This is a genomic window from Lysinibacillus xylanilyticus, from assembly GCF_001708185.1.
GTDB classification, from domain to species: Bacteria; Bacillota; Bacilli; order Bacillales_A; family Planococcaceae; genus Lysinibacillus; species Lysinibacillus xylanilyticus_A.
On sequence record NZ_MDDN01000003.1, the window covers coordinates 57672 to 115342 of the forward strand.

At 35.9% G+C, this 57671-nt stretch carries 63 protein-coding genes, 1 pseudogene and 1 riboswitch (1 of these 65 only partly in view); of the genes and pseudogenes, 44 read left to right on the forward strand and 20 right to left on the reverse strand.

Translation table 11 applies throughout. The features are described from left to right. The 5 genes in view from BFJ97_RS08105 to BFJ97_RS08125 are tightly spaced (at most 54 nt apart) and all read left to right on the forward strand, a layout consistent with a single transcriptional unit that may run on beyond the window. Nucleotides 1–500, forward strand: partial view of a GDSL-type esterase/lipase family protein gene (locus BFJ97_RS08105; protein ID WP_223554349.1) — the 3' portion only. 433 nt of this gene lie to the left of the window's left edge; the window shows 500 of its 933 coding nt (coding positions 434–933); its start codon lies off the left edge, out of view; its stop codon occupies nucleotides 498–500. A 4-nt stretch (nucleotides 501–504) separates the two neighbouring features. Further along, a complete protein-coding gene (locus BFJ97_RS08110) occupies nucleotides 505–1086 on the forward strand; it encodes a YpmS family protein (RefSeq protein WP_068984145.1) in 582 nt (193 codons plus the stop codon). A 12-nt stretch (nucleotides 1087–1098) separates the two neighbouring features. Continuing rightward, a complete protein-coding gene (msrA, locus tag BFJ97_RS08115; RefSeq protein ID WP_068984146.1) occupies nucleotides 1099–1632 on the forward strand; it encodes a peptide-methionine (S)-S-oxide reductase MsrA in 534 nt (177 codons plus the stop codon). Beyond that, complete coding sequence (gene msrB, locus BFJ97_RS08120; RefSeq protein WP_068984147.1) at nucleotides 1625–2053, forward strand: peptide-methionine (R)-S-oxide reductase MsrB; 429 nt, start codon at nucleotides 1625–1627, stop codon at nucleotides 2051–2053. Before msrA ends, msrB begins: the two co-directional genes overlap by 8 nt. Nucleotides 2054–2107: 54 nt before the next feature. Beyond that, nucleotides 2108–2386 carry a hypothetical protein gene (locus BFJ97_RS08125; protein ID WP_068984148.1) on the forward strand — a complete coding sequence of 93 codons (279 nt, stop codon included), beginning with the start codon at nucleotides 2108–2110 and terminating at the stop codon, nucleotides 2384–2386. Between the two features lie 37 nt (nucleotides 2387–2423). Here BFJ97_RS08125 and BFJ97_RS24030 read toward each other — a convergent pair whose 3' ends face one another. Both BFJ97_RS24030 and BFJ97_RS08130 read right to left on the reverse strand, forming a co-directional pair. Further along, nucleotides 2424–2756: a hypothetical protein gene (locus BFJ97_RS24030; protein ID WP_139114398.1), complete on the reverse strand. Its 333-nt coding sequence runs from the start codon at nucleotides 2754–2756 to the stop codon at nucleotides 2424–2426. Nucleotides 2757–2791: 35 nt separating this feature from the next. Then, on the reverse strand, nucleotides 2792–3535 hold the full coding sequence (locus BFJ97_RS08130; protein ID WP_068984149.1) for a formylglycine-generating enzyme family protein: 744 nt from the start codon (nucleotides 3533–3535) through the stop codon (nucleotides 2792–2794). Nucleotides 3536–3934: 399 nt separating this feature from the next. Between BFJ97_RS08130 and BFJ97_RS08135 the strand changes: the two genes are divergently transcribed. Continuing rightward, complete coding sequence (locus BFJ97_RS08135) at nucleotides 3935–4153, forward strand: YozE family protein (protein WP_068984150.1); 219 nt, start codon at nucleotides 3935–3937, stop codon at nucleotides 4151–4153. 114 nt (nucleotides 4154–4267) lie between these two features. Next, nucleotides 4268–4975 (forward strand): purine-nucleoside phosphorylase, encoded by a 708-nt coding sequence (gene deoD / locus BFJ97_RS08140; RefSeq protein ID WP_068984151.1) that lies wholly within the window; start codon nucleotides 4268–4270, stop codon nucleotides 4973–4975. Nucleotides 4976–5281: 306 nt separating this feature from the next. Here the strand turns inward: deoD and BFJ97_RS08145 are convergent, their stop codons facing one another. After that, the gene (locus tag BFJ97_RS08145; protein ID WP_068984152.1) at nucleotides 5282–5479 is read right to left on the reverse strand and encodes a hypothetical protein; all 198 of its coding nucleotides are present in this window, start codon (nucleotides 5477–5479) and stop codon (nucleotides 5282–5284) included. A 482-nt stretch (nucleotides 5480–5961) separates the two neighbouring features. Here BFJ97_RS08145 and BFJ97_RS08150 point away from each other — a divergent pair, with 482 nt between their 5' ends. Continuing rightward, nucleotides 5962–7464 carry an SH3 domain-containing protein gene (locus BFJ97_RS08150; protein ID WP_068984153.1) on the forward strand — a complete coding sequence of 501 codons (1503 nt, stop codon included), beginning with the start codon at nucleotides 5962–5964 and terminating at the stop codon, nucleotides 7462–7464. 641 nt (nucleotides 7465–8105) lie between these two features. On the opposite strand, the gene BFJ97_RS08160 is transcribed toward BFJ97_RS08150, so the two are convergent. Continuing rightward, the gene (locus BFJ97_RS08160; protein ID WP_068984155.1) at nucleotides 8106–8711 is read right to left on the reverse strand and encodes a hypothetical protein; all 606 of its coding nucleotides are present in this window, start codon (nucleotides 8709–8711) and stop codon (nucleotides 8106–8108) included. Nucleotides 8712–9677: 966 nt separating this feature from the next. Between BFJ97_RS08160 and BFJ97_RS23510 the strand changes: the two genes are divergently transcribed. Continuing rightward, nucleotides 9678–9872, forward strand: a complete 195-nt coding sequence (locus BFJ97_RS23510) for a hypothetical protein (protein WP_083226957.1) — start codon at nucleotides 9678–9680, stop codon at nucleotides 9870–9872. Between the two features lie 240 nt (nucleotides 9873–10112). Here the strand turns inward: BFJ97_RS23510 and BFJ97_RS23515 are convergent, their stop codons facing one another. After that, nucleotides 10113–10244: a YjcZ family sporulation protein gene (locus tag BFJ97_RS23515; protein WP_139114411.1), complete on the reverse strand. Its 132-nt coding sequence runs from the start codon at nucleotides 10242–10244 to the stop codon at nucleotides 10113–10115. A gap of 720 nt (nucleotides 10245–10964) precedes the next feature. Here BFJ97_RS23515 and BFJ97_RS24035 point away from each other — a divergent pair. Continuing rightward, nucleotides 10965–11321 carry a hypothetical protein gene (locus BFJ97_RS24035; protein ID WP_139114399.1) on the forward strand — a complete coding sequence of 119 codons (357 nt, stop codon included), beginning with the start codon at nucleotides 10965–10967 and terminating at the stop codon, nucleotides 11319–11321. Nucleotides 11322–11856: 535 nt separating this feature from the next. Here BFJ97_RS24035 and BFJ97_RS23520 read toward each other — a convergent pair. The 4 genes from BFJ97_RS23520 to BFJ97_RS08175 form a co-directional block, all read right to left on the reverse strand. Beyond that, nucleotides 11857–11958 carry a YjcZ family sporulation protein gene (locus BFJ97_RS23520; protein ID WP_083226959.1) on the reverse strand — a complete coding sequence of 34 codons (102 nt, stop codon included), beginning with the start codon at nucleotides 11956–11958 and terminating at the stop codon, nucleotides 11857–11859. Between the two features lie 295 nt (nucleotides 11959–12253). After that, entirely contained in the window at nucleotides 12254–12370 is a 117-nt protein-coding gene (locus BFJ97_RS08170) for a YjcZ family sporulation protein (RefSeq protein WP_139114412.1), read from the reverse strand. Nucleotides 12371–12462: 92 nt separating this feature from the next. Further along, nucleotides 12463–12639: a hypothetical protein gene (locus BFJ97_RS24625; RefSeq protein ID WP_175401711.1), complete on the reverse strand. Its 177-nt coding sequence runs from the start codon at nucleotides 12637–12639 to the stop codon at nucleotides 12463–12465. A 225-nt stretch (nucleotides 12640–12864) separates the two neighbouring features. Continuing rightward, nucleotides 12865–13308 carry a hypothetical protein gene (locus BFJ97_RS08175; protein ID WP_068984158.1) on the reverse strand — a complete coding sequence of 148 codons (444 nt, stop codon included), beginning with the start codon at nucleotides 13306–13308 and terminating at the stop codon, nucleotides 12865–12867. Between the two features lie 363 nt (nucleotides 13309–13671). Between BFJ97_RS08175 and BFJ97_RS25420 the strand changes: the two genes are divergently transcribed. From BFJ97_RS25420 to BFJ97_RS08185, 3 genes are all read left to right on the forward strand, one after another. Beyond that, complete coding sequence (locus BFJ97_RS25420; RefSeq protein WP_302621788.1) at nucleotides 13672–13797, forward strand: hypothetical protein; 126 nt, start codon at nucleotides 13672–13674, stop codon at nucleotides 13795–13797. Between the two features lie 218 nt (nucleotides 13798–14015). Then, nucleotides 14016–14558: a GNAT family N-acetyltransferase gene (locus BFJ97_RS08180; RefSeq protein ID WP_068984159.1), complete on the forward strand. Its 543-nt coding sequence runs from the start codon at nucleotides 14016–14018 to the stop codon at nucleotides 14556–14558. Further along, nucleotides 14548–14805 (forward strand): DUF7832 domain-containing protein, encoded by a 258-nt coding sequence (locus BFJ97_RS08185; protein ID WP_068984160.1) that lies wholly within the window; start codon nucleotides 14548–14550, stop codon nucleotides 14803–14805. The genes BFJ97_RS08180 and BFJ97_RS08185 overlap by 11 nt, the downstream gene beginning before the upstream one ends. 184 nt (nucleotides 14806–14989) lie before the next feature. Here BFJ97_RS08185 and BFJ97_RS08190 read toward each other — a convergent pair whose 3' ends face one another. Next, nucleotides 14990–15607, reverse strand: a complete 618-nt coding sequence (locus tag BFJ97_RS08190; protein ID WP_068984161.1) for a LysE family translocator — start codon at nucleotides 15605–15607, stop codon at nucleotides 14990–14992. A 364-nt stretch (nucleotides 15608–15971) separates the two neighbouring features. Between BFJ97_RS08190 and BFJ97_RS25650 the strand changes: the two genes are divergently transcribed. The 12 genes from BFJ97_RS25650 to BFJ97_RS08255 all read left to right on the forward strand — a co-directional run bounded on the left by BFJ97_RS25650 (nucleotide 15972) and on the right by BFJ97_RS08255 (nucleotide 27293). Beyond that, nucleotides 15972–16154, forward strand: coding sequence for a DUF3953 domain-containing protein (locus tag BFJ97_RS25650; protein ID WP_223554431.1), 183 nt, complete (start codon nucleotides 15972–15974; stop codon nucleotides 16152–16154). Between the two features lie 26 nt (nucleotides 16155–16180). Continuing rightward, a complete protein-coding gene (locus BFJ97_RS08200) occupies nucleotides 16181–16786 on the forward strand; it encodes a protein kinase (RefSeq protein WP_083226961.1) in 606 nt (201 codons plus the stop codon). 96 nt (nucleotides 16787–16882) lie between these two features. Further along, a complete protein-coding gene (gene fabZ, locus BFJ97_RS08205) occupies nucleotides 16883–17308 on the forward strand; it encodes a 3-hydroxyacyl-ACP dehydratase FabZ (protein WP_068984162.1) in 426 nt (141 codons plus the stop codon). A 194-nt stretch (nucleotides 17309–17502) separates the two neighbouring features. Beyond that, entirely contained in the window at nucleotides 17503–18264 is a 762-nt protein-coding gene (locus tag BFJ97_RS08210) for a glycosyltransferase (RefSeq protein WP_068984163.1), read from the forward strand. Nucleotides 18265–19161: 897 nt separating this feature from the next. After that, nucleotides 19162–19635, forward strand: a complete 474-nt coding sequence (locus tag BFJ97_RS08220; protein ID WP_254660138.1) for a hydroxymyristoyl-ACP dehydratase — start codon at nucleotides 19162–19164, stop codon at nucleotides 19633–19635. Nucleotides 19636–19785: 150 nt separating this feature from the next. Then, entirely contained in the window at nucleotides 19786–20517 is a 732-nt protein-coding gene (locus tag BFJ97_RS08225) for a polysaccharide deacetylase family protein (protein WP_068984165.1), read from the forward strand. 343 nt (nucleotides 20518–20860) lie between these two features. After that, the gene (locus tag BFJ97_RS08230; protein ID WP_068984166.1) at nucleotides 20861–21622 is read left to right on the forward strand and encodes a GNAT family N-acetyltransferase; all 762 of its coding nucleotides are present in this window, start codon (nucleotides 20861–20863) and stop codon (nucleotides 21620–21622) included. 222 nt (nucleotides 21623–21844) lie between these two features. Next, nucleotides 21845–22579 (forward strand): N-acetylmuramoyl-L-alanine amidase, encoded by a 735-nt coding sequence (locus BFJ97_RS08235; protein ID WP_068984167.1) that lies wholly within the window; start codon nucleotides 21845–21847, stop codon nucleotides 22577–22579. Between the two features lie 374 nt (nucleotides 22580–22953). Beyond that, nucleotides 22954–24456 (forward strand): S41 family peptidase, encoded by a 1503-nt coding sequence (locus BFJ97_RS08240; protein ID WP_068984168.1) that lies wholly within the window; start codon nucleotides 22954–22956, stop codon nucleotides 24454–24456. A gap of 82 nt (nucleotides 24457–24538) precedes the next feature. After that, nucleotides 24539–25441, forward strand: a complete 903-nt coding sequence (locus BFJ97_RS08245) for a CobW family GTP-binding protein (protein WP_068984169.1) — start codon at nucleotides 24539–24541, stop codon at nucleotides 25439–25441. A 721-nt stretch (nucleotides 25442–26162) separates the two neighbouring features. Next, complete coding sequence (locus BFJ97_RS08250) at nucleotides 26163–26819, forward strand: CAP domain-containing protein (protein WP_068984170.1); 657 nt, start codon at nucleotides 26163–26165, stop codon at nucleotides 26817–26819. Nucleotides 26820–27074: 255 nt separating this feature from the next. After that, nucleotides 27075–27293 (forward strand): hypothetical protein, encoded by a 219-nt coding sequence (locus tag BFJ97_RS08255; protein ID WP_068984171.1) that lies wholly within the window; start codon nucleotides 27075–27077, stop codon nucleotides 27291–27293. Nucleotides 27294–27489: 196 nt separating this feature from the next. On the opposite strand, the gene BFJ97_RS08260 is transcribed toward BFJ97_RS08255, so the two are convergent. Beyond that, on the reverse strand, nucleotides 27490–28860 hold the full coding sequence (locus BFJ97_RS08260; protein WP_068984172.1) for an MATE family efflux transporter: 1371 nt from the start codon (nucleotides 28858–28860) through the stop codon (nucleotides 27490–27492). 165 nt (nucleotides 28861–29025) lie between these two features. On the opposite strand from BFJ97_RS08260, the gene BFJ97_RS08265 reads away from it, so the two are divergent. Then, the gene (locus BFJ97_RS08265; RefSeq protein ID WP_068984173.1) at nucleotides 29026–30102 is read left to right on the forward strand and encodes an undecaprenyldiphospho-muramoylpentapeptide beta-N-acetylglucosaminyltransferase; all 1077 of its coding nucleotides are present in this window, start codon (nucleotides 29026–29028) and stop codon (nucleotides 30100–30102) included. A 123-nt stretch (nucleotides 30103–30225) separates the two neighbouring features. Here BFJ97_RS08265 and BFJ97_RS08270 read toward each other — a convergent pair whose 3' ends face one another. Next, nucleotides 30226–30774 (reverse strand): GNAT family N-acetyltransferase, encoded by a 549-nt coding sequence (locus BFJ97_RS08270; RefSeq protein ID WP_068984174.1) that lies wholly within the window; start codon nucleotides 30772–30774, stop codon nucleotides 30226–30228. A gap of 738 nt (nucleotides 30775–31512) precedes the next feature. Here BFJ97_RS08270 and BFJ97_RS08275 point away from each other — a divergent pair. The 9 genes from BFJ97_RS08275 to BFJ97_RS08315 all read left to right on the forward strand — a co-directional run bounded on the left by BFJ97_RS08275 (nucleotide 31513) and on the right by BFJ97_RS08315 (nucleotide 43766). Beyond that, nucleotides 31513–33540, forward strand: a complete 2028-nt coding sequence (locus tag BFJ97_RS08275; protein ID WP_068984175.1) for a diguanylate cyclase domain-containing protein — start codon at nucleotides 31513–31515, stop codon at nucleotides 33538–33540. 115 nt (nucleotides 33541–33655) lie between these two features. Further along, nucleotides 33656–34330: a response regulator transcription factor gene (locus BFJ97_RS08280; RefSeq protein ID WP_068984176.1), complete on the forward strand. Its 675-nt coding sequence runs from the start codon at nucleotides 33656–33658 to the stop codon at nucleotides 34328–34330. After that, the gene (locus tag BFJ97_RS08285; protein ID WP_068984177.1) at nucleotides 34327–35712 is read left to right on the forward strand and encodes a sensor histidine kinase; all 1386 of its coding nucleotides are present in this window, start codon (nucleotides 34327–34329) and stop codon (nucleotides 35710–35712) included. Before BFJ97_RS08280 ends, BFJ97_RS08285 begins: the two co-directional genes overlap by 4 nt. A gap of 232 nt (nucleotides 35713–35944) precedes the next feature. After that, entirely contained in the window at nucleotides 35945–38767 is a 2823-nt protein-coding gene (locus BFJ97_RS08290) for a 2-oxoglutarate dehydrogenase E1 component (protein WP_068984178.1), read from the forward strand. A gap of 95 nt (nucleotides 38768–38862) precedes the next feature. Next, nucleotides 38863–40089, forward strand: a complete 1227-nt coding sequence (gene odhB / locus BFJ97_RS08295) for a 2-oxoglutarate dehydrogenase complex dihydrolipoyllysine-residue succinyltransferase (protein ID WP_068984179.1) — start codon at nucleotides 38863–38865, stop codon at nucleotides 40087–40089. Between the two features lie 390 nt (nucleotides 40090–40479). Then, nucleotides 40480–40666: riboswitch (Lysine riboswitch) on the forward strand. 117 nt (nucleotides 40667–40783) lie between these two features. Continuing rightward, nucleotides 40784–41638, forward strand: a complete 855-nt coding sequence (locus tag BFJ97_RS08300; RefSeq protein ID WP_068984180.1) for a transporter substrate-binding domain-containing protein — start codon at nucleotides 40784–40786, stop codon at nucleotides 41636–41638. Between the two features lie 186 nt (nucleotides 41639–41824). Further along, nucleotides 41825–42550, forward strand: a complete 726-nt coding sequence (locus BFJ97_RS08305; RefSeq protein WP_068984181.1) for an amino acid ABC transporter permease — start codon at nucleotides 41825–41827, stop codon at nucleotides 42548–42550. A 12-nt stretch (nucleotides 42551–42562) separates the two neighbouring features. After that, nucleotides 42563–43294, forward strand: coding sequence for an amino acid ABC transporter ATP-binding protein (locus tag BFJ97_RS08310; RefSeq protein WP_068984182.1), 732 nt, complete (start codon nucleotides 42563–42565; stop codon nucleotides 43292–43294). A 274-nt stretch (nucleotides 43295–43568) separates the two neighbouring features. Further along, the gene (locus BFJ97_RS08315) at nucleotides 43569–43766 is read left to right on the forward strand and encodes a DUF6501 family protein (protein ID WP_068984183.1); all 198 of its coding nucleotides are present in this window, start codon (nucleotides 43569–43571) and stop codon (nucleotides 43764–43766) included. 199 nt (nucleotides 43767–43965) lie between these two features. On the opposite strand, the gene BFJ97_RS08320 is transcribed toward BFJ97_RS08315, so the two are convergent. Continuing rightward, on the reverse strand, nucleotides 43966–45030 hold the full coding sequence (locus BFJ97_RS08320; RefSeq protein WP_068984184.1) for a toxic anion resistance protein: 1065 nt from the start codon (nucleotides 45028–45030) through the stop codon (nucleotides 43966–43968). Further along, complete coding sequence (locus BFJ97_RS08325; RefSeq protein ID WP_068984185.1) at nucleotides 45027–45677, reverse strand: 5-bromo-4-chloroindolyl phosphate hydrolysis family protein; 651 nt, start codon at nucleotides 45675–45677, stop codon at nucleotides 45027–45029. Before BFJ97_RS08325 ends, BFJ97_RS08320 begins: the two co-directional genes overlap by 4 nt. A 431-nt stretch (nucleotides 45678–46108) precedes the next feature. Between BFJ97_RS08325 and BFJ97_RS08330 the strand changes: the two genes are divergently transcribed. Beyond that, nucleotides 46109–46891, forward strand: a complete 783-nt coding sequence (locus BFJ97_RS08330) for a hypothetical protein (protein WP_068984186.1) — start codon at nucleotides 46109–46111, stop codon at nucleotides 46889–46891. A gap of 456 nt (nucleotides 46892–47347) precedes the next feature. Further along, nucleotides 47348–47425: pseudogene (locus BFJ97_RS25790) on the forward strand (hypothetical protein); the annotation flags it as partial. A gap of 159 nt (nucleotides 47426–47584) precedes the next feature. Here the strand turns inward: BFJ97_RS25790 and BFJ97_RS08340 are convergent. Beyond that, nucleotides 47585–48295, reverse strand: a complete 711-nt coding sequence (locus BFJ97_RS08340; protein ID WP_068984188.1) for a hypothetical protein — start codon at nucleotides 48293–48295, stop codon at nucleotides 47585–47587. 101 nt (nucleotides 48296–48396) lie between these two features. Here BFJ97_RS08340 and BFJ97_RS08345 point away from each other — a divergent pair, with 101 nt between their 5' ends. The 3 genes from BFJ97_RS08345 (at nucleotide 48397) to BFJ97_RS24630 (ending at nucleotide 50451) form a co-directional block, all read left to right on the forward strand. Next, complete coding sequence (locus BFJ97_RS08345) at nucleotides 48397–49116, forward strand: hypothetical protein (protein ID WP_068984189.1); 720 nt, start codon at nucleotides 48397–48399, stop codon at nucleotides 49114–49116. Between the two features lie 219 nt (nucleotides 49117–49335). Next, nucleotides 49336–50070, forward strand: a complete 735-nt coding sequence (locus tag BFJ97_RS08350) for a hypothetical protein (protein WP_068984190.1) — start codon at nucleotides 49336–49338, stop codon at nucleotides 50068–50070. A gap of 231 nt (nucleotides 50071–50301) precedes the next feature. After that, complete coding sequence (locus BFJ97_RS24630) at nucleotides 50302–50451, forward strand: hypothetical protein (RefSeq protein WP_175401718.1); 150 nt, start codon at nucleotides 50302–50304, stop codon at nucleotides 50449–50451. 115 nt (nucleotides 50452–50566) lie between these two features. Here the strand turns inward: BFJ97_RS24630 and BFJ97_RS08355 are convergent, their stop codons facing one another. Both BFJ97_RS08355 and BFJ97_RS08360 read right to left on the reverse strand, forming a co-directional pair. Next, nucleotides 50567–50848 carry an acylphosphatase gene (locus BFJ97_RS08355; protein WP_068984191.1) on the reverse strand — a complete coding sequence of 94 codons (282 nt, stop codon included), beginning with the start codon at nucleotides 50846–50848 and terminating at the stop codon, nucleotides 50567–50569. A gap of 44 nt (nucleotides 50849–50892) precedes the next feature. Then, a complete protein-coding gene (locus tag BFJ97_RS08360) occupies nucleotides 50893–52620 on the reverse strand; it encodes a globin-coupled sensor protein (protein ID WP_068984192.1) in 1728 nt (575 codons plus the stop codon). Between the two features lie 126 nt (nucleotides 52621–52746). On the opposite strand from BFJ97_RS08360, the gene BFJ97_RS08365 reads away from it, so the two are divergent. The 3 genes from BFJ97_RS08365 to BFJ97_RS08375 all read left to right on the forward strand — a co-directional run bounded on the left by BFJ97_RS08365 (nucleotide 52747) and on the right by BFJ97_RS08375 (nucleotide 54206). After that, complete coding sequence (locus BFJ97_RS08365; RefSeq protein ID WP_068984193.1) at nucleotides 52747–53028, forward strand: DUF1033 family protein; 282 nt, start codon at nucleotides 52747–52749, stop codon at nucleotides 53026–53028. Between the two features lie 224 nt (nucleotides 53029–53252). After that, nucleotides 53253–53453 (forward strand): cold-shock protein, encoded by a 201-nt coding sequence (locus BFJ97_RS08370; RefSeq protein ID WP_004230088.1) that lies wholly within the window; start codon nucleotides 53253–53255, stop codon nucleotides 53451–53453. Nucleotides 53454–53717: 264 nt separating this feature from the next. Further along, the gene (locus BFJ97_RS08375; RefSeq protein ID WP_139114400.1) at nucleotides 53718–54206 is read left to right on the forward strand and encodes a YkvA family protein; all 489 of its coding nucleotides are present in this window, start codon (nucleotides 53718–53720) and stop codon (nucleotides 54204–54206) included. Between the two features lie 65 nt (nucleotides 54207–54271). Here BFJ97_RS08375 and BFJ97_RS08380 read toward each other — a convergent pair whose 3' ends face one another. Genes BFJ97_RS08380 through BFJ97_RS08390 form a run of 3 tightly spaced genes read right to left on the reverse strand, consistent with a single transcriptional unit; the run spans nucleotide 54272 to nucleotide 56857 of the window. After that, a complete protein-coding gene (locus BFJ97_RS08380) occupies nucleotides 54272–55078 on the reverse strand; it encodes a S1C family serine protease (RefSeq protein ID WP_068984195.1) in 807 nt (268 codons plus the stop codon). A 60-nt stretch (nucleotides 55079–55138) separates the two neighbouring features. Then, complete coding sequence (locus BFJ97_RS08385; RefSeq protein WP_068984196.1) at nucleotides 55139–55801, reverse strand: hypothetical protein; 663 nt, start codon at nucleotides 55799–55801, stop codon at nucleotides 55139–55141. Nucleotides 55802–55861: 60 nt separating this feature from the next. Next, nucleotides 55862–56857 carry a S66 family peptidase gene (locus BFJ97_RS08390; RefSeq protein ID WP_068984197.1) on the reverse strand — a complete coding sequence of 332 codons (996 nt, stop codon included), beginning with the start codon at nucleotides 56855–56857 and terminating at the stop codon, nucleotides 55862–55864. 275 nt (nucleotides 56858–57132) lie between these two features. Between BFJ97_RS08390 and BFJ97_RS08395 the strand changes: the two genes are divergently transcribed. Continuing rightward, a complete protein-coding gene (locus tag BFJ97_RS08395) occupies nucleotides 57133–57609 on the forward strand; it encodes a DinB family protein (protein ID WP_068984474.1) in 477 nt (158 codons plus the stop codon). Nucleotides 57610–57671 lie beyond the last annotated feature (62 nt).

The window sequence follows — 57671 nt, forward strand, 5'->3', positions numbered from 1 at the left end:
TAGTGAAAAAAGGGCATTATGATGAAGAGTTGCAAGAAGCACAACTCATTTCCGTTACAATGGGTGGAAATGATGTCATGAAGATCGTCAGGAAAGATCTGTTGAATTTAAAACGAGATGCTTTTGATAAAGAATTGCAGGCATTTAAGAAACGCTATAGTAAAATCATTGCCGGCATTCGAGAAAAAAATCCGACAGTGCCCTTATTACTAATCGGTTTTTATAACCCATTCTCGATCGTGACAAATGAAGCCAATGAATTTGATTCGATTATTACGGAGTGGAATAAAGTCATTGAAGATGTAGCGAGTGAAGATGTTAATGCTTGCTACGTATCCGTGGAGGACCTGTTTGTTTCGAATAAGGAGCTCGTTTATCATACGGATTTCTTCCACCCAAATGCAAAAGGATATGAGAAAATGAATGAACGTATTTTAGAAGCAATGGAGAAATGTGGTATGGAAGAAAAGATTAACAAGGAAATAGGCTTCGAGGAGTGACAAAATGAATAAGTGGAAATTCGCATTTTTTGCCTTAGCGGGCACAGTGCTTTTTGCAATCCTCCTCGTCGTTTATTTAGCAACTAGACCAGTAGATGGAGTAAATTTAGCAGAGAGTTCAGATGGTGAAAATGAAGTGAAAGGGAATGTTCTCGTTGTCCAAACAACAACGAAGGAATTGGAATCTATATCGAAAAAGTATTTAAAGGATGCTTCTAAAGGATCACCATTACCGTTGGACTTTACCATCGATGATGATATTGAATTAAGAAGTACATTAACGGTGTTCTATACAGAAATTCCAATTTCAATGAACTTCGATCCCATTGTCGATAAGAAAGGTAATATTATTTTAAAACAGACAGGAATGAATGTTGGGCTTTTAAATATTCCGCCGGAGACAGCGATGAAAATTATGCGAGACTCGTTGGAATTCCCTTCATTTATTACAATCAATCCAAGTAAGGCAGAAATCTATATTGACTTATCGCGCATAGATATTGCTTCAGGATCACGTATCAAAGCAAAAGAATTAGATTTACCAAACGATAAGATTTTACTGGAAGTTATTGTTCCTGGTGAATAAGGAGTGAAATGAATGGCAAAGCAATTCGCAACATTTGCAGGTGGATGTTTTTGGTGTATGGTCAAGCCCTTCGATGAAACACCTGGCATTGAATCAGTGATTTCAGGTTATACAGGTGGACATGTTATCAATCCAACATATGAGCAAGTTTGCTCTGAAACGACGGGGCATATTGAAGCGGTTCAAATTACGTTTGATGATGAGTATTATTCGTACGAGCAATTACTTGCGACATTTTGGACAATCATTGATCCAACAGATGCAGGTGGACAATTTTATGATCGCGGGGAGTCCTACACAACTGCAATTTTTTATCACAATGAAGAGCAACGCGAATTAGCAGAACGTTCTAAGGCAGATTTACAGGCATCTGGTAAGTTCGATAAGCCCATTGCAGTAAAAATTTTACCAGCTAGTACGTTTTACCCAGCTGAAGACTATCATCAATATTATTATAAGAAAAATCCAATGCATTACGAGCGCTATGCTGTCGGTTCTGGTCGCAAAGCGTTTCAGGAGCAACACTGGGGGCAAAAAAATGAATAAAGAACAACGCTTAAAAGAATTAACAGACATGCAGTATTATGTGACCCAAGAAAATGGCACAGAGCCACCATTCCGCAACGAATATGATAAACACTTTGAAGAAGGTATTTATGTAGATATCGTTTCAGGCAAGCCATTGTTTAGTTCCTTTGATAAATTCGATTCAGGTTGTGGGTGGCCTGCATTTGCAAAGCCAATTGAACAGAAAGAAGTCACAGAGCATTTCGATACATCACATGGAATGCGTCGTGTAGAGGTTCGAAGCAGTGAAGCAGATTCTCATTTAGGACATGTTTTCCCTGATGGACCAAGTGAACGTGGTGGCTTACGCTATTGTATTAACTCCGCTGCACTTCGCTTTGTACCAAAAGAAGATTTAGAAAAAGATGGCTATGTAGAATATCTTTCATTATTTAAATAAGACAAACTCCTAGCAGGATTATATCGTGCTAGGAGTTTTTTTACTGTTTTAAAATTGTTTCAAAAGCGACGGGAAGAGCGCTCGAAACGACGGAAAGAACAACTGAAACGACGGAAAGAACAACGGAAGCGACGGAAAGAGTCCTCGAAACGACGGAAAGAACAACGGAAGCGACGGATAGAGTCATCGAAACGACGGAAGAACAAGCAAGCGACGGAAAAAGCCCTCGAACCGACGGAAAGAACAACTGAAGCGACGGAAAGAGTCATCGAAACGACGGAAGAACAATCAAGAGACGGAAAGAGCCCTCGAACCGACGGAAAGAACAACTGAAGCGACGGAAAGAGTCGTCGAAAAGACGGAAGAACAATCAAGCGACGGAAAGAGCCCTCGAATCGACGGAAAGAACAACTGAAGCGACGGAAAGAGTCGTCGAAAAGACGGAAGAACAATCAAGCGACGGAAAAAGCCCTCGAACCGACGGAAAGAACAACTGAAGCGACGGAAAGAGTCGTCGAACCGACGGAAGAACAACCAAGCGACGGAAAGAGCCCTCGAAACGACGGAAAGAACAACTGAAGCGACGGATAGAGTCATCGAAACGACGGAAGAACAAGCAAGCGACGGAAAAAGCCCTCGAACCGACGGAAAAAACAACTGAAGCGACGGATAGAGTCATCGAAACGACGGATAAACTCGTCAAACTGATGGATAGAACGTCACAATTGATTAGAAATATTAAATGATTGAACTAGCAATTCTAAATCCGATATCATCAATAAAGAAATCAGGCATACTCTTACGTCGACAAGTAGCTCCACATCCACGTTCTTCTTCAGCCCAACTGCCTCCTCGAATTATTCGGTAATTACCAAATATCTCTTCATCGTATAAGTCCCAGCACCACTCCCAAACATTTCCTATCATGTCGTACAAGCCCCATTCATTAGGTGTTTTCTCACCAACTTTGTGTACATGTTCGTTAGAATTATCTTTATACCAAGCAATGTCATCAATAGTACCATAGCGATATCCTGTTGAATTTGCTTTACATGCATATTGCCATTCAGCATCGGTCGGTAATCGAAAACCATTAGAACTCGGATTGCATACAACTGATTTACTTTTCTTATCACAATCGTAAAACTTATCATAGCCTAGAGCATCAGACAATGAATTACAAAAGTTCACAGCATCTATCCATGAAACATTAACAATTGGTTTTTGATCTTTTGATGTTAAAAAACTCTTCCCCATAATAATCGAATAAAATTCTTCTGTTACAGTATATTTGGCAAGATAAAATGGCTTTATCTCAACATTCCAAATAACCTCTTTTAAATTTTTTCTTATACCCGGCATTCCAAATTTATAGTTTGAACTAATCCATTTCTGCTCGTTTCGAAAATCTCGTAATTGGATTTCTCCTTCAGGAATATATACCATTAATTCTTTTAAGTAATGATTTAAGTTCGTTATCATAGTTCTCTCCATATCATTAATAATTTTTTTTAGACACTACTTTCATCGTACGATATCCATCCATGGATTAAAATAAATTGCTCATATATTGGTCGTTCATAATCTAACATCCATACAATAATGATGAACGAAATTTTAAAAACTCCTGCGCTAGATTATGAATCTGCATCATTTATTATGAACATGTTTCAGGGACACTTTAAACTTTAAATTCGGAGGCAAGATTCCGCAGACTATCAAATGCTAGGGTGATTGTGGCGAAAGGAGACCCTAGGAAAAGTGAGCAACCCGTAGCAGAAATAAAGAAAACCTTCCGAAATAAATGTTTCATTGTTATGACTAAGAAGATATTTTCTGATAAACTAGCGGAAAGTAGATGAGTAAAGAGGGGAAATTTGTATGAAAAAGAGCTTTTATTTGTATGTACTGACATTCAGAGGTGGGGATTGGTCAGATCCGAAGGTACGATTTGCGGAGGAAATGTTCAATGAGCATAATTTTCCGAAGCAAAGCACAGACTTTGATGAGCTATCTACTTATATTGAGTCGTTCGCCACTGACAACTTAACAACAGGTATGTTTGATGAATTATGGTCTTTATACGTAGACCATGGGTGAAATTACGTTAAAACAATAGAATTTATTTTAAGTTGCTAGACGTCTAGCATTGCGAAATTATGAGAAACACAGTATTATTTAAAGTGATAACTGACAGAAAAGAGGGATTGCAGTATGAGTATTCATATTAATGCAAAAAAAGGCGAAATCGCTGACACAATTTTACTTCCAGGAGATCCATTACGTGCTAAATACATTGCTGAAACGTTTTTAGAAGACGTTACTTGCTATAACGAAGTTCGTAATATGTTTGGTTATACAGGTACGTATAAAGGTAAACGTATTTCTGTACAAGGTACTGGTATGGGCGTGCCTTCAATTTCGATTTACGCTACAGAATTAATGCAAGAATATGACGTTCAAAAATTAATCCGCGTAGGTACTTGTGGTGCAATTCAAAAAGATGTAAAAGTTCGTGACGTAATTTTAGCGCAAGCAGCAACTTCTGATACACGTATGAACCAAATCATTTGGGGCAACAATATCGATTTCGCACCGATCTCTGACTTTGATTTACTATTAAAAGCATACAATGCAGGTAAAGAAGCTGGTTTAAACCTACAAGTGGGTAATATCTTCACAGCAGATATGTTCTACTCTGATGAGCACCAAAACGAAAAATTAGCTCAATACGGCGTACTTGCAGTGGAAATGGAGTCTGCGGCACTTTACACATTAGCAGCGAAACATGGCCGTAAAGCACTTTCTATCCTAACAGTAAGTGACCACATTCTAACTGGTGAAGTAACAACAGCAGAAGAACGCCAAACAACGTTCAACGACATGATCGTTGTTGCTTTAGAAGCAGCTATTCAAGAGTAGTCTTATCAAGGGTTTGAAGTTTGGAATAAATTTCAAAGGGACTACACTAAAAATTAAGAAGTTTTTAATCCTCAATGGGTGACTCGATAAATGAGAGCCTGTTGAGGTTTTTTTGATTATAAAGAGTTGAAAAGCTCCGTAGCACTATTCTTAGGATATTTTTGCTGAAGGTTGTTTGCGGCATATAAAGCTATGCCACACGTATGCAGTTCAGCACATAAGGCTTTCACAATGCCATAATAGATTTGATGCCTTAATAGAATATCATGAAAGCCGTGCTGACCATTCGTTAGATGGTTTGTGAAGTTAAGTTATGATATTGAACGCAAAGTACATTCCAACTAGGATAGCTAACGTAATAAAAGGTTTGAAAACCCACTGTGGGGCTTTAATTATTTTCAAAACCACTCCTATAGCAACACCTGCTACAAGCATGATTATTAGAATAAGAGCTAATTGAATTGCCATGTTATTTATAACTGAATTATCTATAAAAAAATCCATTCTCTATTTCCTCCTTCTTTACATGTAATTGTAAATGAAGAAGCAAGTGAGAGCATTAATGTATTTTTGATATTAGTAGGATTTGTGCAACTTAATCGTTTGACCGTTACTCATAGCGAGACGATTAGGTCTAAATCATTTTAAGTTTGATTTAGCTTACAACAACAATCGTAGCAAGCTTACAGACCCATTTAACGATATTTAAAGATCCTGTAACAGTTGATAGATTTGGCTTGGGCTTGTCTCAATGGACTTTAGGAAGCTTACATATTTAACAAAAAGGTAAAAATCCAACAATCACTATTTACAACCCTTTCACAGAATCCATATTAAACAATATATGTTAGGGCTATCATTTATCACTCAATCCTGTTAAATAAAAGAAACATTGACTATTACCCATATCCTAAATATTGGGTTTATGATAACGTATATGAATCTTTTAACTTTAGAAAATTAGAAAGGAAGTGTAATAATCACATATGAAAAAGATATTGAAACCATTGATTAGTGTTATTGCCATTGGTGCCCTCTCTCTATCTATAAATATAGATAAAAATGTATTAGCTAATAATATTGCAAATACATGTGATTATGATTCGGCATCGAAAGGAAATCCTGATTTTTCCACAATGAACTGTTTGTTAACCGAAACAGCACTGATTTATGATGTTCCTCCTGAAATTGTGAAGGCAATAGCGGAAGGTGAAAGTGGAAATTGGCGTCATTTCGATAAGAATGGTGAAGCGATTGTGACAGCTGATAATGGAATTGGTGTTATGCAAATTACAAATCAAGCCGGCTACAATCAAGATAGACTAAAAAGCGATATTGTCTATAATATTCAAGCTGGTGTAGAGACTCTAAATAATATGTTTAAGCGGAAGGATTTACCTAGCATCAACGGTGGGGAAAGAGATGTACTGGAACATTGGTACTTCGCTATCATGGCTTATAACGGTACTAAGCCAGTAAATAGTCCAATTGTCCAAGCAACTGGTGAAAGAAATGCAAATGCCTATCAAGAAAGAATTCTCCAAATTATTGAGAAATCGGAATTAATAGGCTTAACGGAGCTAACTTTTTTACCCGAACATTTTCAATATGACTCTAACAGCAGGGAAAATATTGAATTTTCAGCGATGAACTATGATTTTGATTTACCATTAAATAAATCAAAGTATTTTTTTGAAACAAATCAAAAAGTTAGTGCAACAACTAATGTAACATTAAGGACAAGACCTACTACGGATAGTCCATCTATGGGTACTTTACGTGAAGGAGAAATTGTTACCATTACGGGTCCTTTTGTATATGAAGAAGTATCAACGAAGAAAAACCATTTTGTTTGGTATCCTGTGAAAAGAAGTGACGGGACAAAGGGGTATGTAGCATCAAGTTATCTAAACTACTCAGCTTCAACACCAACGCCAACACCTCCAACAACGGGAAACGTTGATGTATCAAAGTTTGCTGATTACAATGTAAACCAATACTGGGCTGAGGATTTTAAGTGGGCAGTCAACATCGGTATCATCAGTGGATACCCAAACGTGAAAAACTCATCAACAGGTAAGTACGAAAACTTACTTAAACCGTACAATAACTTAACGGAAAACCAAATGTTATCTATCCTATTTCGTTACTTCAAACCATCAGAACTAGCTTCAACGATTGCTAATACTTCGTGGTATGGAGATGTAAACTACCAACTGGCTACAAAATACTCTCTACCAGTCCTAGGTGCAAACACAGCATCCAAACAAGCCATTGCAGGGAAGGATATCACACGGGGTAACTTCGCTCGTATCTTAGCTTCAATGCATTATGGTAAGACTGTATCTCAGTCAGAAGCTATTAAATTCCTTCGTGATAATGGTTTAACAACTACTAAAACAAATGAAGAGTTTAAACCAAATGATTCTCTAGCAAGAGCGCACACAGTGGCATTCTTCCACCGTTACGAACAAATATTCAATAACTAAATTGCTACTTACAAGTGAAAAGGTGACTATAAAAGTCATCTTTTCTTTTTTATGTTTAATAAATCCTTTCTTGATCCTCCTCGAACCTTTCATAACTAAATTCATTGAAAGAGATTGCTTGATGGGAGCTACAAAGTCTTGTGAGAAGCTACAGGAGAGGTTGAGGAAGCATAACAAAAGGACTTACATGTAATGAGGTTGAATCATACACGTAAGTCCTGTTCTTTTTGGAGAGAAGCACCTGTTTGTAGCACGACTATATACTTACCATTACGGAGTCAATAAATAATAATATTAAAAAGATACCAACAATATATTTAGAAACTTGCTTTAGCTTTTCATTTTCGTATGTTTTATTTAATAAGAAAAAGAATCCTATTACCCATATGCCATTTTGAAAAAAGGTAGCAGTAATACTTCTGAGCATATTAAGAATAAAGTATATGTCCATTGTTTCCCCTCATCTTTCTCTTGATATAGTTGTTTGGAAAGTTCTGCAATTTGGCTCGATTGTTGAATAACCGAATAATTAGTTGTTTGGTATATTATAGCGCATTTACAATTATTGGTTCGTCCTAATCTTAATTAAACTAAAGCCCCATTAGTCTAAGTTTAAATCTCCACAAAGTTCGTTTCTTCCTTCAAGAATTAAAGGTAATATAAATCATCAAAACTATGAAGAAAAATAATGTTTCAAGATTAATTAGAAGTGTATTGGCTTTTGCCTTTGAAAAAAACTTGATTCGTTTTACTAAGCTTGTATCCAGCACTATAAATAAATAATAAAAAATTAGTGAACTGAATAAAAACATAATACTTGCCATTAATAATTCTCTACTATTCCAGAAAGTAAATCCTAAAAATAATGCCCAAATACTTTTGAAAACATTTGCCAATCCTTCGAAAGGATTAGATAATGTTGCCATCATATAATCTCCTTGTTTATCTGTAATTGATTTATTAACATTATGTTTTACTATATATGTAATATGACCTGTTTGAAGTGTCATTGTAATCACTATCATAATTAAATAAACTAAGCCAAATATTGTCCCCACATTTAGAAATTCCGAATTTAATAATTGGTACAAAGCCAATGGTAAAGGAAACCACATTGCATACATCAATGCCATTAAGTTATGCAAAAAAGCAAACTCGTTATTTTTAACCAACTTTTGAAATGTAAAAACAATAATTAAAAATATCAATATTCCTATCCAGCCCAAAATTATTGTGGAAATTAACATAAGTCCCCCCTAGAGCTCATTTTAAAAAACCAAAATCTACTTTCCGTCGCTTCAGTTGTTCTTTCCGTCGTTTCGATGGCTCTTTGCTTATAGTCTGCTAATCTGCGCCGTTCGTTGGATATCTGAATGATCAGTTGTTTGGTCTAGTTTAACACATTTCCAAATGTTGGGGTGGAGAGGTGTGTAAGTTGATAAAGTAAATTGTGAAGAAGTTCCGGTAGCTGGTGCTTTGTTAAGTCCCGCAGATCAGTGCTCAGATGATTCGAGTATGGGATAGATGGATACTTGATGGCAGACTGCTCTCGGGTCAATGTGAGAGCATAACAAAAGGACTTGTGTACAATCCTTTTATACTTATTATCACAGCGATTTAAATATACTTACAGGTATAAGCGTATCAAGGGATTAGTAGTTGGAAGAAATTATAAAAAGACTAGCCTTTACTTTACATCATTGATTAAAGCACCTGCCTGAGCCTTTTCTTTGTGAGTAGGGTTAGTGTTTAACGTTTTGTTTCCTTTATCCCGTTAAAAAGGGGCAAATGTGAAACGTATGCCATGAAAAGCGTAGCATGTCTGCGGTGATGATGTACAATACCGCTCCATTGGATCTTCAATTAAGAGGGGACCATAACAAAAGGACTTGCGTGTACTGAATTGTTATCATACGCAAGCCCTAGACTGGTGAAGTTGAAAATTCATTATTGTTTTGGAAATTAAATCTTTGGAATTGCGCCCGATCCTAAATTATTTTCATAAACAAACTTTGAACAAAAAACCCAATAAGAGGACTCATAATTTCCGAGAGGGAGACTAAACAGGGTGCACGACTTTTCGACCGTCTACCACAAAATGAGGAAGTCCCAATTTGACCAACCGAAGTACACTGGTGGCAAATATAGGCGAATGCTTAGACGGTCAAACCTTGCTTCGCATATCCTAAACCGAAATCGAAAGGGGGAAAATTATGCAATATTATGACCGAAACGATGGGGATTGGGATTATGACAGTTATGGAAGGCGTCGAAGAAGACGAGACCGTTATCCGTTTTACCCATTCTATCCATTCTTCCCACCATATTATCCGCCGTATTACCCGCCATATTACCCGCCATATTATCCATACTATCCACCACGCTATCCACGTCCATACGGCTACTAATAAATAATGGATCTACTAAAAAATTAGAAACGACAACACCTTCAATATAGAGACTGTCGTTCCAGTTCGTTTATAGTAATCAGTTAAAACGTCCACAATTATGCCGAGGTAAATTTCAAAGAAAATAGGATAATTAAAAGGTCACTTTGTCAAAGTGACCCTGAATGAAGAGGAGTAAGGCTAGAAAGCTTTACCCTCTTATTTTTTCTACTCTGACAATACAACAGAGGCATTTGTAAATTAATATATGAAAGAAGCGCCGACAATAATTAAAAGAATAAATAGAACAACAATTAGAACAAATGTTGAACCGTTATAGCCACCTCCATAGCTATAACCCCCATAGTAACAATTGTTGTTATAATTACCCATATTACCCATATTTCCGCAGTAACCCATGAAGCATTCCTCCTTTCTACGTCTATAATATGTACCGTTATAAAAAGTGGAGGAGATATTTATCCAACTAAAAATCCCTTTGTATTAGAAATTTAGAAAATAATTATAACCTAACTTCGATGAGAATTTAAAAGGGCCACCCAATCGAAGTGACCCCTCAGTAACAATTCAAGGCGGTGTAAGCTAACAATTAGCTTATATTATGATTATGACGGGATAGCCACTTTTACATAGTGTATTGCCTTAGAGAAAGAATTATTTTGCAATCTACAGCCAGAACAAAGAAATGATGCTTGGTACATAATTGTGTTGTCGATTCATCAAACGATTGATTTGATGTACTATCCCTTTGGAGTTCTACTAGAAAGCTTATCATTTTGGATAAAAAAGCAATTCTATTTAATGTCTATTCTTCACTTTATAATAACCTAAACCTTATGAATCATTTTCCATATTCTATTATTATTATCAAACGATTGAAAAGAGGGTAAAGTGATGATGGATTCTTGCTGCAATTGTGATTGTCACAAAAAAATATTTCGGTTAAATACGTTGTCTTCCTGCCCGGATTGTCGATGTAGTTCAGTTCAATCTTCAGTTCCTAGCAATTTTACTTCAGGAGCAATATGGAGAAATCCCGAGACGGAGAAAATAGTAGTCTCTCTCTTAAATAAAACAGACGTAGCCCGGACAGTGACAGTATCGATAGTAGATTGGCAAAATTGTGCCCAAGCGGAGATGTCAAAAGAAGCGTTCTTATGTGGAGAATCTCAACCTTCACTTTTTTATGGCACACCAACGCCTCTTACGTTTACTATACCAGCCAAAAAACTTCTCGTCGTTCACGCAACTCCGCAAAATATTTGGCTTCCAAATGATCCGATTTATGAGGTGCTTGTTATAACCCCAGGTGACCCTATCGTTCCTAGTGATCCAATCACTCCAAATGATCCCGTTATCTTTAATACATGGGGGATTAATGATTCAGGGGTGCCTCAAGTAGGAAATACAGTGTTACATCAACAGTTTCATCGAACGTTTTTTGTTTGAAATAGGGGAGAAGAAAAACTTCTTGTGAGTTAATACATGACTAGAACATATTTTCAAATTGATTGACTAGTCATTTTTTCTACTAATATCGTTAACCCAATTCAAGTGGTGTACGCCTTTTATAGAATGAAGTAGTACTCTTGGCAAACAAGCTCACTGGGCCATGCATTCATATTATCTAATGTGAGTACAGGTCTTTTTGTATTTTATATCCTTGATAGTTCGTTTAGCCAGTAGTTGTAATGAAGGAGATGGATTTGATGATAATCGATGTTTGTATTGCAAATGAGGAGCAGGACTGAATCTGATTATAAAGAGCTAATTAAAAGACGTAGAACGTGATATTCTAATAGCAAAGGAAGATGAAAGTGTAGTAGGTTTCGCAGTAAAGCTTCTCCATCTTTCAAATCGCTTATTCACGTAGATTAGGGTCACCGGAGGAAAGTGACCCTGAGTTATATTTTGAAGGTAAAGGGGTAAATTAGTATATCCTTAGTGAAAATATGATTAACAGATATATTTGCGTCGGCGAGTATTAATAATGCATGAAGCTTGCACCGACAATAATCAATAGAATGAATAGCACTACAATTAGGGCAAATCTTGAACTAGAGTTGTTGCTACCTGAATATTCCATTATCTTTTCCCTCCTTTCTTTAATCTATAGTATGTATAGTTGTAGAAAAGGGGAAAGGTAATCATCTAATCTATTTATTTTTTCGAAATTTATATTTATGAATAGAAATAGTTTTAAAATAGAAAAAGGTCACTCGGATAACAGTGACCCCGAAATGAGGAAGGATAAATTAGTTTCCTTTCCTATTACAGCATATTTTACATAGAAGATCATGTTGAAGGCTTTAGCTTTATCCACTCATGAATATTTCGAATAAAAGCTAAAGCCTTTTTAACATTAAAAAAAGAATGTTAAATTAATACATGAAAGTAGCGCCGACAATGATTAGAAGGATGAATAGAACAACGATTAGCACGAATGTAGATCCGTAACCTCCGCCAGAGCCACCAGAGCCACAATTGTAATTACCCATATTTCCGTAGTATCCCATAAATATTCCTCCTTTCTACAACCTATAATATGTACAGTTGTGGAAACGAGGAGAGTTAATCATCCAATCCATCCTTATTTAGTTGGAGCGGCCATTTCAGAAGAAAAATTTTTCTCAAGATTTTCTTTTGTTTCAGCATTGACGGTTTTTTCCTTTGCTTCTGCTTGTTCGCTAGCGGGAGCTTCATCTTTAGAAGAACATGCGGTTAGGAGTAATGTAGCCATTGCTCCAATATACAAAAATTTCTTCAATGCTATAACCTCCGTTATTGTTAGTTACGTTTTAGCTTGCACATATTACTCTTAGAATATAACGGAATTGGCAATGATAAAATTTGGATTTGCAGCAAAGAATGATTAATGGTTTTTAATTGCAGAAGCAATGCGTTCTGGGTAAACATGATCTAGAATCTCGATCGCTAAAGAAGATTTGTCATTCAAACAACAATCTAAAGTAAAAAAGTTTAATTATTTTCTTTATTTCATTTCAGAATCGTGTTTCATAATAATTTGAATCGTCAAGAACGCACTAACTAAAGCCGTTATCAACAGTAAAATCCCATCAGCATGAAGAATGTTAAAGCCGTAAACAATGCTCCCACAAATCACACAACTTAAAGTATTCAAACCAAATAAAATACCCCAAACAACTTCTTTAAATCGTTTATAGGCTCTATTGCCTGTTAGAAATTTGATATAAAAGAAACAAATCAGTCCTATGCCTAACACGATCATCAAAGAAGTAACGAAAGATGATGTAAAAGTAATCGGTTCCTCCCGTGCCATATCAACAGCAATAACATTCGTGAAATTAACCATATTGAAAGTAACTATACAAAGAAAAACGTAAAAGAACAAAATCCATTCGGCTACATATACCATCGGAACGATAAATTTTTTCAATACAGACGTACTAACCATACAAACTCACCTCCTTAAATTTGATATTTTTGGTTAAGACGGAAAAAGTAGATAAGAGTTTCATAAGGGACTGAATGAATACTATAGCTACAAAAGTATGCTAAAAAAGAGGCCAAATTAAGTCTCTTGGCTGCGCCGACAAATCGAAAAGAAATTTCCACACGGCAATCATCTTTCTTGCCAGTCTACGTGGTTAAACAATAAGTGGGAGTGTAACTAAATTCTGAGAATTCAAAGTGGAATCTGTAAATTAAACAAGATTTACTCATTAAACAGTTATAGATAATGCAGTATAAACCGCATCCAATGTCCAATACTAAAGCTGTTTTAAAATATTCAGCATGAGAAAGGTGGATTTCATCAGTGAGGTTATTAACAGTGGGAATTATAGGCGCTGCTGCTATTTTTGGTGTACTGAAACGTTTTGGGCTAACAAACAATGCACAACAAATGACACAAGAAACGACCAGTACAATTAGTAGCAAATAGTAATCCACTTACCGCCAATACACCAAAACAGTAAGTAGAATAAGCAAGATCAGCTTATAGACCTTTCTTTTTCCAATGGTCTATAAGTTTTTACATAAAAAACACAGATAAAAATGAGGAGTAATTATGACGAATTATCAATTAATATATGATGTTTACAGTTATACCCATGTACAATATGATTGTCTAAAGAATGTAAATGAAAAGGATGATTAAAGTTGTTACAAATAAGAAGGGTTTATAAAGAAGATTTTCCTAACGGTAAAAAAATTATCTATCAATACACCTCCGATTACTACTATGATGTTTCCTATAAAGAGCGCGAAAATGGCTGGGTAATTGATTTTACATTAAAACCTTTTAACAAACCCTTTCATAAATATTTAGAGGGAGACATTTTTGAAGATTATATTGAAGGTATTGAATGCTATATTGCTGAGTTTGATGGAAAAGAGGCGGGAATAGTTAGCTTCAGTCATGAAGAATGGAATAATGTGTTAAGAATTAATGATATTCATATTTATCAATCTCATCAACATAAAGGGATTGGTAGCAAGCTTATGGCTTTGGTCAAAAAGCGAGCAGCAGAAAAAGGGGTGAGGGCAATCATTTTAGAAACGCAAACTTCTAATTATCCCGCCATACAATTTTATATAAAGAATGGATTTCACCTTATTGGATGTGACCTATTAAGTTACTCAAATAATGATATTGAAAAAAGGGAAGTTAGAGTTGAAATGGGACTTGTTCTTGAAACATAATTATCGAAAAAAGGGAGTTTACGCTAAGGAAAAATATCATTATGCAGGAGATTTTCCAAATGGCTTGGCAATTAAATATGCTTTCGTACATACTATGATGTTCTTAGGCTGGATTGTCGATCATGACCTATTCAGTGAAGAATTTGAGGAAGATCGTATTAATGAAATTGAAAAGTTTAAGCAAAGAGCGCTGACAGGAACACAAATATATGAAATGTGGGATGGTGTTCTGTCTGAAGATAAGTAAAGCGATGAAGGAATGGAATTTGTGAATGATTATTTTGATTTCGAAAAGGGGCTGTTTTTACATGATTATGAAGCAACGTTACCACGAGTGGAGGCTAGTCAAAGTAGCAAAGGACCAAATTTAAGCTCTTTATAGGATTAAAAAAGGGAGAACATGTTTCAAATCGTGTTCTCCCTAACTTTATTTATCGACTTTGAGTTTGAAGAGCTAATTTAACTCCTAATCCTATATAAACGAAACCGACAGCCTTTTCAAGCCAACGAGAGCTACTATTTGTTCTCGTAAAGATTTTTTCACCAATAAAGCTTGTAATGATGGCTAATAAAATAGTATATAAAGCGCTCAAGACAACAAAGGTAATACCTAAAATCAATAATTGTACAGTGACTGATTGTCCATTAGGCTGAACAAATTGTGGTAAAAATGCTAAGAAAAATAATGCCGTCTTTGGATTTAATATTTCTGCTAAAAAACCTTGTCGGAACGAAGTACTTGCAGGGCTTTGTTCAACAGTTGGTTTTTCAAGTTTTTGTGGTTTTGTTAGTAGCATTTGAATACCTAAATATACAAGGTAAGCGACACCTATATATTTCACTACTTCAAACGCAGTGGCAGAATTCATTAAAATAGCTGATAAACCTAATACAGCAGCTAATGTATGAACTAAGTCACCTAGCCCAATGCCTAATGCGGTGAAAATACCGTTCTTTTTACCACCTTTCAGCGTTTGCGTGACCGTGATGATAACAGCAGGACCAGGAATTAAAAATAAGAGAAGAACTATTGCGATAAAAGATAACATGCTTGACCATCCTATTCTAATAAACTTAACATTCCATCCATGCAATCAGAAGATTGGGAGAATATAATGCAAAAATATTATAGTCTATCTGCTATCTGACTGTCGATAAAATACTGAAAAATTATGAATGCAACTAATAATGGTTCTTCATTATAACGTGTGGTTGAAATCCGTTCCGACTGAACGCCCACACGTTTGGTGAAAAGCCCTAATAATTAAAAAAGGGAAAATTAGTAATTTTAATATAAAGTTGTGTATGATTGAAATATAGTGAAAGGATTGAGGTGATAAATTGAAAACAATGAGATGGAATTTTTCTTTTGGCATTCAAATTATATTAACTGTTTTTATTATAATGATTAGTATGTATTGCATTATATCTAAAGATTTTACTTTATTGTCTTTGTCACAGGTGTTGTTAGCACTGACCTTTATCATTATAGGGCTTCGAGAATGGAAAAAAGCAAAAAACTATGTAAGCATACTCTATTTCGGTGTTGCAATTTTTATATTATTTGTTGTTGTACAATCGTTTATTGCTTATTAGAAACATGTTCATAGGGAGATGTAACAATGAAGAATGAGAATGTGATTGAAATCGTTAGAAATGTAGATCAACTAATGGTTCCGCAAAATTTTGTCGGGATAGGTTCTACTCGAAAGGTGTTTCGATTTAAACATTGGGTTATCAAAAAGCATTTACACGAAATTGGTTATTTACAAAGTCGAAATGAGCAAAAAATTCATCATGCATTGAAAGAGAAAGGATTAGCCAATTACATAGCCCCTATTTTGTACTTAGATGAAAAAATCTCCATACAACCATATGTTCAAGCGTTACCCTTGGTTAATGGTGAAACATTTGACATAGATTTTAATACTGATTTGCGTATCTCCGCTAATTTAAAGACAGCAATCGAAGAAATAGATCGTGTTCATGACGGATTTGACTTTTTAGATAGCAGTAATTATGGCAAAGATGAGCATGGTCAATTGATTTTAATAGATTATGGCATGACAAAAACTTTATATGAAACAAAATGGATTCCACTCGCAGAAGCGGGCGTGTTACCACAAATTTATTTTGAGCCATGTATAGTATGTGGCGTAGAAAAAGAGCTTAGAATATATGGTGAACATGATACAGATAGAAGATGTTACGAATGTGGAAAAGAATAAGCCGAATCCAAGACGCACGTTGAAAGAAATTAAAATAGTACCAACTACTAATAATTAGTGATAGAATTAGATGACAAATCCATTGGAGGTTTTAAAATGTTAGATATTCAACAAATACAAGAAGTCATTAGACATCGTTATCCTTTTCTTTTAGTGGATAGAGTACTGGAGTTAGAAGAGGGTAAAAAAGCGGTAGCAATTAAAAATGTAACGATAAATGAAGAATTCTTTAATGGACATTTTCCTAATTATCCAGTAATGCCTGGTGTGCTTATTGTGGAAGCGTTAGCCCAAGTCAGTGCCATTATTATGCTTACAAAAGAAGGTAATCAGGGAAGACTAGGATTACTAGCAGGTATCGATAACTGTCGTTTTAAAAAACAAGTGAAGCCTGGTGATCAGCTACGCCTCGAAGTCGAAATTACACGCTTAAAGGGTGCTATTGGTAAAGGACGAGGAATTGCAACTGTTGACGGAGAAATAGCTTGTGAGACCGAGCTTATTTTTGCATTTGGAAACTAAGCCAATTTTTATACTTGATATAAGAGTGCTGCAAAAAATGATTGCAGCACTTTTGTTATGTATTAAAAACAATCCATTACGTCACGGAATATACATAAAAAACCAATAATAAAGACTTGAAGCGAAATATATATAAATGATATACATAAATTAACATAAAGAAGACCAAAAAAGACAAGAAAGGGGTATTTTATATGTCGGAATGCACACCATTTATAAAAGGTATACCTGATAAAGATGTAAAGTTTTCCGTTATAATACCTGCTCACAATGAAGAAAATTATATTGGAGAGTGTTTAGAGTCAATTGCAAAGGCTGCACAACCATTTAAAAATCAAGTTGAAGTGATCGTTGTCTTAAATCGTTGTACGGATAGGACGGAGGAAATTGCACAATCCTACAACTGCGTGACATTAAAAAATGAAGATAAAAACTTATCCAAAATTAGAAATGCTGGAGCTCTGTTGGCAAAAGGCGAAATCCTGATTACAATTGATGCCGATAGTCGAATGACAGAAAACCTGTTATCTGAAGTTGAAAAGCACTTAGTATCCAATCAATACATTGGTGGTGGTGTGACCGGAAATTTTGAAAGAATGTCCTTAGGTATAGTAGTTTCAACCATGCTACTAATTGTTCCCTTACTGTTCAAGTATGGTTTTATTTCGGTTGGGGTATTTTGGTGCTATAAAAAAGACTATCAGGCAATTAACGGTTTTAATGAAAATATGCTAATGGCAGAAGATGCTGATTTTGCAAAGCGGTTAAAAGAATGGGGCAAGAAAAACGGAAAAAAATATGGAACGATTAAAAACGGAATGATTACTTCCTGCAGACGATTTGATCATTATGGGGACTGGATGTTACTGAAACGGCCTGATATGATTTTAGCTTATATCAAGGGCACTAATCAAAAGGCAGCTGATGAAGCCTATTATGATGATCAAGCGAGATAATGTATTACTCAATGGCTAGTCTCCCAGCTTAAAAGTCATTGGACTACCACTAATTAATATCCATCACCTTTATTACAGGTATTATAGGAATTTCGAGGCACTTCACCAAAAGTTGTGGATGACATTTTTTTGAAATATATGCCTTGTATATAGTTGATTGGAGTGGAGACTGGGCGACTCTTTGGGGATTAGCAATAGAGGAACGAATGCTAAAACCATCACGTCCTGTGATAACGCCTTCGTGACCAACATCGTGTTGGCCCGAGACCCTGGAGCGAGCAACGCGAGTGAAGCGGCTCATCGGACGCCCCCAGTCGGAACGGAAATCAACCACACGTTATGGTGATGAGCCAATTGAAAGGGTGATGAGTGTGAGTAATAAGACTAAAAACATAATCATGTTTCTTCTAGGCTTTTTCACATTTTTTATTTTATCCACTTTATATCGCTTTTTATTCTAAGGCAAGAAGATAAAAATGCGAACTTTCCGCAATAATTACTTATTTTGTTAAGGTATTTTATTTCAAATCCCTACATCACATACCACTTCATACGAAAATCTATTTTGTCTAGAAGCTAATCAATCTCAAAGAACCTACAGAGTCAACGAAATTTATAACAAGGTTAGTTACATGAGGTGCTATAAAAATAAAAGATGGATTTTGTCGAAAATAACATACAACGTTCATTCCTTCATATAATTTTAGTATCTGAAAGATTTGGGTGACTTTCAACAAATGTTCTCATTAAAGTACGGTGATTTACGCCGGAGAGGCATTTGGACAATAGATGTTTTTGCGCGAAAGAGAAGCGACAGCACCACCTCCTCTTTCGCTACAAAACGTTTGCTGAAAGAAGTTAAATATCAGGTAAACCAGTATGAGAGGGTGAGGGGGTTTGAAACATCCCAGCGCAAATATTTTAGAAAATAAAGAGGAATTATTTATACCTGAAAAAGCATTAAAAAAAGATTTTTGTGATCAATTAGTAACAAAAATTCATAAAAACATACTGAATGAAAATATAGCAAATGATGTATATATGTCATATTTTGTTATTTTCGATCAACGATATACATTGAAAGAAATTCGATATTTATTAGATGTTTTAAAATTGCAAGCAGATGAAATTATTCGATCTAAGCCAATTTATATTACATTGAGTGGTGTGATAATATCATTAATGGTCATAATTGCCTCTGCCATCAATACGAAGCTGGTCATTGGGATCTCACTTGTCCAAATTTTTGCTTTAGCAGTTTTAAGCTTTAATGTAGCTATTTTGTTTATCTCCTATAAAATAGAAAAAGAATATAAAAAAATAAATGAAGTCATAAAATTAATTGACTATTACTTAAGCTTTTATAAGTAGCTGACTTCTATTTTCTAATTCCGTTGCTATTCAAAACCTCCACCCTGAGTTCTCCAATTTTTACACATTGTAAAAATCAAAAATAAAGCATGTTATTTTTAAATCCTCAAATAATAAAGTACGAAATATTTTATTTGGGGAAGTGAAGATTTGAAAAAATTTTTCCTGTTGTTATTACCTATTTGCCTTTTAACGGTCTCTTTTTTTTATGTAAAAGTTAGTGCAGCCACATATGAAAATAAAGGACGAAAGTATTATGAAGAAGCAGGACAAATTGTTTGGGAAGTTAAAACGAATGAAAAGATGATTGCCATTACTTTTGATGATGGACCACATCCAAAGTATACACCTCAGATTTTAGATTTATTAGCCAAATACAATGCAAAAGCAACTTTTTTTATTGTCGGTCAAAATGCAGATAAAAATCCTGAAGTCGTTTCAAGAATGTATAATGACGGTCATGAGCTGGCCAACCATACATTTACCCATCCATTAAGGACGAATGTTCCAAACCTACTTAAGGAGATTAAGCAAACGAATGAAACCATTCATACCATCACTGGATTTAGTCCTACTTTATTTCGACCTGTTGAAGGACAGTATTCTGATGCGATGATTGAAGCGATTGCAAAAGAAAAATATAAAGTTGTAATGTGGTCATGGCATTTAGATACTTTAGATTGGAGAAGTCCTGGTACGAATAGAATTGTTGATACTGTGTTAAAAGGTGTAAAAGAAGGAAATATCGTTCTTTTTCATGACGGAGGCGGGAATCGTCAGCAAACGGTCAAAGCACTGGAAAAAATATTACCCGAACTTGAAAAGCAAGGATACCGATTTGTCACAGTCTCTGAATTACTCGACGTGCAGAATAATCACTAAAAAGGCAATAAAACAAGAATAATGAAAATCAGGCTAAACTGGATATAGCCTGATTTTTTATTGTTAAGGAAATGATTTATGAAAAATAGGTTAATTGTTGTGCGGTAAAAGGATTTTAATATGAGTCTTCTTATGAATCACGGTGGGTAAAATGGATAATTGACGCAGCGGAGAAATTATAGCGTTTATTCCTGTGGTACTAGAGCGTAGAAAAGGATCCTCACTAAAAGTTGTGGTGATGACGCTCATCGGACGCCCCCAGTCGAAAAGGAAATCAACTACACGTCATGGTGATAATACCAAAAAAAGGTATAATTACTATCATATATAGGGGGGATTGGCATTGAGTAAAATTGAACTGGTTGAATTAAATCCTGAAATTTTAGAGGGGGTAGGCAGCTTTTGTCTTAGAAGTAAGAAGAAATCGACGGGTTATATCAATAAAAATAAATGGCTGCATAATAGCTTTGAAGAGGGCTTGAAATATGTGCAAGTAATCGATAATAAAAAACAAGTAGGGTTTATTGAATATACTAAAGCAGAAAATTCCTCAAGAGTCGTTCACGCTGATGGTTATTTAGTGATTCATTGTTTGTGGGTAAGTGAAGTTGGAAAAGGCTACGGGACTCGATTGATCCGTAAATGTGTAGAAGATGCAAAAAAGCTAGCAAAAAAAGGTGTTGTCGTGATCACGAATTCAAAAACATCTTGGACGCCCAGTAAAGAGATATTTTTAAAAAATGATTTTCAAGTTATTGATTCAGCGCCATATGATTTTGAATTACTTGTCTATCCATTGAGCAACGAAGCCAAAAAACCATATTTTCCAACCGATTGGGAGGAGAGAATAAAAAAATTCAATCATTTAACGATCCTACGTTCATTCCAGTGTCCATACGTTGAAATTGCAACTGAAAATATTATAGCTGGTGCCAAAAAATTGAATATACCGGTTGAACTTATTGATTTCCAAGATAGAGGAGAGTTGATGGCATTATCGCCAACTCCGTATGGTATTTTTTCGGTCATTTATAAAGGACAGCTTATTTCATTTCATAGGCTAACAGTTCATTCAGTCATAAAAAAATTAAAAGCACTTACGTAAAAACTTAGTGCATTTACTATAAAAATACTAGTAAATTCGGTTGAAACTCGTGGGGTTATTAATGCTTATAAAAACACAATAGAAGTTACAAAAGGTGCATAATATAGAGTGAAATCAATTATCTATCTTCGGCACGAATGATAAGATAGTTTGATTTTTTACAAAGTATTTTCAAACGTCCTGCTTTTTGGCTATAGAACAAAGAGAAGGGAGGTAAACCTTTTGGTAACGATTCGCCAAAAATTAGTATCAGCTTCACAAGCAGTTAAAATTACAAGTGGTAAAAATAATGAAAAAAAATATATTGTCGTTCATGAAACCGATAATACGGGCGTTGGAGCCGATGCGGATGCTCATGCTCGCCTACAGAGCAATAGCAATAGCAGGCAAGCTAGCTGGCACTGGCAAGTGGATGATAAGGAAGCTATTCAATCATTTGAACATTTTTGGGAGTGCTGGGCGGCAGGAACATATACCGGTAATAAGCAAGGCATTCATGTGGAAATTTGCGTAAATAGCGATGGGGATTATTATAAAGCTGTGCAAAATGCTGCGACTCTTATTGCAAAAATAATAAAAGATGAAAATATCGCAATTCAGAATATTGTTCAACATCATTATTTTAGTGGGAAAAACTGCCCTCGAAATATTCGCGATGGAAAAATCTCTTGGTCTCAATTTATTGAAATGATAAAAAATGCTGGAGATATTCCAAAACCGTCAGCGGAGACGTCGAAGTATCGTGTCATTACGGGAATCTATAATTCCCTGAAAGCAGCAGAAAGCGCGGCACAGGTGATGAAAACAACATTTGGTTGGGTTGTTTACATTGAGCAAGATGACACAAACTATCGAATTAGAACAGGAACTTTTACAGGAATCAATGCAGCGAAAAATGCTGAAAACAAAATAAAAGCCGCAAAATTGGCGCAAGTTACGTATATAAATGATGCATAAGCGGATATTTGATTTCTATTAATCTATGAGGATTTTAGTTGACTGCTTCTAAGAAACGAGTAAAATAGAAAAGCAGTACCATTATATACCTTTAACTTAGCAGAGTGTAAAGGTGCCTTAGAAAGTCTGTCTAAAAGCACCTTTACTTTAATTAAAATCTAAAGCAATAACGCCTACATAGAATAAAGTGGATAAACAATATAAGCGATTAAGTAGAAAAGTTGCTTTAAAATGCTGGATTTTATGAAGATCGTTGAAAGACGAGATTTGTCTTGAAATTTTGACAGTCTTTTTCTTTTCGTCTTCTCCATAACCTGTTAAGATGGTAATAGTGTGACAACAAGTTAGTGTATATGAGAGTGGTGACAATCAAGATGGATGAACAGAAAAAAGATGGTATAGAGCAGCAACAAGAACAAAAACCGGCTGAAGTAAAACCGGCAGGGAAATTTATTCAATTAAAACCGTTTAAATTTATCATGCTGATGTTCTTTACAATCCTTATTACTTCAGGCTTAACGATATTTGCGTTAACATTCGGTGATAAGAATGTTGTTGAAGTGAAAGTACCGACTGAACGTGCAGAATTTAAAAAATTGTACGAAGCCTTCGATTTACTTAATAACAAATATTACAAAGATATCGATGGTGAAAAAGTGGTCGATGGTGCTATTAACGGCATGTTCGATGCTTTAGATGATCCGTATTCTGATTTTATGGTGAAGGAAGAAGCAGATCAATTTAATTCTGGTTTATCTTCTAGTTTCCAAGGAATTGGTGCGGAAATTCAAGAGCGTAATGGCTTTATTACAGTAGTGTCACCTATAAAAAATTCTCCTGCTGAAAAGGCTGGCTTATTACCGAAAGATATTATTTTAACGGTTGATGGGAAAAGCATTCAAGGATTCAGTGCTTCAGAAGCGGTAGCACGTATTCGTGGTGAAAAAGGAACATCAGTGGAATTAACCGTGAAACGTGGCGAAAATACTGAGCCTCTTAAAATGACAATTGTTCGTGATGAAATTCCAGTTGAAACGGTTTATGGTGAAATGCTTGATGGCAATATTGCTCATATCCAAATTACATCTTTCAGCGAAGAAACTGCAAAAGAGCTAGAAAAAATCCTTGCAGATTATGAAGGCAAAGGGATGAAAGGGATTGTCCTAGATTTACGTCAAAACCCTGGTGGTTACTTGCAAGCTGCAATAGAAATTTCGAATCTATTCGTTCCAGAAGGTAAACCGATTGTTCAGGTTCAAGAAAAAGGTGAAGAACCAAAAATCACAAATGCAATTGGTGGTAAAAAATATGATCTTCCTGTGACAGTTCTTGTCGATGGTGGTAGTGCATCTGCATCTGAAATATTAGCTGCTGCATTAAAAGAATCTGTTGGTGCTAAAATTGTTGGAGAAACATCATTCGGTAAAGGTACCGTGCAAAATGTGATACCATTAAAAGATGGCTCTAACCTTAAATTCACAACAGCTAAATGGTTAACACCAAATGGTAACTGGATTAATGAAAAGGGCATTGTACCAGATGTTAAAGTGTCATACCCTCCTTATGCATCATTACCATACTTGGATCCATCTGTGGAAATGAAAAAGGGCGTGCAGTCTAACTCTGTAAAAGCGGCACAAGAGATGCTAGAAGTTCTAGGATACAAGCCAGGTAAAGCAGACGGCTTTTTTGGTCAATCTACAGAACAAGCAGTGAAAAAACTGCAAGCTGCAAATGATCTTGAAGAAACTGGTGTTTTAACTGGCGATACAACGTATGCTTTAATGGATGCATTACGTGTAAAAATAAAAGCAGAGGATCCTCAATTGTTAAAAGCAAAAGAGCTGCTTACTGGTACGCCAGCAAAAACTGAGTAAACTACAAACTAACAAAGTAGCTGTCGCAGCAGGCGTTTCTAACGACCTCTGGCGACAGCTTTTTTCATAGGAGGAAATGAATGTGAAGGACGTATACTTATTTAGTGGCTTTTTAGGCAGCGGGAAAACATCCATGCTAACAGATGTTATTCGACAATTGAAAGAAAAAAATTTAAAGCCTGCTGTCATCATGAATGAGCTTGGAAAGCTGCCATTTGACTCACAGGCTGTAGAAAAGGATATTCCACTAAAGGAGATGCTAGAGGGCTGTATATGCTGCTCAGGCGCTGAAAAAACAGAGGCACAGATTCAATCTCTTCTTTTAGATAGTGACTTTGATGTCCTAATTATTGAAACAACAGGTGCTGCACATCCTGTAGAAGCATTAGACGCTGTTTATTCACCGTTATTTGCGGAAAAGTTAAATGTCAAAGGAATTGTCACAGTTGCTGATTCAAAGCTGTGGTTGGATCGTGAGACCTTAACCCCGCAAGTTCGTTCCTTATTTATGGAACAAATTCGTCACGCGCATTTATTACTGGCCAATAAAACGGATTTACTTACAGAGGCAGAGCAAGCCAAAGTCGTCTATGAGCTACAAGGTTTTAATCCTCATGCCTTTATATTGCAAACAACCAATGGCCGAGTACCATTGCGTTTATTAGAAGATTTAAAAGCAACTGCACAGGTAGACACACAAGATATTGTGAAAGCTCCAATCGCATCGATGCATTTAGGCTCACGATTAGTTGAATTTAAGGACGTTGACTTTACGCAAGAGCAATTTGAGGATTGGATTCGTACATTACCTGAAACCGTATATCGAATGAAAGGCTACGTGCCAATTGAAGGTGTAAAAAATCCTATGTTGTTTCAATATGCTTACGGCATGGTCCAATGGCTTCCGGAGTACGTAAAAATGCCTGCAAAACTTGTCATCATCGGTGAAAATGTAGCTTCTTTACATGTAATAGGTATGGACTAAGGGTAAAAAACAATGCTCAAATTTGCTGAGATTTACTCGTGGACTTCAATATTATACTTATGAAATTAATATGCTCTCCAATAGGTAGACAGATAAAAAATATAAATCTGTTTCTTAAGGGAGAGCATTTTTTTATGGCTCGAAGTAAGTACTTAAAAGATGAAAAACTAGACATTTTAAGGCTTCACTACAAAAGTCACAATTTCTAGCTATTATGTTTTACGTTCCTTATTAAAGATTGAATAATGGAATTACAAATATGAATTAGATGAGAAGTTGGCTTTGAAGTGTCTTCTTCTACTCGATCGAGAATGTGAAGGAGAATACTATAGCAATAAAAGTGCTTTCTTAGGGAAAGCATTGATAATTACACAACGATCTTTTTTGCTCCTACTGAAAAACTCCTTCAAAAAACGACCGATTTTCACTTCTTACTATTTTTTTATCAAATAATATTGATAGAAGAATAAAAGCTATTTGACTCAATTTTAGTCCGATAGCATTGTTTGAATTTTAAAAAAGTTCACTAGTTTTATAGGGGTGTCAACCCTATTTACAACGTAAGTATTTCATAGATTGGTGAAACCTGTTAAAAACTAAAGCAAAAAAACGCTTATTTTACGCGAATCTGTTTCTGTAATGGTGTTGTTAGCAGATGCTGGTAAGAAATTAAATAAAAACGTCCTTTACGATTAGTTGCAGAGAAGGAGGAATTGCAAACATGAAAAAAACACTAACTGCAATTTGTGCAACATTTCTATTAGCAGCTCCAATTCAAATGGCTTCTGCTGCTTCAAATACAACAGAAGGGGATACTGTTCAACAAACGAATAACTGTAAAGTCTATTATTATACTTGGTCAAATAATAAGTGGAATGTACAACTACCACAAACATCAGCACCATCAAAAGAAACTACAAATAATAATACACAAACAACTCAAAAAGAAAATACAGCAACTGCACCATCTAAATCAACACCATCTACAACTACTTCAGATGTAAATGCTTTTGAACAAGAGGTAGTAAAATTAACGAATGCTGAACGTACAAAAGCTGGTTTAGCACCTTTAAAAACAGATAATCAATTGATGGCTGCTGCTCGTGAAAAATCACAAGATATGCAATCTAAAAAGTATTTCTCACATACGAGCCCGACATTCGGTTCACCATTCGATCGTATGAAAGCTTTAGGTATTAGTTATAAGAGTGCAGGTGAAAACATTGCACAAGGTCAACGTTCACCTCAAGAAGTAGTACAAGCTTGGATGGATTCACCAGGTCACCGTGCAAATATTTTAAACGCGAAATTTACGCATATCGGTGTAGGTTATGTGAAAACAGGTAACTACTGGACACAACAATTTATCCAAAAATAATAGTGTAAATTGAATAGCTTCATTGAATACAAGGATGTCCACTAAAGTCGTAAAATACTTAGTGGGCATCCTTTTTATTTTGACTGAAAAACAAGCGAGTACATTACCAGGGATAATTGAATACATTAGATATGTTGAAAAAATGCCTTCACTAGGCGATCTAGCAAATAGTTGAATAATTTACTGTAGCGATGAACAAAATTCATTTAAGAGGCTATAGGGCTGCGTTAATAAACTGAAAAAGGAGAGTGGTATATGATATTAATAAAATGTGGAGAATGCGGTAAATTAATAATAGATAGAGCAAAAAGTATTTATAACACTCAAGCTGATAAATTTTACTGTAATGAAAGTTGTGAAAAAAAGGACTTGGAAGACATGAACAGTCGAGTTCCTCCTATTAAAAATAATAATAATGGGCAATTGTATTGGGATTTTCGAATAGAGCACCAGAGCGATGAGAAAAGCTTGTAAGGAAGTACTAAAAAGAAATAAATCTTACCATTAGTTTATAAAACCATATTCTTTACTATTCAAGAGGATGCAAATTAGGAAAGAGATTGGGAAGCTTTGTATATGAAGTTCCCTCTTTAGAAGAGGGGATAATCAATGTTGATGAATGCTTTGAGGTTTTTCTTCTATTATGCAAAATAGCAAACTAAAACAATGTCTAGTTTGCTATTTTTACTTTGGACGTGCTTGTAAATCTTTTTTGAACAAGTAATAACCTAATTAATAAAGTAATTGCTCCTGTTGTCAGTCCTGCAACAAGTCCAATCCAGTAACCAAACGGTCCGAAATCTGTATGGGATGCAAGCGTATATCCGACAGGTAAGCCGATAACCCAATACGAAATAATAGCCATAATAAAAGTGATCATCACATCCTTATAACCTCTCAAAGCCCCTTGTACTGGCGCTTGAATAGCATCAGATAGCTGGAAAATGGCTGCGAATACTAAAAATTGTACGGCATATTCTAATACTTCTCGATCTGTTGTATACATATTGGCGACGGGTTCACGCAGTAAAAAAAGGATACAAGCTGATATAAAGCTAAATAAAATCGCAGTCGCAACACATAAATAGCTATAGATTCTAGCATCTTGCATTCGACCAGCACCTATTTCAAAACCTACTAATATCGTAACGCCCATTGAAATGCTAAGTGGTACCATGTATAGCAAACTGGTGAAATTTAAAGCTATTTGATGAGCGGCAATGATTTCTGTACTAAAGCTACTCATCATCATTGTGACTGCCGAAAAAATACTTGTTTCTGCAAATAAGGATATACCGATAGGTACGCCGATAATTAAAATTTCCTTCCAACAAAGCCATTCTAATTTTGGCCATTCATGGAATATGCGAAAGCGTTCAAAGGGCACATGTTTTGCAATAATCCAAACGGTTATAAAGAAGATAAGCCAGTAGGTAATTGCTGTTGCAACTCCTGCACCGACTCCACCAAGCTCGGGCACTCCAAATTTCCCGAAAATAAAAATATAATTTAACATAATATTAATCGGTGAAGTAAGTAGCGTGATAATCATTGTGACGCGTGTTTGTCCGAGAGCATCAATAAAGCAGCGCAATACACAAAATAAAAAGAGCGGTAAAATACCAGCGCACATCGCGTAAATATATGATTTAGCAATGTTATGTACAGAGGTTTCTAAATTCATATTCCCTAAAATCCAATCAATTCCAACCAATAGCACACTGAAAATCAGTACAGCTAATAAAATGGCTACATAGATGCCTTGCTGAACAGCCTTTTTTGCATCCAGTTCTTTTTTAGCACCTACAAGCTGAGAAACAATGGGTGTAATGGCAAGAAGAATTCCGGAAAGTCCTATGTAGATAGGCATCCAAATGGAAGAACCAATCGAAACTCCGGCTAGGTCTGCTGTACCGTAGCGACTCGACATTAAAATATCGAAAAAAGAAATTAGATACATCGCTACTTGCGTAACTAAAATGGGTACAATCATTTTTAACATTAGTTTATATTTATCTTTTATCGTCGTTGTTTGATACATTTAGTCTAACTTCCTCCATAAATATAATGAATAAGTATAGCATATTTAAATAGGTATAAATTGAAAAATTAAAAGCTTCATCTATATCTTTTCGTTCGCATATAGTAAAATAAAAGACTGTAAACAAAAAGTAGTGACGGCTTTTTAAGGAATAGGAGAATTTATGTGAAACAACAAACAATCATTTTAACCGGTGGAGGGACAGCTGGTCATGTATCGCTCAATCAAGCGATACTCCCGTCTTTACTAGAACTAGGTTATGATGTCCACTATATTGGGTCAGATCAGGGCATTGAAAAAGAATTAATAGGCGAGGCATTTCCTGATGTTCCGTTCTACGGTATTTCAAGTGGAAAATTGCGTCGTTATTTCTCAATGAAAAATTTTACCGACCCATTTAAAGTGCTTGCTGGAATGATGCAGGCTTTTCGTATTATTAAAAAAGTGAAGCCACAAGTTATTTTTTCAAAAGGTGGCTTTGTTTCTGTACCCGTTGTCATGGCAGCGAAATTTGCTGGTGTGCCAGTGGTCATCCATGAATCAGATGTTACACCGGGCTTGGCCAATAAAATTGCGCTACCATTTGCATCACATATCTTTACAATTTTTGAAGAAACATTGCAACACTTACCGAAAGAAAAGGCAACTTGCACAGGCTCCATTATTCGTGAAGAATTATTTATGGGTGATCGAGCGGAAGGATTATCTCTCTGTGGCTTTACAACATTAAGACCTGTTCTTCTTGTAATGGGTGGGAGTTTAGGTTCAGTTGTTTTGAATGATGCACTTCGTCAAAATTTACCAGAGCTTGTCAAACAGTTTCAGATCATTCATTTGTGCGGTAAAGGAAATTATGATAAATCATTCGAGTCAATGTCTGGTTACAAGCAGTTCGAGTATGTAACAACAGAATTACCAGATTTATTACATGCGGCAGACTTTATCGTCTCACGTGCAGGCTCCAACTCGATTTTTGAATTTTTAGCACTTCACAAGCCGATGTTGTTAGTGCCATTATCTGCACAAAAAAGTCGTGGTGATCAAATATTAAATGCCAACCTATTTAAAAGACAAGGTTATGCAGAAGTATTACAAGAGGAAGAGTTAACAAAGGAATCATTTAAAAAATCGGTGCATGTGTTAACGGAGCGCAAAGAAGAAATGGTTGCTACGATGCAAAAAACACAAAGACCTAAAACGCCAGAAGAAATGGCAAAAATGATTTTACAATATAAAAAGTAAGCTCTTTACTCGATATGCTTTAGCCAATACCCACAAAATAGGGGCCTTGCTGCATGCAAAGCCCGAAAATAAAAGCTATGTGCCTGTCATTACGACAGAACACATAGCTTTTTTATTGGTAGATTACATTGCTTGCTCTTCGCCTTCTTGCGTCTGATAGGCTGTTGTCAAATAGAACAAGTCTTTTGGAATTTTAAATAAATTAAATTGTGCTTCGCCTTTGTTTACCTGTGCTAATAATGTCGGGTGATCTTCGTTTGCACAAACGACATAAGGTAGCTTTAAGGCTGCGCGCTGTGATTTTATATTTTCAACACGAATACGGAGAAATACCGTATGGAAGTTATAATCATAAAATAGTTCATTCAAAAAAAGCATTTTTGCCTTTTGGTTATATCCTTTACCTTGATAAGGGAGTCCAATCCACGTTCCTAAAAAGCCTGCACCGTCCTCAACATCATGAATGCTAATGGTGCCGATTGGTTGACCCCAATCATCAGTAATGGTCCTAGAAATAGCGAGTCCCTTCGCTTCCTCTTCAATCAGTTGTTTTGTCATAAACCAGTATTCATCAGCTGACGTGGCTTTCTGACGGACAAATGGGAAAACAGAAGGGTGTGATAATAGCTCATAAAGCTCTGTACATTCATGAAGGTCTCGATGTTTAAGCATACGAAACGCCTCCTTTACTAGGGTAGTTAAAACAATTCCGTTGAAACATAAAGAAGAAAACTACAATTCGTACTGGAATTAAAACCCAAAGAACTAGACGTTATAACTATGATATCCATAATTTCCCGCTGTCTTACTGATTTTTCGCCCATACCGAAAAAAGGCTAGTTTTTTTAATATAATATAACATTCTTACTGCTTTATGCAATCATTTTCCACGAAAAAACAAAAAATAAATATATTAGTCAGTAAATTCCGAAAGGTTGATTGTTATACACTAATTTTTAGGAGATTTAAGGCTAAAATAACAATTTTCTGTATAAAAATATTTAAATAGTGTTTCTTTAGAATTATATTTTTTCTTCAAAAGAGGTAAAATATCAAAAAATACCCTGAAAAGGATACAATTTTTTCGGTTTGGAAAAGGTGATTCCTTGATAATATGTTATAATAGTAGTATTGATTTTTTGTATAAACAAACAATATTAATAAATTTTTTCAATCGTGTTGATTAGGAAAAAAATAGGTTTATTATGGAGTAATAAAAAGTTTTTTATTGCTATTTTGAAATATATTCCTATTTTCAACTGATTGTAGCGTAGGGCTACTTGACTCCCATGGGAAAGCAAGTAGCCCGTACGAAAATCAGCACCTTCTAATTAATTAGGATGGATAAAAAATGGTTAATCAACACACTGAAATTTTATTTTTATATGATCGACTTATGGGGGTGACAGCATGGAATATCTTTTAAGTGAAGATTTTTTTAATGAATTGTTTATTGGCAAAGATTTTGTCTTTCTAATGAAACGAGTGGGAGACGATTATCAATATATTCGCTTAAATCAAGCAGCTCGAGCTTTGTTATCACATGAGGCGATTGGGAAAATGCTTTCTACATGTACCTCGAGTCGTAATTTTTCGATAATTCTAGAAAATTACCATCAAGCAATTGCGAAGCATAGTCAAGTTGATTATGTTGATTATGCTTATGTTAAATCTGAAGTTCGTAAATATGAGACATCTGTTCGTCCGTTTAAAAATAATAATGAAGACTATATTTTAGCTATAACAAAAGAGATTCTTTATGATCGCAGTATTGAAGATAAGTTTTTATTTATGCGCTCAATGTTTGATCATGCCTTTTTTTCTACGGTCATCCTATCAGCTGAAGGAGCTATTTATGAAGTGAATTCCAGCTTCATGGAGGACTTTGATTTAGATAATGAAACGGTCAAACACAAATTATTCGTGGATTTACCAATTGTTCCTAAAGATGAGGTAGAAAACATACAAAACTATTTACAAAGGGCAGCAATGGGCGAAAATATTGGAGAAAAACTTATCAAGCTTCATACACTGGATAAAAAAGAGCGCACGTATTTACTTTCGCTCTCTCATTTGATGCAAGGAGATAACTCTTTCGCTATTTTTCTTATCATGCAGGATTTCACACAATTCACTCAACAAAAAGCGGAGTTACGCTCAAAATCGCATGGTTTAGAGGTTTTTAAAGCTGCACTAAATTCTGCAACGTCTATTGCTGTTTTTGATATGGATGGAAAAATTGTAGAAGTTAATGATCTATTTTTAAAAGCGTCTGGTTTCACGGCAGAAGAACTAATTGGTCAATCTTATCATTTAATCAAACCTCGATATCATACGGAGGACTTCATACAATCGATTAATGCATCGGTTGGAGCGGGGGAAATTTGGCGAGGGGAATTGTGCTACCGTACAAAATATTACGCTGATTACTGGGTAGAAGCAGCTATAGTTCCATTAAAAAATGAATTTGGCAAGACAGAACAGTATTTATCCATTAACTATGATATTACAGACAAGAAAAGAATGTTAACGGAATTGAAAAATATTGAACGAACATTTCGTCTCATAACAGAAAATACAAATGATTTGATTGTCATTACTAACGAGGATGGCATCATTATTTATGCTTCGCCATCCTATGAGATTTTCTTAGGGTACGAAAACGGAGAATTGCAAGGGCAGTTTTACAGTATTATGATCGAAGACGAAAGTAAGAAGGCGTGGCAAACATTTCTAAATAATTATTCGGGTCAAACAGATACGCAGTTTGAGCTACTGCTTAAAGCAAAGGACGGTACGCCTGTTTGGACTGAAGGAAATGCAACAGTCGTACATGATCCTGAGCGCGAAAAAGTTTCACAAATTATGATGGTGTCCCGTGAAATAACCCGTCGTAAGGAGCGGGAGAGTGATCTATTATATTTAGCTTATCACGATACGTTAACACAGCTACCAAATCGTCGTTTTTTACAAAAGGAGTTCCCCAAATTACTGACACAAGCACAAGAACAACTTGTGTGTTTAGCTATTCTCTATATCGATGGGGATGACTTTAAAAATGTTAATGATTGTTACGGCCATGATACAGGGGATGATTTTATCCAGAAGTTTGGCCAAGTTTTAAATACTGCTGTACGTAGTCATGATTTAGTTATTCGCATTGGCGGCGATGAATTTATCATCGTCTTAACAGGTTTAACTCGGGATGATGACAAGAGGTATACTCAAATCATGCACATTTATAATCGCATCCGTAATGAACTAAAAAAAGGTTGGATCATCGAAAATCATCATTTTTCCCCAACTGCCTCTATTGGAATCGCTTATTATCCGGATCACGGTACTACATTAAATGAATTGCTAGAAATAGCGGATCAAGCCTTATATAAAGCGAAGGAATTAGGGAAAAATAATTTCTATATTGCTGATGCACATTAAAAAAGTCTGTACAAACAAGTAATTGCTTGTGGTACAGACTTTTTGTTTGATGTTATGCTATAACAGTGCTAAGGAGGAAATCCTTATCGTTATTTTTAGAAAAGAAGGTGATGGAATGCCTAAAAAGATACTTTTAGTGGAAGATGAGAAGCATATCGCGCGCTTTGTGGAGCTCGAATTAAAGCATGAGGGCTATGAAGTATTGGTCGCTTTTGATGGACGTGAAGGACTTGCACTGGCGTCATCTGAAAATTTTGATGTTCTGTTATTAGATGTTATGCTTCCGGGGATAAATGGTATTGAGATTTGTCGCCGAATACGTACGCAATCAAAGGTACCAATTATATTGTTAACGGCACGAGATGCTGTGATGGATCGTGTAGCGGGCTTAGATGCCGGTGCAGATGACTACATAGTAAAACCATTTGCGATTGAAGAACTACTAGCAAGAATTCGGACTATTTTACGTCGGGTAACACCTGATGAAAAAAGTGCAGAATCATTATGTTTTCGTGATATCGAAATCGATATAGCGGCCTATGAAGTATCCGTGCAGGGGACTAAGCTTGATTTGACGAAAACGGAATACGATTTACTTAAACTATTAATCGAGCATAAAAATAAAGTTTGTACACGAGAGCTCATTTTAACCTCTGTTTGGGGGTATGATACGGATATAGAGACAAATGTTGTAGATGTATATATCCGACATTTACGAACAAAACTACCGGGAGATATGAATGCCTATATAGAAACCGTTCGTGGGGTTGGGTACGTGATGCGTGAATGAAAAGATTGAGAGATTATTTAGTTCATCAACCCTTACAAAGAAAATGGATGCTAACATCGAGTGCTGTAATATTTTTTAGCTATACGATTATTTGTATTGTCGTTTATATTTCGCTCCATACATGGCTATTACATGACGAGGAAAGTAAAATCAAACGGACAAGCGATGATTTGGTGTCTTTTTTAGAGTCACAAGGACCCAATCTTACAATTCAGCAAATTCAACAAAACACAGGGTTATTAAATTCCATTGTCGATCGTGATCAAACTGTTAGAGTGTTCAATTTAGATGGTGTAGAGATTTTACGTATTAATAATGCTTCACAGGCTGCACCCATTACCTCAATGCAAGAAATTATGGAAGTGACGATTGATAATGAGGATGCCTTTGTCATAAATGTACCAATTCAGCTAGGTTTCTTTCAAGGCTATATTCAAATTATTCATCCACTGACAGGGTTCCAATCATTGATGCACTATTTATTAACGGCGATGCTTATAGCAGGTTTAGGAGCATTGTTGTTATCAGCCTCGATAGGTTATTATCTTGCTAACTATTTAATGCAACCATTACATGCGTTACGTTCATCCATGAAAACTGTTATGGATAAGGGATTTAATGAGCCCATTCAATTAACGTACACTTCACATGATGAGATTGGTGATTTATTGAAGATGTACAATGCAATGATGGATGAACTGCAAATTTCATTTACAAAACAACAGCAATTTGTCGCAGATGCTTCTCATGAGCTACGTACGCCAATTCAGGCAATCGAAGGACATCTCTCTCTATTGAAAAGATGGGGGAAGGATGATCCAGAAATTTTGGAAGAATCTATTGATACTTCCCTAACAGAAATTGCACGGATGCGTAAAATGATTGAAGAACTATTGGAGCTTGCACGTCGTGAAGAAAAAGATGACACGAGTGAGGCTGACGCAGTAACGGTTATTACAGGGGTAATAGAAGAGATACAATATCTTCACCCAGAAGCTCGAATAACGCTGTCGAAAAACGAAGAAATAGGTCATTTATTCATTACGGAAAATGCACTGAGTCAAATTGTTCGTAATATAATAGAAAACGCAATTCGTTATTGTGAAATAATTCCGGAGATTCAAATTTCACTATCCGCTTCTGATAAGGAAGCATTGTTAAAAATAGAAGATAATGGAATTGGGATAGCGGAAGAAAACATTCCTTTCATTTTCGATCGCTTTTATCGAGTTGATGAGGCTAGAAATCGTCAAATAGGCGGTACGGGCTTAGGACTTAGTATTACCAAAATGTTGCTTGAAAAATATAATGGTACTGTAGAAGTCAAGAGTGAGAAAAACGTTGGAACCGTTTTCTTCTTAAAATTCCCGCTAAAATATTAAGAAAAATCCACACTTTATTTAATTATTTTAGCCTTTGCGAAAAAATTTGCTTAATTTGATAAAAAGAGTTGTATTTTTTGTGAAGAGTAGTAAGATTGAGATGGAAAAAACGTTCTTTAAATAATGGATAAGTTGTGTTAAACATCCTTTTAAAGAACAGAAAAATATTATATAATTAATTGCAATTTAATTAATGGAACTGCCGAAAGGCAAAATTTGGAGGTCATTTTTCATGTCGAACAACGTTACAACTGTAAGTTCTCCATGGTCAGCTTTCTCTGGTCCTAACCTAGGATATGTGATGGAGCAATACGACTTATTCTTACAGTCTCCTGAAGAAGTAGAACCGGAGTTAGTATTATTATTCCAACAATTTGGTGCACCAGTAGTAGTTGAAGGTGAAGTAGCTGTAGCTAGTAATGCAGCAGCTCCTGCTGGCGATTACAAAAAAGTGTTAGCAGCTGTGAAACTAGCAGATGCAATTCGTACACACGGCCATTTAGCGGCAGATATTTACCCTCTGAAAAACCGTGAACTACAAACAGCTCAAATTGAAGAAAGCGCGTTCAACTTAAGCGCTGCAGATTTAGCTGAAATTCCTGCAGCTGTCTTCTTCAAAGATGTGCCAGCAAACGTGAAAAATGGTAAGGATGCAATCGATTACTTAAAATCTGTTTATACAGAAAAAGTAGCATTTGAATATAATCACGTAGTAGCAACAGAAGAACGTGATTGGATTCAAGCACAAATTGAATCAGGTTCATTTAAACAAACATTAGCTTCTGATGAGAAAAAAGCATTATTAGACCGTTTAACTCGTGTTGAAAACTTCGAGAAGTTTATCCACAAAACTTTTGTAGGTCAAAAGCGTTTCTCTGGTGAAGGTTTAGATACTCAAATCGTTCTATTCGATGAAATTTTAAAAACATCTGAAGCATATAACGTAGAAAAAGTACGTATTGGAATGGCTCACCGTGGTCGTTTAAATGTGTTAACACATATTTTAAATAAACCATACGACATGATGTTCTCTGACTTTGCACACGTGTCTAATGAATTATTTTTACCAGAAGATGGTCGCCTTGAAATAACTAAAGGCTGGACAGGTGATGTAAAATACCACATGGGTGCTTCTTACAACCGTGAATCTGGTATGAATGTTAAACTTGCTTACAACCCATCTCACTTAGAAGTAGGAAATCCAGTTGTTTTAGGTACTACTCGTGGAGCACAAGATGATACTTCTAAGCCAGGGCAAGCGATTCATAACCGCACAAAAGGATTAGGTATTCTTGTACATGGTGACGCTGCATTCCCAGGTCAAGGGATCGTAACAGAAGTATTAAACTTTGCAAAAACAGAAGGGTTCACGACTGGTGGTACAATTCACATCATTGCTAACAACATGATTGGATTTACAACTGAACTACAAGACTCTCGCTCATCTGTTTACTCTTCTGACCCTGCAAAAGGTTACGAAGTGCCAGTTGTGCACGTAAATGCAGATAGCCCTGAGTCAGTTGCTTTAGTAGGTCGTTTCGCAGCTAACTACCGTCAAAAATTCGGTAAGGATATCGTCGTAGACCTAATTGGTTATCGCCGTCACGGTCACAATGAAACGGATGATCCAACTGTTACAAACCCGGAAACATACAAATTAGTTGCTAAACATGAACCAGTTCGTGCTTTATATGGTGCACAATTAGCAGCTGAAGGTGTTGTTTCTGCTGCTGATGTAGCAGCTTTAGATACAGCTATCTATGCAGAAATGCAAGCAGCTTATGACCACGTAAAAGAAATGGCAGCTAAAGATGAGCACAAACATCTAGAAATGCCAGAAGAATTAAAAGTGGAATTCCCACAAATTGACACAGCAGTTGGTGCGGAACGTTTAGAAAAAATTAATGAAGAGCTTTTAGTGTTTGAAGAAAACTTCGAACCACAGAAAAAACTTGGCAAAATTTTAGAAAAACGCCGTGATGCATTTGCTTCTGCAAAAATCGACTGGGGTCATGCAGAAACTTTAGCTTATGCAACAATTATCCAAGATGGCACACCAGTACGTTTTACAGGTCAAGATGCACAACGTGGTACGTTCTCTCAACGCCACTTAGTGTTACATGACAAAAACAATGGTAACTTATTCACGCCACTTCACCATATTTCAGGTGCAAATGCTTCATTTACAGTGCACAACTCTCCACTGACAGAAGCAGGGGTAGTAGGCTTTGAATATGGTTATAATTTAGAAAATGACCATGTATTATCAGTTTGGGAAGCTCAATTCGGTGACTTTGCAAACATGGCACAAGTAATGTTCGATAACTTTATTTCAGGTGCACGTGCTAAATGGGGTCAAAAATCTGGTTTAGTAATGCTTTTACCGCATGGTTATGAAGGTCAAGGGCCAGAACACTCATCTAGCCGTATGGAACGTTATTTACAAATGTCAGCTGAAAATAACTGGTTCGTTGCAAACTGTTCAAATGCAGGCAACTACTACCACTTATTACGTCGTCAAGCAGCATTATTAGGAACAGAAGGTGTTCGTCCGCTTGTAGTGGTATCACCTAAATTCCTACTTCGTCACCCATTAGCTGCTGCAAATGCTGATCAATTAGCAAATGGCTCATTCCAAGAAGTAATTGAGCAACCTGGTCTAGGTTCAAAACCAGAAGCTGTTGAGCGCGTTGTATTAGGAACAGGTAAAGTAATGATCGACATCGCAGACCGTATTAAAGACGGTGAAGGCTTCGATCACTTACACATTGTACGTGTAGAACAACTTTACCCATTCCCAAAAGAGCAAGTTGCTGGTATTATTGCTAAGTATCCTAACGTAAAAGAAGTTGTTTGGGTACAAGAAGAACCTAAAAACCAAGGTACTTGGAATTATGCATTAGAAACATTATATGACCTTTCTGAAGGTAAAAAGTTACGTTATGTAGGTCGTCCTGCAATGAGCTCTACTTCTGAAGGTGATGCAGATTCTCATAAAGCAGCTCAAGCCGCACTTGTAGAAGAAGCAGTTGCTGAGCCTGTAAAAGTTAAATAATCAATCACATAATAATTTTAAAAGCCGGGCTACTTGCTTAGGCAGTAGCCCTTTTATGTGCACATAATGCACGTTAATCAAAGGAGGAAATGAAAGTGGCTGAAATTAAAGTCCCTGAATTAGCAGAATCGATTACAGAAGGTAGTATCGCACAGTGGGTAAAAAAAGTGGGCGATCGCGTTGAAAAAGGTGAATTCATCGTTGAACTTGAAACAGATAAAGTAAACGCTGAAATCATTTCTGAAGAAGCGGGTGTATTAACTCAAATTTTAGCTGAAGAAGGCGATACAGTACTTGTAGGTCAAGTAATCGCAGTTGTAGAAGCTGGCGAAGGTGCAGCTCCAGCTCCTGTTGCAGCGGCTCCAGTTGAAGCAACACCAGCTCCAGCTCCAGCTCCTGTTGCAGCAGCTCCAGTTGTTGTAGAAACTTCTGGAGAGCGTGTAATCGCATCTCCAGCAGCACGTAAACTTGCTCGTGAAAAAGGTATTGACCTTGCTGCTGTATCTCCAGTAGATCCACAAGGACGTGTACGTGTACAAGACGTTGCAGCTCATGGTACAGCTCCAGTAGCAGCACCACAAGCAGCTCCAGCAGCACCTAAAGCAGTTGCAGCTGTAGATGAATCACGTGTGACAGTTGAAAAAATGAGCCGTCGTCGCCAAACAATTGCAAAACGCTTACTTGAAGTAAAACAATCTACTGCAATGTTAACAACATTTAACGAAGTAGATATGACAAACGTTATGGCATTACGTTCTCGTAAAAAAGACCAATTCTTCGAGTCAACTGGCTCTAAACTTGGTTTCATGTCATTCTTCACTAAAGCAGTAGTTGCTGCACTTAAAAAATATCCATATGTGAACGCGCAAATCGTTGGTGACGAAATTCACTTAAACAACTTCTTTGATATCGGTGTAGCTGTATCAACAGAAGAAGGTTTAGTAGTACCAGTTGTACGTGACGCTGACCGCAAAAACTTCGCTGAAATTGAAGATTCAATTGCAGACCTAGCGAAAAAAGCACGTGACAAAAAATTAGGTTTAGCAGATCTTTCAGGTGGCTCATTCACAATTACAAACGGTGGGGTATTCGGTTCATTAATGTCTACACCTATCATGAATGGTACACAAGCTGGTATCCTAGGTATGCACACAATCAAAAAACGTCCAGTTGAAGTGAATGGTGAAGTAGAAATTCGCCCAATGATGTACTTAGCACTTTCTTATGACCACCGTATTATCGATGGTAAAGATTCTGTAGGTTTCCTTAAAACTGTAAAAGAATTACTTGAAAACCCAGAAGATTTATTATTAAATTCTTAATACCAAAATCATATTTAAACCCTGCGAACTTTGTTTCGCAGGGTTTTTTCTTTTTGTTGAACATTGAAGGGAACGATGGATAAAAAGCTAGAGCAACGGAAAGAATAGTCGAAGTGACGGATAAAGCAATCGAAACGACGGAAAGAATAGTCGAAGTGACGGATAGGATCCCGAAGCGACGGAACGCGAGTTTGGTAATAAATGTTAAATGTTGTACCAAAAAATACAATAATGATTTTCAATTTTTCAAAAATAGGCAATGGGTATAAGAAGATTAATACCCTAATATTGTAAAAAATCAGAAAAATGATAAAATTATCTTGACGAATATCTTACTTTTATTGTAGTATCTTAGTATCAATTAAATAAACAAACCTCACATTTGTTCTACGGTGAGGTAGAGGCGCGGTATTTATTAGTTCATTGTTGAGTATAAGCAAGCGAAGACGCAATGGAGAAGGAACTACCGCCGAAGTATAAAAGGAGCTCGTACTTTTATGCTGGGTCTGCAGTGAATAAGTGCAGGACTGTCCTAGTGAATTATTTTCCAGATTTACTAGGTTGTGCTATCTCGGATACATGGAAATTATAGTGAGGATTTGGGCAACTGTTAATTAAAGTAAGACCTAAGTTCAATTCTTAGGTCTTTTTTTGTACAGTTGCCTTATTTTTTTACAGAAAAGGGGAGTTTTTCATGAAAAGAAAATGGTTGTTATTAATGTTAACGGTAATGACTGCAATTATGTTGGCAGCATGTGGTTCTGGCGACAAAAAGGATGAAGCAACAGGTGATGCTGGTGCAGATAAAGATGGCGGAGGTGAATTCCGTGTTGGGATGGAAGCAGGTTATGCTCCATTTAACTGGACGCAACAAGATGATGCAAATGGTGCAGTAAAAATCGCCGATAATGCTGAATATGCGGGCGGCTACGATGTGCAAATGGCGAAAAAAATTGCTGAAGGCTTAGGCAAAGAATTGGTCATTGTGAAAATGGAGTGGGATGGTTTAGTACCTGCACTACAATCAAATAAAATTGATGCCATTGTTGCGGGGATGTCACCTACTGATGAGCGTAAGAAAACAATTGATTTCACTGAAAATTACTATACATCTGATTTTGTTATGGTTATTAAAAAAGGTAGTAAGTATGAAAAAGCAAAATCAATCCAAGATTTTTCAGGAGCTAAAATCACATCACAATTAAACACATCTAACTACGATGTAATAGATCAGATCAAAGACGTTCAAAAACAAACTGCAATGGATAACTTCCCAGCTATGCGTGTAGCCTTAGAAGCTGAAAAAATTGATGGCTATGTAGCAGAACGTCCAGAAGGAATTTCCGCTGCTGCAGCAAATGATAAGTTCACATATGTAAAGTTTGAAGAAGGGTTTGATGCAGATATCTCAAACACTTCTATCGCAGTAGGGTTACGTAAAGGTGATGCAAATCTAGAAAAAATCAATGAAATTCTAAAAGGTATTTCTGAAGATGATCGTCAAAAAATAATGGAAGAAGCAATTCATCAACAACCAGCAGCACAATAATAAGACTGCACGGACTACTTGCTTAGTCCGTGCAATATCTTTTCATCATTATTCAATGAGTACCTCTTTAAATAATGATAATGTCCTAGCTAATAGAATCATAAAATAATAAGAAAAAGTAAGTTGCAATGAAATAGCTAAGGCAAAAAAACAAGCAAACAACACGACGTTGTAAGGAGGCACATCATGAGTCTTGAATGGATTATTTCAATTGTTGAGAACAACTGGCAAATGTTTTTACGAGGTGCGTATTATACATTACTTATTTCGATTATTAGTACAATTATTGGTGCACTTATCGGATTTTTCATCGGAATTATGCATACTATTAAGGTTCGTAAAAAGGGTGTAAAATACTATAGCTTAAAGATCATTAATTTTATACTAACATGCTATGTTGAATTCTTCCGTGGTACACCAATGATTGTACAAGCAATGGTTGTATTTTTCGGATTAGATATGGCATTTGGTATTGATATGCACTTTATTACAGCAGGTATTTTAGTCGTTTCTTTGAATACTGGGGCTTATATGGCGGAAATTGTACGTGGTGGTATTGTATCGATTGATAAAGGACAGTATGAGGCTGCTTCAGCAATCGGTATGAATCATTTTCAAATCATGCTAAATGTAGTCTTACCACAAGTTGCGAGAAATGTATTGCCTGCAACAGGTAATCAATTAATTATGAATATTAAAGATACAGCAGTATTAAATGTGATTGGAGTTACGGAATTATTCTTCCAAACAAAATCGATTGCAGGTAATAACTTCCGCTATTTTGAATCATTCTTCGTAGCTTGTGTCATGTACTTCATCATGACATTTACAGCATCAAGGATTTTATTATATGTAGAAAGACGACTTGATGGACCAGATGCTTATCAAAAAGAACAGAAAGAAGCAATATAGGGGGACGAACAAATGGCCGTTATTAAAATAGAGCATTTAAGTAAATCATTTGGGCGTAACCAAGTGTTAAAGGACGTCAATTTTCAAGTAGAAAAGGGTGAGGTTGTCTGTTTAATCGGTTCTTCAGGATCAGGTAAATCAACACTACTGCGCTGCATTAATCTACTTGAAATGCCTAGTGGTGGTCAAATTATTTATAAAGGTGAAAATATTTTAGACGAAAAGCATAATATCCAAGAATACCGTACACATTTAGGGATGGTATTCCAGCAATTTAACTTATTCAATAATCATAATGTGTTAAATAATTGTACGGTTGGACAAGTGAAAGTATTAAAGCGTTCAAAGGCAGAGGCCGAGAAAATTGCTTTAAAATATTTGCACATCGTTGGCATGGATCAATATGTCAATGCAAAGCCTCGTCAGCTATCTGGTGGGCAAAAACAGCGAGTAGCGATTGCTCGCGCATTGTCCATGAACCCTGATGTGATGCTATTTGATGAACCTACGTCTGCATTAGATCCAGAGATGGTTGGGGAAGTGTTGAAGGTTATGCGCCAGCTAGCGGATGGTGGCAATACGATGTTAATTGTTACACATGAAATGGAATTTGCTAAAGAAGTAGCTGATCGTGTTGTATTTATGGATAAAGGTGTTATTGTAGAAGAGGGTCCACCATCACAGGTATTAATAAACCCTCAACATGAACGTACAAAAGAGTTTTTAAAACGTACACTAAAATAATTTCAAAAAAGTGAGTCCAGATGAATGGGCTCACTTATTTTCTAGAATTCCACTCTGCATATAAAACAAAGCAAATTGCAAATGCTACGGCAATGATAAAAAACCATTGCGGTACACCACCAAAGCTCATAATAACACCTCGAAGTTAAGATTTAATTATATAATTGGATGAAAAAACGGACTTCTATGGTTTTTTTCTCCACAAAAGAACAAAAATATTATAAAATAAGCATTAGACATTAGCTTCATGCTAGTAAAGAAAGGTAGAGAGATTATGTTACATTTAAAATGGAAAGATGCACCAACACTACGCGCAGTTACATGTAAGCATACAAATGCATCAAAATATTTAGTATCAAACGTATTAACAGTAGGGAAACAATATGATGTAAAAAATGAAACAGAAGAATTCGTTTTTATTATCGATAACACTGGTAATATCGGTGGCTACTATAAAGATTATTTTGAATAATAAAAATCAATTTCTCCTTGGCGTAATGGCGTCCAGATTTTAGCAGGATGCGAGGGTTTTAGGCTAACATCCTTTTATTCATTCCTTTTAAAATCCGTGGCATCCGCCGGAGGCTTAATTTTCATTCAATAGGTTTGAATGAAAATAAGAGGGTGGTTCAGATGATTTCTGAGCCACCCTTATTCGTTGGAAAAAAGAATCAGTCCCTCTTATAGCCCTTTAATTCTGCTACATCCTGTAAATGCTGTTTTTCCTGTTCTGTAGCTGTATGTAGGGCAAAGACGTCTTGGATAGCTGTTTGAAGCTCATGCTGTGTTTCTTTGAATTTCGATACTTGCTGTTCGAAAGAAGGGCTTGCAAAACGGTCATTCGTGCGAGATAACCGCTCCTCTAGCTGGGCATAGTGTTGGTCCATATTCATGGATAACATCATCGCCAATTGATTTTTCCAAAGCGGAATGAGGGTAACAATTGAAAATTCTATTTTTTCTGCTAGCGTTTGGTTTGATTGCTGAATCATCCGTATTTGTGGTGCCGTTTGTAAAGCCACCTGCTGCGACACTTGTAAATCATAAATGCGCTGATCGAGTCGTTCGATTTGAGCGGCAAAGTCATTAAGCTGTTGAATCGCAAGTGGTTGATTGGATGCCTGGACACTAGTCACCTTTGCAGGAAGCTCCACTTCGATTGCTTGTTGCTTCTTCATTTGCCCAGCCGCAATAGCAGTCGCTAACTCTTCAAAAAATCCTCTATTATGAGAATAAAGTTCTTCAAGCATTTCTACATCTTTAATCATTTGAAGCTGAGCACGTTCGAGCTGAACCCCAATTCGCTCTACTTGGATACTAATACGTTCAAATTCCGTTAATGTTTGCTTAATAGGACGCTCAGTTTTACCAAATATTTTTTTAAAAAAAGACTGCTTTCTTGGCTCTAACGCGTTAGGATCTACGCGGTCTAACGTTTGCATTAATGAATCTAACATTTGGCCAATTTTTGTAACGTCCTTTTGTTTTACTTGTACAAGCATTCGATCAGCAAATTGAGAAAGAGCTCGCTGTGAATCTTGCCCTAAAGATAGCACTGATTCGAATTTTGTTAGGTCGATTTGACTAGCATATAGAAGTGCACGACTTTGTGCAAGAGGCGACAGCGTTTCATACGTCGCCATCGCCTCATTATTTGTAGTTTCTAAATAAGATTGTACAAGGGGAGAAAGACCTTGTATTGTATTTAGTTGAAATGCGTGATCATTTGCTGTCACTTATCATCGCCTCGCCACTCCAATTGTTCTTTTCGTCTACTATTAGAACGATTTGCAAATTCGATTTCCATTTGAAGATGGTCGATATCATTAGAAAGCGCATCCTTTAAATCGATTTGAATCGTATCATTTAAATCTGTCAGTGTTTCTCGTGTTTTTGATAATGTTATTTGAATTTCCTTATCTTTCACTGGTTGCTTCGATAACATCGTATATTTTTCCGTTAATTCGACAGCAGAAGGTAGGTGAGCATAAAAAAATTGTTCAACATTATAAAATTTTCGTGGATCTGCCTTCACAATTTTCACGATGTTTTTTGAAATACGTGTCATTTCGATTAATTGTTTAAATGCCGAAACAGAACGTACACGTAAGTAGTTTTGGCTTAATGTTTGTATGTTTTTATTGGCTGCTTTAAGTTGTGTTTCAATTAGTTTGTATTCTTCTTTTGTTATACCTGCAATTTGTCTGACTTTCTTTTTCTGTCTATGTTTCAACAACGCTGTACTTGGCGCATAAGTACCAGCAAACAATAAACCACCAAGGAAGAATCCTGGATCTGCGGCAATTGCTGCGATAGAAACAGTTGATAGCGAAATAAAGACGCTAGCGGTATGTCTAGAGAAAAACTGTCCGACACTGAGCATGTTTCTTCCTCCTAGCATTTAAATATGTCTATATTCTTATACGAAATAATCGACATAAAGTTTCAATAAAATAAAACCCTTACATAAATTTTACTGCTAATTGTAAAGTTTCTCAATGATAATACATAAAAACGAGGAAATCCGTTGCTTTATAATAGAGAATTGGGGCAAACGAAATAGAAGTCTTGGTAGAATAGTGGCTCATCACCAAACGTGTGATTGAATTCCGTTCCGATGGAGCGCTTTTCTAGGGGCGTCCGATGAGCCGTTCCTCTATCGCTGATCCCCAGGAGGTCAGCCAGTCGGAACGATGACCAACTTATATACAAGGCATATTTCTTAACAAATGTCATCCAAAACTTTTGATAAAAAAACATAATATTATATTTGTGGTATATAATACTAATTAATTATGTACGAGGGGGAGAATAATGAAGAAATTATTTATTGTGTTACTAGCAGCATTTGTATTTGCGGTAGTAAGTCCAACAAAATCAGAAGCGAAAGTGATGTATGATGGAGCGGAAGTTGTAAAAGGGCAAACAGGAAAAATGACCTTTAAAAAAGACATCAAGGTATATAAGAAAAATCCAGATGGTTCGTTTGATTCTTTAGTGGTTAAAAGAAATAACTTCTTTAAAACGTATGATATTGAAAAATACGATGGCAAAACATTCTACCAGATGGGGCAATATCGAGTACAAGCAACAGATTTAGTGGTTTTCAAAGAAGTACCAATCGATATTCGTTCATCTTTCTATCAAAATCCAGTCTACGTCATGATTAATCATCAGGGCGTGAAAATTCCTGTCCAATATCAAGACATCGCATATGGTCAACCTTTAATAGTCGGAAAACGAGAAGAGGTTTGTACTGGTCCAAAATCAAGCTTAGTTTCTATAGAGAAAGGCAAATTAAATTACCATTATTGTGCTGGAGATATTGAAGGAGAGCCTGTAATTAATACCACTATTATTTATAGCACTGATGTTCGTATTTTCGAAAAGATAAACAAAGGTTCCTATGTATTAACTGAAGATACAGAACTTTTAAGTGCTCCAATGAAAGGGGCACCTAGTTATACAAAAATGTTGAAGGGAACTATATTCCAATTATCAGGGATTGAGATCAATGGTTATGTTGAGGTGGGTCTCAATAAGTATTATTTTAATTACATTCCAGTAAATCTACTGAAGCCAGTGAATGGCGAGTAAGGAACTAGGACTCAAACCTTAAAAAGAGAAAACATGCTTGCGTTCTGAGCTAATAGTGGATATACAAGGGCAACTTAGTCCTGTAGAAGGGGCTGTCCATAAGGGAATGTATGTAAAAGGAAGTGTTTTTTACAGTGGAAAGGAAAGTATAGTTTTCAAGCGTTTCCACATTAAAAAAGACATCAACTCGCACTATTATGGGTGTATAGACCATTAAAGAATTATGGTTAATCGACTGCATTTATTCGTTCAGCAGGGTTTGCGTTACCACAAATCGGTATTAGCAAACGAGCATTTGTGGTAAAGTTGCACCCTTGAATCATTCCATTTGATAAAGAAAAAATGGAAGGGTGTTTAAGTATTCCAGACCAAGATTTTATGGTAGAGCGGTTTTACAGTTTAGAGATTATCTACCAAGGAATCAACGGCAAGGCGAAAAAATTGTGACTTTAAGGTTTTAATACGAGAGTGATTCAACATGAATCCGATCATTTACATGGCGTGTTAATTTCTCAGATTTGGAAAATGTATTGAGCAAAAAATAAACGTCCAATAAAATGAAGAAAGGTAATTAAAAAAGAGGCCAGGACATAACTGGTCAAAACCTTAAAAAGCGCGAGAAATCAATTTTAGAAACGTTGATTTCTCGCGCTTTTCTGTTGTGAATTTTTTTATTTTACTTTGAAAATATACTTATGACCAAGCCTCATTCTGCCGTTTGCTTATGAAAAGAGGAATGATACATAATGATCCAAGGAGAATGAACAGAATTAAGGTGTTGATTGGATTATCTTTTATAATAGTATCTTCTTTGTGGTTTTTTTCAAATTCTTTTACCTCTTCTATGGTCTTTACTTTATCATCTGGAAGAAATTCATTTTTATTTACATCATAGTAATAGAATCTGTGTTTGTTAAAGGTGAAAAAGTCATCTATAAGCGTTTTATATGAACTTGAAATCATTGCTAAGTTCACTTTTTCTGTATCAATCACTTTTTTTACATATTTTTCACTTTCTTTTTTAAACAATTCTTTTTCTTTTTTTAATAAGTTAGCTGCCTCACTTTTTACTTTTTCTACATCTTGCAGTGTTGTTGCTTTTTTCAATCCCTCCTCAATAAAGGCTATTTGTTCCATTTTCATTTTTTCTTCAAATTCTTTTGTTTTTTGCTCTAATAATGATTTATCTTCTCTTTCTGTTTTAATCAGCACCGTTTTTGTTTCTTGTGCTAATATTTTGGCGGAGTCGTTTTTGTAATTATGAACTTCATTTTTGTTTTTATTATTTACTGAATTCAGGTACTCTTCTGTAACGAATGTTGTTGCCACGCTAGCAGATGAAAAAACGATACTCAATAGACATACTGACAGTCCGATCACACTTAATTTTTGTATAAATTTCATTTAAATCACCCCGTTTTTCATATTATTATCCACAAAAACCTCTTTGCATTTTATCTTTTAAATTCAAATTTTTTCTATTTTATGATGGATCAAGGAACTATATGAGAGATATATGGCAAACAGCGGCTAATAAGAAGCGAGGTATTACTAAAGATGAAGCAGCTCAAATTGATTTGATTAACGCTCAGATGAAGGAGAATGCGGTTAAGCATTTATCGGAATCTGAACGTGAACAAAAGTTAATATTAGAACGTTTGAAAACTGATTCATCTGCTATCACAGCTACTCAAGCGGCTGAGGTTGTTAAGAACTCAGAGAAGCAACGTAAGGATTCAGTGAGTGTCGCCGAAAAGCAATACAACGAAACAGTTATGAATCTTCAAATGCAACGTGACGAGCTTGGTATCATTTCTGAGGAACAATATCAAAAGCTGAAGAACGATGCTGAGAAAACTAGGGACGATGCTGTTAAGAACGCTCAAGATATGCATAAGAATGTAGTATCAGAAGCTAAGAAACAAGCTGGAGAACATGTTGAACAGGTTAACTGGGAAACTGGTGAAGTTAAAACTAAATGGAGAATGCTCAAAGAAGATGTAGGTAGATCCGTTCGCGAAACCGCCGAATCAACTATTAAAAGCTTTAACGAAATGTTCACTGGAGTCAAGAAGTGGATGAGTGAAGTCGAAACCACAGTTAAAAAAAGTTGGGAAGCAGCTAAAAAGGTATTTAGTGTTGATAGTATGGTTCAAATTGGACGAGATGTTATCAATGGTTTAATTAAAGGTATTGGTGAAAAATGTGGAGGACAAAGCGCATAGAGAACGTCCAGTACATTTCTATAAATGGATAGTCTTCCACAATCAATAGATAATAGACCATGTAATTTAGAGAATTGGGTAGAATGGTAGATGGGTAAAATAATGTTATGGAAAAACACTATACTTTTGTAGGGTTTTTAACATCCATTGGTAGAATAGTAGATTACTAGTATATAATACTAAGATATTATGTTTTTAAAATTGAGTAGGAGGAGAATAATGAAAAAAATATTTATTGTGTTACTAGCAGCATTTGTATTTGCGGTAATAAATCCAACAAAATCAGAGGCTGTCAGGTATGATGGAGCAGAAGTATTTAAAGACCAAACGGGGAAAATGACTTTTACAAAAGATATTAAGATTTATAAGAAAAATGAGGATGGTACATTTGATTCATTAGTGGTGAAACGCAATAATTATTTTAAAACGTATGAAATTGAAAAATATGATGGCAAAACATTTTATCAAATGGGGCCATATCGTGTACAAGCAACAAATCTAGTAGTTTTTAAAGAAATACCGATGAAAATTCGCGCATCTTTCTATCCAAATGTAACGTATATTAATATCAACCGTAATAGCGGCGAATATGGCAAACTCTTTACGGAATGGCGTGATACTTCCATCACGGATATGAATGGTGATCAAATGTTGAGTTATTGCAGGGATACAGGAAATGGGTTAAAGTGCGAAAAGCATTATCCTGGTTCAGATATGAAAGTAGCCGATACAAAATTTAGAAAAGCCGGTGTACGTTATGAAGTAACGGAAGACTCTGAAGCGAAAACTTATCCATTAGTAGGTTCTAAAACGGAAAAAGCGATGCCGAAAGGAAGTATGGTTTATTCAGTGAGTGATTCCATTAATGCGTATTTATGTGTAAAGGAAGACTTAGAAGCTAATGATGAACAATGTACTTGGCTTCCAGTAGGTATTTTAAAGCCAATCTACTAAAGCTAGTTGAAGATGTGATAGATTATGAATTATTTAGCTCTCTAATTTATTTGATAGGGGGCTATTTTTTATGGTTTGTTGACCTACAGATAGGATGTTTGTCGATGTCTTAGGTTTAGATGAAAAGACCACTCCGTGATGGGTGGCCTTTTAGTTGTTAAGATAAGATGTAAGCGATAGCTACTATAGATGAAATAGTGTCGCTTTTTATATCTTTATAAGGAGATTTAGATGAATAAACAACAATTAAATGTAACCCTTTCAATACCAATACCAGAAGATATGGTTTTAATCAAAAAAGTTGAACTTGAAGAATTACAACAAGATAGATTGATCGAAAGTCTATTGGACAATGAGAGATTTAGAAAACCGTATTGGTAAAAACTTGCCCCCAGCAAAGTCATTTTATACAAACCGTATTCATACAATAATGAATATAGCCAAAAAGCTTGATAAAACCTTGGTATTGCTCCAATACAAAAAAGGAGGAGCCAGACTAAACAATGTCTGACTCCATACGTACATAACCTTTTAAATCATCATATAGCTCTAACGTAAATGAATTAGAATCGGCTTGAGGGCTAACTCCTTTTTGAACAAACACTAGGAATTCGTCAATCGCTTTTTGTGCACCTTCAACTTCAACTTCTATTTGTTCATCATTGTTTAGTTTGCAATAACCTTTTAACCCCAGTTCAATCGCCTTTTGTTTAATAAAAAAACGGTAGCCAGTCCCATAAACATCTCCGAAAAATCTAATTAGCGCTCGCTTGTTCACGCTAAAACCTCCTTTACGTTAAGGGGAAAGAGTTCGCCCTGTACTTAGTGCATAACACGTTCTTTTTCTAAATATAAAATTAGATTATTGATAAAGTAAAGTACCTGCTTAGAAGCTTGGTCTACTTCTTTTAAATGAATTTCAGCCTGTTGAATTTGACCAACTTTGTGAGCCTCCGCCGCTAATTTTGCAGATTCATGAACACGTATATGATAGGCGTCTAATTCACGATAGTCTTGTAAGTGTCCAAATCGTTCTACAGAGCGTGGAGATAAATACCATTTACCTAGACGACATTCTTTATGAGAAGAAACATCACGTGACTCTACGTTTTCGAGACCAAGGAACATATTATAAATTCGCCATTTCCATAAAATATGATCTGCTTTTGATAATTGTAAAAGCGCAATAGATGATAGCTGAACATTATTATTGGCAATAATATCATTGCGGAAACGATTAATTTCTTTTCCTAATAAGTGAATATCGCTAGAAGTGTTATGACTATACTCACGAATATCATCCTGAAGACTAGAAATTTCAATCATTCTTGCTGAAACTTCATCTATTGCAGCTGCTTGTTCTTGAGAAATTGCAGCTGTATTTGTGACATCCAGATTAATATCTTCAATCGCACTAACAATTGCATTTAATAATGGTAACGACTCTTTCGCTTCAACTGTTGCTTCTTTAATAATCTCTGTCGTTCCCGTAATGGAGTTGGATACATCATTTGAATAACTTTTTAAATGATGAACATTTGTAGTGACCTCGCTGAGTGCTGATACAGTTCCCTCAGCAAGTTTGCGAACTTCCTGTGCAACTACAGCAAAACCTTTGCCATGTTCACCCGCACGGGCAGCCTCAATAGAAGCGTTCAAAGCAAGTAAATTCGTTTGATCAGCAATTTGGTTGATTAACGTTACGACATGTTCTATATCATTAACCCGTTTTTGCAATTCTGAAAAGGATTCAACAATTCTTGTGAATGTCTCTTCTGTTTTAAAGATTTCAGATAGGGCATGCTCAATGGCATTTTTTCCTTGTACAGCGTGATCAACAGACTCAGTTGTTTTCTCTGAAATACGAGAAGACATTCGAGCAACTTCATTAATAGAAGCGGCAATTTCTTCAGTTGCTGCGGTAGAGGATTGGATTTCTTCATTTTGTTTATCTAAGCTAAATACTAAATCTTTCATATACATGATTTTAGCGTTGACATCCATTAAAGAAGAAACCTCAGCAACTACATTTTCAATAATTCTTTCCGTTAATACTTCAACCAGTAATTCCTGATCGACATTGACAGCTGATTGAAAAGATTTCATATATTCAAAGGCTTTATAAGGTTTTAAACCGAAATTATGTAATATGTATGTAGTAATATAAAATGCGAATTGATTGAATACGACAATTAGTTTACCAGGCTCGTATTGATTTTTTCGGAATAAGTTGAAAAATTTAACGGTTTCATCCACATATTCATCATCGCGAGTACCTAAGAAAAATTGCGTTAAGTATCGGTTAATATATTCTTCACTAATCGTTAGCTGAGAGGTTGGGGAAATTTCACTCAAATAATTATGAAAAATAGCATTCATAGAAGGTGTGATGTCTTTTAACTTATTGTAGAGAGTTTTTAAATTTTCCTCATCTTGAGAATTAAAATGGTTAAATGCAAGTGTTTTATTGAAACGGCCTGTTGCATGTAAATTTGTACCACGCTTTAATAATTCCTCAAGCTCGGCTTTCGGTCGAATACTTGAAAACATAAAAAATACCTCCTAAAAATAATGAATAATAAGGCAATAATAGCATATTTCAGGGGGTTTTAATAGACATTTCAGATGTCTTTGCTAAAATGAAAATATCTTATTACAGCAGGGAATGTGGCAAATATGTATACAATTATTTACATGAAAGCTGATTATGAGCCTTGGTGGAAATTCGAAGGCTGGGAGACTTTTATCCAAACAAATGAAACGTTTGAAACGGTAGAGCAATTTGAATTGGCATTACAAAGAAAGTTGCAACATTTCCGATTAACGTATGACAATGAGGCAACTAAAGATGGGGGATTTTGGGCTTTTTGGTCAGAGGAAGAAAGTGTTTTTTGCGAAGCCTGTGATGATGATGTACAAATATATCATGGTATTATTGCAACGAAATCTGGGAATTGAAATAAAATTTTGAAATTAATTAAAAAAACAATTTTCTTTATTTGACAAAATTATGAATGATGGTTATACTTAGGTTAACAATTTAATTGCTTCACCGGATACATGAATTCACATATTACAAAAAGTGATCGCGTTAGTTCGGTACTCTTTGTAATATGTGAATTTTTTTCAATCGCTGAAGAAATTACATATTGTTCACTTTTATTTTTTGGAGGTTTTCTTAAATGAAACAAGGTACAGTAAAATGGTTTAACTCAGAAAAAGGTTTTGGATTCATCGAAGTTGAAGGTGAAAACGACGTATTCGTACACTTCTCAGCTATCCAAGGCGAAGGTTTCAAAACTCTTGACGAAGGTCAAAAAGTGGAATTCGAAGTTGTAGATGGCAACCGCGGACCACAAGCTGCTAACGTAACTAAACTTTAATTCTCAGTAATTAAAATTACTTTCGTTAATTTAAAGGCATCCTATGTAAATAGGATGCCTTTTTTTGCATTCTTTCAAACATTAAAGGAGTGGAAATTTTTTTGGTTACAAGTATAAAGTCGTAGCCACCTTGCGTTTGGGAAGCTAGAAATAAAAGGTGTGGATAGTGGGAAGAATGTACACAGCAACGTTTAAGGAGGCTTCGAATTGTGCTATACCGCAACATTTGATGTAAAATGAATGAAGTAAAGGAGGAAGATTACATTGAATACATCGCCACAAATACCGAGTGAGCAGGAGCAACAAGATTTTTATTATAAATTACGTGCTAAATTAGTATCCTTTCTTGCATCAAAATCCGGAAAGAAAAGTAAGTTTGCACAATATTTAATGTTTGTTCCAGATTTATTTCACTTATTAGTAAAAACACTTACAGATTCTAAAATCGATAAGAAAAATCGTGCCTTAATAGGTGCTTCTATAGCCTATTTTATCATGCCAGTGGATTTTATACCGGAAGGCTTAATAGGTTTTGGAGGATACTTAGATGATCTTGTCATAGCAACCTTTATTGTTAATACCATCATCAATAAATTAGGACCCGAAGTGATTGAAAAAAACTGGACAGGTGACGACAATCTCCTTCATGTCCTGCAAAAAATCGCCGGAATAAGTGATGAGGTTACGAATAAAATCCCTGTAAAATCAGTTTTAGGACTTTTTATAAAAGAAGAAAGTAAAGGTCTAAAATAATTTTATTATGTAAACTAAAAAGCTACTTGTCCTATATAAATAAAGGACAAGTAGCTTTAAACGTTTTATTGTAGTTTACGCTGTAACACTTCAATAGGAACAAATAAGCCTACACGACCGTATGGCTCCTTTTCCATCGTGGCAAAGACGATTCCAATCACCTCTCCATCAGCATTTATGACAGGACTCCCACTGTTCCCTCGATAAACAGGGGCCTTCATCATCATTACGGGCTCCTGCCAATCGTTAAGGTATGTCGGTTCAAGTAGTTTACCTTCATTCGCTATACCCGTAAAGGCTAGCGGATTACCGATAAAATATACATGCTCATGCTCGTTATAGCTAGGGTTTTCGGCAAGGGAAAGGAAGGGGAAATTGTCGCCAGATACTTGTAATAACGCTAAATCAACATCTGGATAGCTTTGCAGTAACTCAGCTTTCATTAAACCTTCCTCAGGAAAAATGACAGATAAAGTATCGGCATCTTCTACAACATGAGCATTCGTTACGATCAGACCATCTGGCGAAATAGCAAAGCCAGTGCCTTTACTAGAACCAGTCGATACTTCTACTACAGCCTTCTTATATAGTTTGATATTTTCTTGTGCTGATAGCCGTGTTGATACTTTGATAAATTCAATCGCTGGAATAGAGTAAATTTGAAAGATCAGTGCGAATGTATTCAAAAATAACACAAATGCCATGCTCCAAACAATCCATCTTACAATAGGCTTTTGCTTTTTGGGCTTTTTATTTTGCTGCCGCTGTTCATGCTCTTCTGCTAACGCCTTTTGCTGTTCAGAAAGGACTAACTCAATGAATTCTTCTTCTGTCAATTCATCTTCAGCTGCTGATTTATGTATATCATTCATAAAAACTACCTCCTTATCCAAAATGAAAGACGCCCAAGCAGGACGCCTGTAGTGTGACTATTATTCAATTTTTTGTAAGGTTGACGTTATGACAAACTGTTCTTTGTTAGATGTCACCATCATATCTTCTGTACGGATAAGGCCAATGTTTTTTACAAAATATTTCGTTGTTGTTAGTGTATCTTCGGAATGTGTTAGCTGAATAACATTATGATAGACAGTTGTTGCAGTAGTGATAGAAGCCGTTGTCGATTGAATTGTCCAACCATTAAAGTTATTTCCTACTGTTAAAGGTTTTTGCAAAATTGTTTCGAGTACTGGAAAGGAAGCAGCTTCTTGTGCTGTAGGGAGAGTGGGTTTAGCGTCTACAGCTTCTTTATAGACAAGCTCAATCGCTCGATCCGTAATCCGGTACACTTTTAAAAGTGTGACACCGCCGTTATCTTCCACTTGTGCGATATGATTTGCACCGATGTAAGTTGTTTGAAGTGTGAAACTAGCAAATTCATTCCCTTCTCCTTGAAAAAAGGCTGTTGAACCATCAGGTGGGAAAAAGGATGCGAGTTCGGCTTTTTCGTTAGCTTCTTGTTCAACAGGCTGTTTGACTTCAGGTGTTTTGTCCACCACATTATGTTTAGGCTGATCCTCATGCTCTGTTCGATTTTCTTCACTACAACCAAAGAGTAATACTGCAAGAGAAAGTACGATTATATTAAGTCTCATATGCAAACTCCTTCAGCTATTTTCTATCATTATACGCGAAGTCTATATGTTATACGAATGTTATGAAAACCAGTTTTCTAGAAAGGTAATCTGTTTATTAGTCGAATCGAGGCGAACTCGTAAGCCGATGGGCATGGCATGAAGGGGATGTGTATGGCAGCAATCGACATCAGCGATAATAGGAATTCTACGTCCATCTAGCTGCTCTAGCAACACATCATAAGGCTTTCTGCCAGAGCCTAAATCATCATATTGTTCATGTTTTCCTAAAATAATTGCAGAAACTTTGTCAAAAATGCCGTGTAGTTTTAACATAGCAAAGTTTTTCTCAACAACAGCAATGGTTTTAGATGTATCTTCTAGGAGTAAAATATCTCCTTCTTTAATTTGAGGGAAATAGGGTGTGCCAATAAAGCCGTACATCGTATTAATATTTCCACCAATTAAACGACCTTCAGCTATACCGGATTGGACGGTAATCCATGAGTTAGGATGCTGTGTTTTTTCAGTTGTTTTTTCTAACCAATTTACTCGGTCATCTGTCCATATTGGTGGAATTGGCATGTTATAAGGAATCGATAATGAACGTAAAAATAAATCTTTAAAATATTGCTCAGTATAATGGACAAAAGGTGGAAATTCACCAAAGGTAGAAGCTACAGAAGGTCCATAAAAGACGGGAAGTCCAGTCTTTGCATACATCGCTAGAAGTATGGCAGTTACATCAGACAAGCCAACAAGTATTTTGGGGTTGTGCTGAAAGGCTTCGTAATCTAAATAAGGTAGCATACTATTGGCGTTCGTACCACCCATAGTTGGTAAAATCATTTTGATGTGGGGATCACGCAGTAGGGCATTAAGCTCTTCTGCTCGTTCCTTTGGTGTACCGGAGCGATAAAAATCTTCTTTTCCAGTTAAAGAACCTTCTTTTAATGTAAAGCCAAGCGCTTGCAGACGCGCCTTACCGCGTTCATAGCGAGCCTTTGCAATAGCTGTAGCTGGTTTGGAAGGCGAATAAATACCAATGATATCGCCTTTAGTTAATGGGGAAAACATAAGATACCTCTTTCTTTTTAACTTATTTCAGCCGATTAAGGACGCAATTATACAGAGGCATAATTGCTAATAAGACAAAACTATTATACATGATTTTACAATTTTATGATCGTAGACTTGAACTTTAGTAAAGAGAGGTAAAAAGTAAGTGAAATGCATTGTTATAACAGAAATAAACATAATTATATTATGTAAACTTGATGATTGAAACTTGTAAGCGTGTTTATTATTTAATATGATAGAGGAGAATTTTTATGAAAATGGGGGACGTTTACATGTATCGACAAGTAGATGATTTTATTAATGAATGGTCAGCCGCAGCACAAGGTACGATTCAAGTATTAAAAGCTGTAACGGATGACAAGCTAGAGCAAAGCATCGTAGAAGGTCACAGTACTCTTGGCTGGTTAGGCTGGCATTTAGTTGGAGCTGCTGGTTATTTCAGTTACTTAGCTGGTTTACAGGTACCAATGACTCGTCAAGAAGATCCAATTCCATCTACAGCTACTGAAATTGTAGCTGCCTACGAAAAAGTAGCAAATAGTGTGAAAGAGGAAGCGGCAAAGCTTTCAAATGAAGACTTAGTAGAGGAAGTAAAGGGCTTTACTGGACCAATAGCTAGAGGTGCATTATTACGTGTACTAGTCGATCATCAAACACACCATCGCGGACAGATGACAGTGCTTCTACGTCAAGCGGGCTTGCCAGTACCTGGCGTATTGGGACCAACGAAGGAAATGCAAAATAAATAAATGCAGCTTGAAAATGTACATGACTAAATTCAATTTTAGTGGTGTACATTTTTTATTTTATA

What these genes read in the sequence shown, in the direction of transcription:
- deoD (WP_068984151.1), top strand. Translation starts at nt 4,268, where the DNA reads ATGAGTATTCATATTAATGCAAAAAAAGGCGAAATCGCTGACACAATT.
- BFJ97_RS08170 (WP_139114412.1), bottom strand. Translation starts at nt 12,370, where the DNA reads ATGGGTAATTACAATTGTGGCTCTGGTGGCTCTGGCGGAGGTTACGGA.
- BFJ97_RS23520 (WP_083226959.1), bottom strand. Translation starts at nt 11,958, where the DNA reads ATGGAATATTCAGGTAGCAACAACTCTAGTTCAAGATTTGCCCTAATT.
- BFJ97_RS08315 (WP_068984183.1), top strand. Translation starts at nt 43,569, where the DNA reads ATGTTACATTTAAAATGGAAAGATGCACCAACACTACGCGCAGTTACA.
- BFJ97_RS08285 (WP_068984177.1), top strand. Translation starts at nt 34,327, where the DNA reads ATGAAAAGATTGAGAGATTATTTAGTTCATCAACCCTTACAAAGAAAA.
- BFJ97_RS08250 (WP_068984170.1), top strand. Translation starts at nt 26,163, where the DNA reads ATGAAAAAAACACTAACTGCAATTTGTGCAACATTTCTATTAGCAGCT.
- BFJ97_RS08275 (WP_068984175.1), top strand. Translation starts at nt 31,513, where the DNA reads ATGGAATATCTTTTAAGTGAAGATTTTTTTAATGAATTGTTTATTGGC.
- BFJ97_RS08190 (WP_068984161.1), bottom strand. Translation starts at nt 15,607, where the DNA reads ATGTTATCTTTTATCGCAATAGTTCTTCTCTTATTTTTAATTCCTGGT.
- BFJ97_RS24630 (WP_175401718.1), top strand. Translation starts at nt 50,302, where the DNA reads ATGAATAAACAACAATTAAATGTAACCCTTTCAATACCAATACCAGAA.
- BFJ97_RS08380 (WP_068984195.1), bottom strand. Translation starts at nt 55,078, where the DNA reads ATGAATGATATACATAAATCAGCAGCTGAAGATGAATTGACAGAAGAA.
- BFJ97_RS08135 (WP_068984150.1), top strand. Translation starts at nt 3,935, where the DNA reads ATGAAAAAGAGCTTTTATTTGTATGTACTGACATTCAGAGGTGGGGAT.
- BFJ97_RS08260 (WP_068984172.1), bottom strand. Translation starts at nt 28,860, where the DNA reads ATGTATCAAACAACGACGATAAAAGATAAATATAAACTAATGTTAAAA.
- BFJ97_RS08240 (WP_068984168.1), top strand. Translation starts at nt 22,954, where the DNA reads ATGGATGAACAGAAAAAAGATGGTATAGAGCAGCAACAAGAACAAAAA.
- BFJ97_RS23515 (WP_139114411.1), bottom strand. Translation starts at nt 10,244, where the DNA reads ATGGGTAATTATAACAACAATTGTTACTATGGGGGTTATAGCTATGGA.
- BFJ97_RS25650 (WP_223554431.1), top strand. Translation starts at nt 15,972, where the DNA reads ATGTATTGCATTATATCTAAAGATTTTACTTTATTGTCTTTGTCACAG.
- BFJ97_RS08365 (WP_068984193.1), top strand. Translation starts at nt 52,747, where the DNA reads ATGTATACAATTATTTACATGAAAGCTGATTATGAGCCTTGGTGGAAA.
- BFJ97_RS08360 (WP_068984192.1), bottom strand. Translation starts at nt 52,620, where the DNA reads ATGTTTTCAAGTATTCGACCGAAAGCCGAGCTTGAGGAATTATTAAAG.
- BFJ97_RS08145 (WP_068984152.1), bottom strand. Translation starts at nt 5,479, where the DNA reads ATGGATTTTTTTATAGATAATTCAGTTATAAATAACATGGCAATTCAA.
- BFJ97_RS08280 (WP_068984176.1), top strand. Translation starts at nt 33,656, where the DNA reads ATGCCTAAAAAGATACTTTTAGTGGAAGATGAGAAGCATATCGCGCGC.
- BFJ97_RS08310 (WP_068984182.1), top strand. Translation starts at nt 42,563, where the DNA reads ATGGCCGTTATTAAAATAGAGCATTTAAGTAAATCATTTGGGCGTAAC.
- BFJ97_RS08160 (WP_068984155.1), bottom strand. Translation starts at nt 8,711, where the DNA reads ATGTTAATTTCCACAATAATTTTGGGCTGGATAGGAATATTGATATTT.
- BFJ97_RS08255 (WP_068984171.1), top strand. Translation starts at nt 27,075, where the DNA reads ATGATATTAATAAAATGTGGAGAATGCGGTAAATTAATAATAGATAGA.
- BFJ97_RS08110 (WP_068984145.1), top strand. Translation starts at nt 505, where the DNA reads ATGAATAAGTGGAAATTCGCATTTTTTGCCTTAGCGGGCACAGTGCTT.
- BFJ97_RS08290 (WP_068984178.1), top strand. Translation starts at nt 35,945, where the DNA reads ATGTCGAACAACGTTACAACTGTAAGTTCTCCATGGTCAGCTTTCTCT.
- BFJ97_RS08370 (WP_004230088.1), top strand. Translation starts at nt 53,253, where the DNA reads ATGAAACAAGGTACAGTAAAATGGTTTAACTCAGAAAAAGGTTTTGGA.
- BFJ97_RS23510 (WP_083226957.1), top strand. Translation starts at nt 9,678, where the DNA reads ATGCAATATTATGACCGAAACGATGGGGATTGGGATTATGACAGTTAT.
- BFJ97_RS08395 (WP_068984474.1), top strand. Translation starts at nt 57,133, where the DNA reads ATGTATCGACAAGTAGATGATTTTATTAATGAATGGTCAGCCGCAGCA.
- BFJ97_RS08345 (WP_068984189.1), top strand. Translation starts at nt 48,397, where the DNA reads ATGAGAGATATATGGCAAACAGCGGCTAATAAGAAGCGAGGTATTACT.
- BFJ97_RS08210 (WP_068984163.1), top strand. Translation starts at nt 17,503, where the DNA reads ATGTCGGAATGCACACCATTTATAAAAGGTATACCTGATAAAGATGTA.
- BFJ97_RS08390 (WP_068984197.1), bottom strand. Translation starts at nt 56,857, where the DNA reads ATGTTTTCCCCATTAACTAAAGGCGATATCATTGGTATTTATTCGCCT.
- BFJ97_RS08330 (WP_068984186.1), top strand. Translation starts at nt 46,109, where the DNA reads ATGAAGAAATTATTTATTGTGTTACTAGCAGCATTTGTATTTGCGGTA.
- BFJ97_RS08200 (WP_083226961.1), top strand. Translation starts at nt 16,181, where the DNA reads ATGAAGAATGAGAATGTGATTGAAATCGTTAGAAATGTAGATCAACTA.
- BFJ97_RS08300 (WP_068984180.1), top strand. Translation starts at nt 40,784, where the DNA reads ATGAAAAGAAAATGGTTGTTATTAATGTTAACGGTAATGACTGCAATT.
- msrB (WP_068984147.1), top strand. Translation starts at nt 1,625, where the DNA reads ATGAATAAAGAACAACGCTTAAAAGAATTAACAGACATGCAGTATTAT.
- fabZ (WP_068984162.1), top strand. Translation starts at nt 16,883, where the DNA reads ATGTTAGATATTCAACAAATACAAGAAGTCATTAGACATCGTTATCCT.
- BFJ97_RS08385 (WP_068984196.1), bottom strand. Translation starts at nt 55,801, where the DNA reads ATGAGACTTAATATAATCGTACTTTCTCTTGCAGTATTACTCTTTGGT.
- BFJ97_RS08175 (WP_068984158.1), bottom strand. Translation starts at nt 13,308, where the DNA reads ATGGTTAGTACGTCTGTATTGAAAAAATTTATCGTTCCGATGGTATAT.
- BFJ97_RS08305 (WP_068984181.1), top strand. Translation starts at nt 41,825, where the DNA reads ATGAGTCTTGAATGGATTATTTCAATTGTTGAGAACAACTGGCAAATG.
- BFJ97_RS08150 (WP_068984153.1), top strand. Translation starts at nt 5,962, where the DNA reads ATGAAAAAGATATTGAAACCATTGATTAGTGTTATTGCCATTGGTGCC.
- BFJ97_RS08340 (WP_068984188.1), bottom strand. Translation starts at nt 48,295, where the DNA reads ATGAAATTTATACAAAAATTAAGTGTGATCGGACTGTCAGTATGTCTA.
- BFJ97_RS08270 (WP_068984174.1), bottom strand. Translation starts at nt 30,774, where the DNA reads ATGCTTAAACATCGAGACCTTCATGAATGTACAGAGCTTTATGAGCTA.
- BFJ97_RS08325 (WP_068984185.1), bottom strand. Translation starts at nt 45,677, where the DNA reads ATGCTCAGTGTCGGACAGTTTTTCTCTAGACATACCGCTAGCGTCTTT.
- msrA (WP_068984146.1), top strand. Translation starts at nt 1,099, where the DNA reads ATGGCAAAGCAATTCGCAACATTTGCAGGTGGATGTTTTTGGTGTATG.
- BFJ97_RS08130 (WP_068984149.1), bottom strand. Translation starts at nt 3,535, where the DNA reads ATGATAACGAACTTAAATCATTACTTAAAAGAATTAATGGTATATATT.
- BFJ97_RS08350 (WP_068984190.1), top strand. Translation starts at nt 49,336, where the DNA reads ATGAAAAAAATATTTATTGTGTTACTAGCAGCATTTGTATTTGCGGTA.